Origin of the sequence: Sphingomonas phyllosphaerae FA2 (assembly GCF_000427645.1) — a bacterium.
Lineage (GTDB): Bacteria > Pseudomonadota > Alphaproteobacteria > Sphingomonadales > Sphingomonadaceae > Sphingomonas > Sphingomonas phyllosphaerae.
The window spans coordinates 3,609,393-3,666,372 of sequence record NZ_KE386571.1; the positions used below are offsets into that span (position 1 = coordinate 3,609,393).

The 56,980-nt window shown below is 68.4% G+C and carries 52 protein-coding genes (1 of these 52 running past the window's edge); 29 read left to right on the forward strand and 23 right to left on the reverse strand.

The features are described from left to right. From SPHPH_RS20165 to SPHPH_RS0117485, 4 genes are all read left to right on the forward strand, one after another. Positions 1-1,195, forward strand: partial view of an efflux transporter outer membrane subunit gene (locus SPHPH_RS20165; protein ID WP_051273356.1) — the 3' portion only. Its footprint begins 317 nt before the window's first position; only the last 1,195 of its 1,512 coding nucleotides appear in the window; its start codon lies beyond the left edge, outside the window; it ends in the stop codon at positions 1,193-1,195. Then, positions 1,195-2,565 (forward strand): efflux RND transporter periplasmic adaptor subunit, encoded by a 1,371-nt coding sequence (locus SPHPH_RS0117475; protein ID WP_028967853.1) that lies wholly within the window; start codon positions 1,195-1,197, stop codon positions 2,563-2,565. The genes SPHPH_RS20165 and SPHPH_RS0117475 overlap by 1 nt, the downstream gene beginning before the upstream one ends. Next, complete coding sequence (locus SPHPH_RS0117480; RefSeq protein ID WP_028967854.1) at positions 2,555-3,277, forward strand: ABC transporter ATP-binding protein; 723 nt, start codon at positions 2,555-2,557, stop codon at positions 3,275-3,277. The genes SPHPH_RS0117475 and SPHPH_RS0117480 overlap by 11 nt, the downstream gene beginning before the upstream one ends. A 184-nt stretch (positions 3,278-3,461) precedes the next feature. Continuing rightward, positions 3,462-4,670 (forward strand): ABC transporter permease, encoded by a 1,209-nt coding sequence (locus tag SPHPH_RS0117485; RefSeq protein ID WP_028967855.1) that lies wholly within the window; start codon positions 3,462-3,464, stop codon positions 4,668-4,670. A gap of 10 nt (positions 4,671-4,680) precedes the next feature. On the opposite strand, the gene SPHPH_RS20600 is transcribed toward SPHPH_RS0117485, so the two are convergent. The 6 genes from SPHPH_RS20600 to SPHPH_RS20180 all read right to left on the reverse strand — a co-directional run bounded on the left by SPHPH_RS20600 (position 4,681) and on the right by SPHPH_RS20180 (position 11,137). Beyond that, positions 4,681-5,580 carry a sensor domain-containing diguanylate cyclase gene (locus SPHPH_RS20600; protein WP_081668684.1) on the reverse strand — a complete coding sequence of 300 codons (900 nt, stop codon included), beginning with the start codon at positions 5,578-5,580 and terminating at the stop codon, positions 4,681-4,683. An 87-nt stretch (positions 5,581-5,667) separates the two neighbouring features. After that, positions 5,668-6,339 (reverse strand): nucleotidyltransferase family protein, encoded by a 672-nt coding sequence (locus SPHPH_RS20175; protein WP_051273116.1) that lies wholly within the window; start codon positions 6,337-6,339, stop codon positions 5,668-5,670. Then, the gene (locus SPHPH_RS0117500) at positions 6,326-7,249 is read right to left on the reverse strand and encodes an XdhC family protein (protein ID WP_028967857.1); all 924 of its coding nucleotides are present in this window, start codon (positions 7,247-7,249) and stop codon (positions 6,326-6,328) included. The genes SPHPH_RS20175 and SPHPH_RS0117500 overlap by 14 nt, the downstream gene beginning before the upstream one ends. 170 nt (positions 7,250-7,419) lie before the next feature. Then, the gene (locus SPHPH_RS0117505) at positions 7,420-9,669 is read right to left on the reverse strand and encodes a xanthine dehydrogenase family protein molybdopterin-binding subunit (RefSeq protein ID WP_051273118.1); all 2,250 of its coding nucleotides are present in this window, start codon (positions 9,667-9,669) and stop codon (positions 7,420-7,422) included. Further along, the gene (locus SPHPH_RS0117510; RefSeq protein WP_028967859.1) at positions 9,666-10,631 is read right to left on the reverse strand and encodes an FAD binding domain-containing protein; all 966 of its coding nucleotides are present in this window, start codon (positions 10,629-10,631) and stop codon (positions 9,666-9,668) included. The genes SPHPH_RS0117505 and SPHPH_RS0117510 overlap by 4 nt, the downstream gene beginning before the upstream one ends. Next, complete coding sequence (locus SPHPH_RS20180) at positions 10,628-11,137, reverse strand: 2Fe-2S iron-sulfur cluster-binding protein (protein WP_051273120.1); 510 nt, start codon at positions 11,135-11,137, stop codon at positions 10,628-10,630. Before SPHPH_RS20180 ends, SPHPH_RS0117510 begins: the two co-directional genes overlap by 4 nt. Positions 11,138-11,263: 126 nt before the next feature. On the opposite strand from SPHPH_RS20180, the gene SPHPH_RS20185 reads away from it, so the two are divergent. Continuing rightward, complete coding sequence (locus SPHPH_RS20185) at positions 11,264-11,524, forward strand: hypothetical protein (protein ID WP_051273358.1); 261 nt, start codon at positions 11,264-11,266, stop codon at positions 11,522-11,524. Positions 11,525-11,623: 99 nt separating this feature from the next. On the opposite strand, the gene SPHPH_RS20190 is transcribed toward SPHPH_RS20185, so the two are convergent. The 3 genes from SPHPH_RS20190 to SPHPH_RS0117535 form a co-directional block, all read right to left on the reverse strand. Then, positions 11,624-11,872, reverse strand: coding sequence for a hypothetical protein (locus SPHPH_RS20190; protein WP_037488805.1), 249 nt, complete (start codon positions 11,870-11,872; stop codon positions 11,624-11,626). Between the two features lie 58 nt (positions 11,873-11,930). Next, positions 11,931-14,726, reverse strand: coding sequence for a DUF3857 domain-containing protein (locus tag SPHPH_RS0117530; protein ID WP_051273122.1), 2,796 nt, complete (start codon positions 14,724-14,726; stop codon positions 11,931-11,933). An 80-nt stretch (positions 14,727-14,806) separates the two neighbouring features. Further along, positions 14,807-15,931 carry an NADH:flavin oxidoreductase gene (locus SPHPH_RS0117535; protein ID WP_028967861.1) on the reverse strand — a complete coding sequence of 375 codons (1,125 nt, stop codon included), beginning with the start codon at positions 15,929-15,931 and terminating at the stop codon, positions 14,807-14,809. A 90-nt stretch (positions 15,932-16,021) separates the two neighbouring features. Between SPHPH_RS0117535 and SPHPH_RS0117540 the strand changes: the two genes are divergently transcribed. The 5 genes from SPHPH_RS0117540 (at position 16,022) to SPHPH_RS20195 (ending at position 20,372) form a co-directional block, all read left to right on the forward strand. Next, complete coding sequence (locus SPHPH_RS0117540) at positions 16,022-16,411, forward strand: winged helix-turn-helix transcriptional regulator (protein WP_028967862.1); 390 nt, start codon at positions 16,022-16,024, stop codon at positions 16,409-16,411. A 170-nt stretch (positions 16,412-16,581) separates the two neighbouring features. Further along, complete coding sequence (locus SPHPH_RS0117545; protein WP_028967863.1) at positions 16,582-17,598, forward strand: LLM class flavin-dependent oxidoreductase; 1,017 nt, start codon at positions 16,582-16,584, stop codon at positions 17,596-17,598. Between the two features lie 220 nt (positions 17,599-17,818). Continuing rightward, positions 17,819-19,432 carry an NAD(P)/FAD-dependent oxidoreductase gene (locus tag SPHPH_RS0117550; protein WP_028967864.1) on the forward strand — a complete coding sequence of 538 codons (1,614 nt, stop codon included), beginning with the start codon at positions 17,819-17,821 and terminating at the stop codon, positions 19,430-19,432. Continuing rightward, positions 19,429-19,968, forward strand: coding sequence for a pseudouridine synthase (locus tag SPHPH_RS0117555; RefSeq protein ID WP_028967865.1), 540 nt, complete (start codon positions 19,429-19,431; stop codon positions 19,966-19,968). The genes SPHPH_RS0117550 and SPHPH_RS0117555 overlap by 4 nt, the downstream gene beginning before the upstream one ends. Next, positions 19,965-20,372 (forward strand): reverse transcriptase-like protein, encoded by a 408-nt coding sequence (locus SPHPH_RS20195; RefSeq protein ID WP_051273360.1) that lies wholly within the window; start codon positions 19,965-19,967, stop codon positions 20,370-20,372. Before SPHPH_RS0117555 ends, SPHPH_RS20195 begins: the two co-directional genes overlap by 4 nt. 167 nt (positions 20,373-20,539) lie before the next feature. Here SPHPH_RS20195 and SPHPH_RS0117565 read toward each other — a convergent pair whose 3' ends face one another. From SPHPH_RS0117565 to ku, 10 genes are all read right to left on the reverse strand, one after another. Beyond that, positions 20,540-22,090, reverse strand: a complete 1,551-nt coding sequence (locus tag SPHPH_RS0117565; protein WP_051273123.1) for a methyl-accepting chemotaxis protein — start codon at positions 22,088-22,090, stop codon at positions 20,540-20,542. After that, complete coding sequence (locus SPHPH_RS0117570; protein WP_028967867.1) at positions 22,087-22,407, reverse strand: hypothetical protein; 321 nt, start codon at positions 22,405-22,407, stop codon at positions 22,087-22,089. The genes SPHPH_RS0117565 and SPHPH_RS0117570 overlap by 4 nt, the downstream gene beginning before the upstream one ends. Before the next feature lie 71 nt (positions 22,408-22,478). Then, complete coding sequence (locus tag SPHPH_RS0117575) at positions 22,479-23,024, reverse strand: GNAT family N-acetyltransferase (protein ID WP_238303187.1); 546 nt, start codon at positions 23,022-23,024, stop codon at positions 22,479-22,481. Next, complete coding sequence (fabI, locus tag SPHPH_RS0117580) at positions 23,021-23,812, reverse strand: enoyl-ACP reductase FabI (RefSeq protein WP_037488812.1); 792 nt, start codon at positions 23,810-23,812, stop codon at positions 23,021-23,023. The genes SPHPH_RS0117575 and fabI overlap by 4 nt, the downstream gene beginning before the upstream one ends. 25 nt (positions 23,813-23,837) lie before the next feature. Next, entirely contained in the window at positions 23,838-24,791 is a 954-nt protein-coding gene (locus SPHPH_RS0117585) for a YihY/virulence factor BrkB family protein (protein WP_028967870.1), read from the reverse strand. A gap of 6 nt (positions 24,792-24,797) precedes the next feature. After that, positions 24,798-25,757 carry a DnaJ C-terminal domain-containing protein gene (locus SPHPH_RS0117590; protein WP_028967871.1) on the reverse strand — a complete coding sequence of 320 codons (960 nt, stop codon included), beginning with the start codon at positions 25,755-25,757 and terminating at the stop codon, positions 24,798-24,800. A 60-nt stretch (positions 25,758-25,817) separates the two neighbouring features. Then, positions 25,818-26,717, reverse strand: coding sequence for a transglutaminase family protein (locus tag SPHPH_RS0117595; RefSeq protein WP_028967872.1), 900 nt, complete (start codon positions 26,715-26,717; stop codon positions 25,818-25,820). A gap of 109 nt (positions 26,718-26,826) precedes the next feature. Further along, on the reverse strand, positions 26,827-29,211 hold the full coding sequence (locus tag SPHPH_RS0117600) for a circularly permuted type 2 ATP-grasp protein (RefSeq protein WP_081668776.1): 2,385 nt from the start codon (positions 29,209-29,211) through the stop codon (positions 26,827-26,829). A gap of 154 nt (positions 29,212-29,365) precedes the next feature. Further along, positions 29,366-31,780 (reverse strand): DNA ligase D, encoded by a 2,415-nt coding sequence (gene ligD / locus SPHPH_RS0117605; RefSeq protein ID WP_028967874.1) that lies wholly within the window; start codon positions 31,778-31,780, stop codon positions 29,366-29,368. A 27-nt stretch (positions 31,781-31,807) separates the two neighbouring features. Then, the gene (gene ku, locus SPHPH_RS0117610) at positions 31,808-32,671 is read right to left on the reverse strand and encodes a non-homologous end joining protein Ku (protein WP_028967875.1); all 864 of its coding nucleotides are present in this window, start codon (positions 32,669-32,671) and stop codon (positions 31,808-31,810) included. Positions 32,672-32,800: 129 nt separating this feature from the next. Here ku and pdxH point away from each other — a divergent pair, with 129 nt between their 5' ends. The 3 genes from pdxH to SPHPH_RS0117625 are packed head-to-tail and all read left to right on the forward strand — an operon-like array spanning position 32,801 to position 35,131. Then, positions 32,801-33,382 (forward strand): pyridoxamine 5'-phosphate oxidase, encoded by a 582-nt coding sequence (gene pdxH, locus SPHPH_RS0117615; protein ID WP_028967876.1) that lies wholly within the window; start codon positions 32,801-32,803, stop codon positions 33,380-33,382. Continuing rightward, positions 33,355-34,326 (forward strand): cation diffusion facilitator family transporter, encoded by a 972-nt coding sequence (locus SPHPH_RS0117620; RefSeq protein WP_037488814.1) that lies wholly within the window; start codon positions 33,355-33,357, stop codon positions 34,324-34,326. The genes pdxH and SPHPH_RS0117620 overlap by 28 nt, the downstream gene beginning before the upstream one ends. A gap of 10 nt (positions 34,327-34,336) precedes the next feature. Continuing rightward, positions 34,337-35,131 (forward strand): PhzF family phenazine biosynthesis protein, encoded by a 795-nt coding sequence (locus SPHPH_RS0117625; RefSeq protein WP_028967878.1) that lies wholly within the window; start codon positions 34,337-34,339, stop codon positions 35,129-35,131. 3 nt (positions 35,132-35,134) lie between these two features. Here SPHPH_RS0117625 and radC read toward each other — a convergent pair whose 3' ends face one another. Then, positions 35,135-35,824 carry a RadC family protein gene (gene radC / locus SPHPH_RS0117630; RefSeq protein ID WP_037488817.1) on the reverse strand — a complete coding sequence of 230 codons (690 nt, stop codon included), beginning with the start codon at positions 35,822-35,824 and terminating at the stop codon, positions 35,135-35,137. Between the two features lie 110 nt (positions 35,825-35,934). Between radC and SPHPH_RS20200 the strand changes: the two genes are divergently transcribed. From SPHPH_RS20200 to SPHPH_RS0117695, 13 genes are all read left to right on the forward strand, one after another. Continuing rightward, on the forward strand, positions 35,935-39,024 hold the full coding sequence (locus tag SPHPH_RS20200) for an intermembrane phospholipid transport protein YdbH family protein (protein WP_051273125.1): 3,090 nt from the start codon (positions 35,935-35,937) through the stop codon (positions 39,022-39,024). After that, a complete protein-coding gene (locus SPHPH_RS20205) occupies positions 39,021-39,236 on the forward strand; it encodes a YnbE family lipoprotein (protein WP_238303196.1) in 216 nt (71 codons plus the stop codon). The genes SPHPH_RS20200 and SPHPH_RS20205 overlap by 4 nt, the downstream gene beginning before the upstream one ends. A 9-nt stretch (positions 39,237-39,245) precedes the next feature. Then, positions 39,246-39,617 carry a YdbL family probable chaperone protein gene (locus SPHPH_RS0117645; RefSeq protein ID WP_081668685.1) on the forward strand — a complete coding sequence of 124 codons (372 nt, stop codon included), beginning with the start codon at positions 39,246-39,248 and terminating at the stop codon, positions 39,615-39,617. A gap of 317 nt (positions 39,618-39,934) precedes the next feature. Further along, positions 39,935-40,267, forward strand: coding sequence for an AtpZ/AtpI family protein (locus SPHPH_RS0117650; protein ID WP_028967881.1), 333 nt, complete (start codon positions 39,935-39,937; stop codon positions 40,265-40,267). 26 nt (positions 40,268-40,293) lie between these two features. Beyond that, positions 40,294-41,082 (forward strand): F0F1 ATP synthase subunit A, encoded by a 789-nt coding sequence (locus SPHPH_RS0117655; RefSeq protein ID WP_028967882.1) that lies wholly within the window; start codon positions 40,294-40,296, stop codon positions 41,080-41,082. 45 nt (positions 41,083-41,127) lie between these two features. Further along, complete coding sequence (locus tag SPHPH_RS0117660) at positions 41,128-41,355, forward strand: F0F1 ATP synthase subunit C (protein WP_019515901.1); 228 nt, start codon at positions 41,128-41,130, stop codon at positions 41,353-41,355. Between the two features lie 59 nt (positions 41,356-41,414). Next, positions 41,415-41,909 carry a F0F1 ATP synthase subunit B family protein gene (locus tag SPHPH_RS0117665; protein ID WP_028967883.1) on the forward strand — a complete coding sequence of 165 codons (495 nt, stop codon included), beginning with the start codon at positions 41,415-41,417 and terminating at the stop codon, positions 41,907-41,909. Next, positions 41,899-42,516: a F0F1 ATP synthase subunit B family protein gene (locus SPHPH_RS0117670; RefSeq protein WP_028967884.1), complete on the forward strand. Its 618-nt coding sequence runs from the start codon at positions 41,899-41,901 to the stop codon at positions 42,514-42,516. Before SPHPH_RS0117665 ends, SPHPH_RS0117670 begins: the two co-directional genes overlap by 11 nt. 245 nt (positions 42,517-42,761) lie before the next feature. Further along, positions 42,762-44,567, forward strand: a complete 1,806-nt coding sequence (locus tag SPHPH_RS0117675) for a DUF885 domain-containing protein (RefSeq protein WP_037489909.1) — start codon at positions 42,762-42,764, stop codon at positions 44,565-44,567. A gap of 196 nt (positions 44,568-44,763) precedes the next feature. Then, the gene (uvrC, locus tag SPHPH_RS0117680) at positions 44,764-46,683 is read left to right on the forward strand and encodes an excinuclease ABC subunit UvrC (protein WP_028967886.1); all 1,920 of its coding nucleotides are present in this window, start codon (positions 44,764-44,766) and stop codon (positions 46,681-46,683) included. Positions 46,684-46,827: 144 nt separating this feature from the next. Beyond that, positions 46,828-47,559 (forward strand): DNA repair protein RecO, encoded by a 732-nt coding sequence (recO, locus tag SPHPH_RS0117685; RefSeq protein WP_028967887.1) that lies wholly within the window; start codon positions 46,828-46,830, stop codon positions 47,557-47,559. A gap of 29 nt (positions 47,560-47,588) precedes the next feature. After that, the gene (gene leuB / locus SPHPH_RS0117690) at positions 47,589-48,641 is read left to right on the forward strand and encodes a 3-isopropylmalate dehydrogenase (protein ID WP_028967888.1); all 1,053 of its coding nucleotides are present in this window, start codon (positions 47,589-47,591) and stop codon (positions 48,639-48,641) included. Positions 48,642-48,761: 120 nt separating this feature from the next. Then, complete coding sequence (locus SPHPH_RS0117695; RefSeq protein WP_028967889.1) at positions 48,762-49,856, forward strand: glycosyltransferase; 1,095 nt, start codon at positions 48,762-48,764, stop codon at positions 49,854-49,856. Positions 49,857-49,902: 46 nt separating this feature from the next. Here SPHPH_RS0117695 and SPHPH_RS0117700 read toward each other — a convergent pair whose 3' ends face one another. Beyond that, positions 49,903-51,138 carry a glycosyltransferase family 39 protein gene (locus SPHPH_RS0117700; protein WP_238303198.1) on the reverse strand — a complete coding sequence of 412 codons (1,236 nt, stop codon included), beginning with the start codon at positions 51,136-51,138 and terminating at the stop codon, positions 49,903-49,905. Between the two features lie 115 nt (positions 51,139-51,253). Between SPHPH_RS0117700 and SPHPH_RS0117705 the strand changes: the two genes are divergently transcribed. The 3 genes from SPHPH_RS0117705 to SPHPH_RS0117715 are packed head-to-tail and all read left to right on the forward strand — an operon-like array spanning position 51,254 to position 53,668. Continuing rightward, positions 51,254-52,459: a trans-sulfuration enzyme family protein gene (locus SPHPH_RS0117705; RefSeq protein WP_028967891.1), complete on the forward strand. Its 1,206-nt coding sequence runs from the start codon at positions 51,254-51,256 to the stop codon at positions 52,457-52,459. Positions 52,460-52,473: 14 nt separating this feature from the next. After that, positions 52,474-52,872: a Co2+/Mg2+ efflux protein ApaG gene (apaG, locus tag SPHPH_RS0117710; protein WP_028967892.1), complete on the forward strand. Its 399-nt coding sequence runs from the start codon at positions 52,474-52,476 to the stop codon at positions 52,870-52,872. 4 nt (positions 52,873-52,876) lie between these two features. Next, complete coding sequence (locus SPHPH_RS0117715; protein ID WP_028967893.1) at positions 52,877-53,668, forward strand: LysR family transcriptional regulator; 792 nt, start codon at positions 52,877-52,879, stop codon at positions 53,666-53,668. A gap of 22 nt (positions 53,669-53,690) precedes the next feature. Here the strand turns inward: SPHPH_RS0117715 and SPHPH_RS0117720 are convergent, their stop codons facing one another. Further along, on the reverse strand, positions 53,691-54,965 hold the full coding sequence (locus tag SPHPH_RS0117720) for an MFS transporter (RefSeq protein WP_238303200.1): 1,275 nt from the start codon (positions 54,963-54,965) through the stop codon (positions 53,691-53,693). 28 nt (positions 54,966-54,993) lie between these two features. Continuing rightward, positions 54,994-56,949: a putative bifunctional diguanylate cyclase/phosphodiesterase gene (locus SPHPH_RS0117725; protein ID WP_051273129.1), complete on the reverse strand. Its 1,956-nt coding sequence runs from the start codon at positions 56,947-56,949 to the stop codon at positions 54,994-54,996. Positions 56,950-56,980 lie beyond the last annotated feature (31 nt).

The window sequence follows — 56,980 nt, forward strand, 5'->3', positions numbered from 1 at the left end:
CCGCTCGGAGACGCTGCGCGGCGGCGGGCAGACGATCACGCTGCCCGACGGCACCGTCCAGAACATCGGCGGCGGTGGCGGCGCGAACAACTTCTCGGTCGGCGGCAGCGCCTCCTACCAGCTCGGGCTGTTCGGCGAGGTGCGCCGCACGATCGAGGCGAGCCGTGCGCAGTACGAGGCGTCGGGGTTCGACTATGCCGCCGCGCTGCTGACCGTCCAGCAGGAGACCGCGCGCAATTACATCCTCGCGCGGCTCTACCAGCAGCAGCTCGCCAATGCCCGCGCGAGTCTGGCGTTGCAGGAAGACAATCTCGAGATCGCGGGGTTCCGGCTTCAGGCCGGGCTCGTCTCATCGCTCGATCAGGAACAGGCGCGGCAGCAGCGCGCGCAGACCGCGGCGACGATCCCGACGCTCGAACAGCAATATAACGCGGCCGTCTCGCGGCTCGGCGTGCTGACCGCGCAGGCACCCGGCGCGCTCAAGCCATTGCTCGCAGAGGTGCGCGCGATCCCGACCGGCACCCCGCCCGCCGGGATCGGCATCCCCGCCGACGTGCTCCGCCAGCGTCCCGACGTGCGCGGCGCCGAGCGCGCGCTCGCCGCCGCCACCGCGCAGATCGGGGTGGCGCAGGCCGCGCTCTATCCAAACTTCACGTTCAGCGGGAACATCAACGCGCGCGCCAATACCGTCGGCTCGTTGCTCGACACCGTGACGGGCGGGCTGTTCGCGGGGTTGACGCAGGCGATCTTCAACGGCGGCCGGTTGCGCAGCCAGGTACGCGGGCAGGAGGCCGCCGCCGACGCCGCGCTCGCCGCCTACAAGGGCACCGTCCTGACCGCGCTGGAGGATGTCGAGAACGCCGTCGTCGCGCTCGACACCGCCGACCGCCGTGAGCGCGAACTGGCGGTCGCCTATGAGGCCGCCGGCAACGCCGCCTTGCTGTCGCGCGAACAATACCGCAGCGGTTTGAGCGACTTCACGACGCTCAGCCAGCAGGAAGCGACGCTGCTCACCACCCGCAACAGCGCGGCCCAGGCGCGCGCCGACGAGGCGACCGCGCTGGTCCAGCTGTTCGCCGCGCTCGGCGGCGGCTGGGACAGCACCACTGTGCCGACCGCCCCGCCGCGCGTCGCCCCCGCGCCGACGCTCGCCCAACCCGCCCCGATGCCAGCCCCTACGGACGGAAATCCCTGATGGCCGACCCCAATCTCGACGATTTCCTCGGTGTGAAGCCGCAGCCGGCGTGGCGGCGCTGGGGCAAATGGGTGCTGGTGCTCGCCGCGGTCGTGCTGGTCGGGCTGCTGCTGTCGCGCTGCGTGTTCGGCGACCCCGACAAGGTCGATTATGCCACCACCCCGGTGACGCGCGGGCGACTGACCGTCTCGGTTTCGGCGACCGGCAAGCTGGCGCCGACCAATCAGGTCACGGTCGGCTCGCAGCTGTCGGGGCTCGTCACCAAGGTGGTGGTCGACGTCAACGACCGCGTCACCGCCGGGCAGCCGCTCGCGCTGATCGACCCCGAGCAGATCGACGACCAGATCAACGCCGCCAAGGCGACGCTCGCCGCCAACGAGGCGCAGGTGGCGCAGGCCCGCGCGACGCTCGCCGAGTCGCAGGCGCAGCTCGCGCGGCTCAACGAAGTCTATCGGCTGTCGAAGGGCCGCGTCCCGTCGAAGACCGAGCTTCAGACCGGGCAGGCCGATGCGCAGCGCGCCCGCGCCGCGCTCAACGTCGCCGAGGCGAACGTCACCGCCGCGCGCGCGCAATTGTCGCAGCAGCAGACGCAGCGCGCGCGCGCGATCATCCGCTCGCCGGTCAATGGTGTCGTGCTCGCACGACAGGTCGATCCCGGCCAGACGGTCGCGGCGTCGTTCAACACCCCGACCTTGTTCGTCATCGCCGAGGACCTGACGCGCATGAAGCTGGAGGTCGCGATCGACGAGGCCGATGTCGGCGAGGTGCAGGTCGGGCAGAAGGCGACCTTCACCGTCGACGCCTTCCCAGGCAAGACCTTCCCGGCGGCGATCACGCGCGTCGATCTCGGCTCGAACCTGACCGTCAGCAGCGCGACATCCTCCTCGTCGAGCAGCACCAGCAGCACCAGCACGACCGGGCAGGTGGTGTCCTATGCCGCCGACCTGACCGTCGCCAACCCGACCTTGCAGCTGCGCCCCGGCATGACCGCGACCGCCGACATCGTGACGGCCGATCGCCAGAACGTCCTGCTCGTCCCCAACGCCGCCTTCCGCTTCAAGCCGACGGCGGCCGGCGGCAAGCGCGGCGGGATCACCGGGACGATCCTCGCCGGGCCGCCGCGCCGCAACGCCGCACAGCGCAGCGCCACGCTCGGGCGCGGCGCGACGCAGACCGTCTACGTCAAGGGTGCGGACGGCACGCCGCAGCCGGTGCAGGTAACGACCGGCGACACCAACGGCACGCTGACCGAGGTGACCGCCGGCGCGCTCCAGCCGGGGCAGCAGGTCATCACCGGGCAGCTCGCGGCGGGCGAGAGCGCGGGCGCGGCGGGCGGGGCGGCGAAGGGCGGCCGGTCGCGTGGCCAGTGAGGCTGCGCCCCTGATCGCGTTGCGCGGCGTGACCAAGGTCTATGGTCAGGGTGCGACGCAGTTTCAGGCGCTCAAGGGCGTCGACCTCGATATCGCGGCGGGCGATTTCGTCGCGGTGATGGGGCCGTCGGGGTCGGGCAAGTCGACGACGATGAACATCCTCGGCTGCCTCGACGTGCCCTCGGCGGGGACGTTCCTGTTTCGCGGGCACCATGTCGAGACGCTCGACCGCGACGAGCGCGCGTTGCTGCGCCGCCGCTATCTCGGCTTCGTGTTTCAGGGCTTCAACCTGCTCAGCCGCACCACCGCGCTCGAGAATGTCGAACTGCCGCTCCTCTATCGCGGCGACGAGAAGCGCGCGCGCCGCGCGACCGCGATGGCGGCGCTGGAGAAGGTCGGGCTCGACCGCTGGTGGGATCACACCCCCGCCGAACTGTCGGGCGGCCAGCAGCAGCGCGTCGCGATCGCGCGCGCGATCGTCACGCGCCCCGACGTGCTGCTCGCCGACGAGCCGACCGGCAATCTCGATTCGGAACGCTCGGTCGAGATCATGGAATTGCTGACCGACCTCAATCGCGAGAGCGGCATCACCGTGCTGATGGTCACCCACGAACCCGACATGGCCGCCTTCGCGCGCACCGTCGTCCATTTCAAGGACGGGCTGGTCGAACGGATCGAGACGCAACACGCGCAGGGGGAGAAGGTGTCGTGACCCTCCGACCTTCCCCCTCCCGTCGTCCCGGACTTGATCCGGGACCCCGCTTCTTCCGTTCCGCGCCGACAGGAGCGGGGCCCCGGATCAAGTCCGGGGCCACGACATTGACGGGCCGAGGCACTCCCTCAATAAAATCGGAACATGGCGCCGCGCCGTTCTACGCAACGCCGGTGCGCGTCTGATGTTCGGCACCACGCTCCTCCTCGCGCTGCGCTCGATCCGCCGCCACATCCTGCGCTCGTTCCTGACGATCCTTGGCATCGTCATCGGCGTCGGTGCGGTGGTGACGATGGTCACGCTCGGCAAGGCCACCACCGCCGCGGTCCAGTCGCAGATCGCCGCGCTCGGCACCAACATCCTCCAGATCCGCCCCGGGCAGGGCTTCGGCCGCGGCGGCGGCGGACCCCGTCCGCCCGACTTCACCCCCGAGGACGTCACCGTGATCGCGACGCAGGTCGCCGGCGTCACCGCGGTCGCCCCGCAGGCACAGGCCAGCGCGACCGCGATCTACGAAGGCGCGAACTGGTCGACGACGATCAACGGCACCACCGCCGCCTATTTTCAGGTCCAGCCATGGCCGCTCGCCAGCGGACGCTATTGGACGACGCCCGAGGAACAGGCGGGCAAGGCGGTGTGCATCATCGGCAATACCGTCCGCCAGAACCTGTTTCGCGGCGGCGAGGCGGTCGGCGAGCGCTTCCGGCTCGGCGACGTCAGCTGCGACGTGATCGGCACGCTCAGCACGCGCGGGCAGGCCGGGTTCGGCGGCGATCAGGACGATGTCGTTATCATGCCGATCAAGGCGGTCCAGCGCCGCTTCACCGGCAGCCGCGACATCCGGCTGATGCTGGTCGGGGTCGACCAGCGCTACCAGACCGCCGGGGTACAGTCCGCGATCACCGACCTGCTGCGCGAGCGCCGCACGATCACCGACGGACGCGAGGACAATTTCAACATCTTCGATACCAAGCAGATCAGCGACACGCTGACCGGCACCACCACCGCGCTGACGCGGATCGTCGCGGCGGTGGCGGCGATCAGCCTGGTGGTCGGCGGCATCGGGATCATGAACATCATGCTGGTCAGCGTCACCGAACGCACGCGTGAGATCGGCATCCGGCTCGCGATCGGCGCGGTCGCAAACGAGGTGCTGCTGCAATTCCTCGTCGAGGCGGTGGTATTGTCATGCCTCGGTGGGCTGATCGGGCTCGTGATCGCGCAGGCGGTGATCGCCGGGCTGACCCCGCTGCTCGACGTGCCATGGACGTTCGACCCGCAGATCAACATGATCGCCTTTGCGATCTCGGCAGTGATCGGCGTCGTGTTCGGCTATTTCCCTGCAAGGCGCGCGGCGGCGCTCAACCCGATCGACGCGCTCCGCCACGAATAGCGGCGGCGCGTCACCCGGCGGCGCGAAGCGCCTCGGTGTCGGTGCGCGCGATCCGGTTCCTGCCATCGCGCTTGGCGCGGTACAGCGCGGCATCGACCCGCGTGAACAGGTCGCTGGCGGGCTGCGGCTCGCGAAACGTGCCGACCCCGATCGAGATCGTCACCTTGCCGTGCGGCACATTGCCGTCATGCGGCAGGTCGAGCCCGGCGACCGCCGCGCGCAACGTCTCGAAAAAGGCGACCGCATCGCCTTCCTCCGCGACGCGACACGCGACAAGAAACTCCTCCCCGCCGATGCGGAACGCCATGTCCTCGACCGGCGCGATCCGTTTGCGCAGCAGCGCACCGATCTGCCGCAGCACCAGATCGCCCGCGGCATGGCCGTACAGATCGTTATACGCCTTGAAGTTATCGACATCGACGATCCCCACCGATCGTACCGACCCGTCGGGCGCCGCCTCGGCAAAGGCGGGGAAGTCGGCCGAATAGGCGCGCCGGTTGGGAATGCCACACAGCGGATCGAGCCGCGCCGACCGCGCTTCGGTCACGTCGGAGAACACCCACAGCCGCCCCGCGAACGCGCCGTCGGTGACGAACGGCACGCTGCGCCGCATCAGGATCCGCCCGTCGCGCAGCAACAATTCGTCCTCGACCGGCTCGTTCGTCGGGGTGACGCGATCGACTTCGTTCAGGAATTGCGCGGGGTCGACGAGCTGCTGACAGGCGTAGCCGAGCATCAGATGCTCGTCGCGCGTTGCCGCGATTTCCTCGGGCACGCCCCATTGGCGAATCAGCGCGGCGTTGCTGTAAATCACGCGCCGATCGGCATCGATCAACACGACGCCGTCCGGCAGCGCGTCGAGTGCCATTTCGAACAGGGACTTACTGACGCTGGTTCCGGGGTTCGTCATCGCAGGTCTGCCACTTGCACCAAAGGGTGTCGGTAGCGGAAGACAGTAAAAGGATGGTTAACGCCGGTAAAGCGCTTGACGTGCGCGTCAGTCGGCCTTGTCGATCGCGGCCTGACGTTCCTCGCGAGATCCCGCGCGCAGCAGGTGCGAATCGGGGCGCATCAACGCCTCTGGCGCGTGCACCAGCTCGCGCAGCCGCTCCAGATCTTCGGGCGTGTCGACGTCGATCAGCTCGGCGGCATTCGCGACGACATGCCGTCCCGCCTGGATCAGATCGCGCGCGCCCTGATCGCCGGTGATCGCCAGCACTTCCTCGAACCGGTTACACCCGAACAGCACTGGTGGCCGCGGCGTGGTGCCGTCGCTCGACGCCACCACCGCCTGCCCGTCGAGATCGGCGGCGGCATCGAACAGCCGATAGATATGCGCCGCGGTGACGCGCGGCATGTCGGCCAGCGCGATCAGCACCGCTTTGGCATCCCGCGCGCGGGCGCAATCGACCCCCATCCGCACCGACGAGGCCATGTCGCGGTCCGCGGCGTCGTTGTGCAGCACGGTGAAATGATGCGAGGCGTAATCGATCGTGCAGCCGTCGACGACGGCGATCCGCTCGCGAAACGGCATGTCCTCCAGCGCGACCGCGACGTGCAGCCCCAGCGGGCGCGCGAGGAATTGCTCCTCCAGCTTGTTCCCCTCGCCGAACCGATCGGAACGGCCGGCGGCCAGCAGGATCAGGACGGTATCTTCAACGGCGATCATGAAAGGCTCCCACCATCGCGGCGGCGATCGACAATGCGATCTCCGCCGGGCCGATCGCGCCGATGTCGATGCCCACCGGGCCATCGATGCGGTCGAGTTGATGCGGGTCAACGCCCGACGCCGCCAGTCGCTCCCGCCGCGCCGCATGGCTGCGGCGGCTGCCCAGCGCGCCGACATAGGCGGCGTTGCTGGCCAGCGCGGCGATCAGCGCGGGATCGTCGATCTTGATGTCGTGGCTCAGCGTCACGACTGCGGTCGCTCGCCCCGGCTTCCACGCCGCTACCGCCTCGTCGGGCCAGCGGTCGTCGAGCGTCACGCCGGGGAAGCGCTCTTCGGTCAGGAACCGCCCACGCGGGTCGATCACCACCACCTCGATCCCCAGCGTCGCGGCGAGCGCGGCGAGGCTCTGCGCGATCTGCACCGCGCCGACGATCAGCAGTCGGCGCGGCGGATCGTAGCGATTGACGAACACCTCACCCGTCTCCTGCGGGCGCAGATCGGCGTGGCCGGTGGACAGATCGGTGGTGACGGTCAGCGACTTGCCTGCCGCGCGCGCCGCGGCGATGCGGTCGAACAATTCGGGGTCGAAGCCCTCGGCGCTGACCGGCTGCACCATCACCGAAATCTCGCCGCCGCACGGCAGCCCGACCTGCCACGCGCTGTCGTCGGCGACGCCGTATGTCTTCACCGCAAACGGCGCGCCCGCGATCACCTGCGCGGCGGTGTCGAGGATATCGCCCTCGACGCACCCGCCCGACACCGACCCCTCGAACCGCCCGTCGGCATGGACAAGCATGTGGCTCCCGCGCGGCCGCGGCGCCGAGCCCCAGGTCGAGACCACGGTGGCGAGCGCCAGTGGCTCGCCCTTCCAGGCGGCAGCGGCGGCGAGGACGGAATCATTGTCTGCCATTATCGTCTTTCAAGGAGCCACGTCATTGCGGCTTTTGCGCTACCCCTGCCCAAGTTCCCCGTCATCCCGGACTTGATCCGGGATCCCGCTTCTTCTTCACTCCGCCGCGAAAAAGAAGCGGGGCCCCGGATCAAGTCCGGGGCGACGAAAGGAGGGGGACCCGCCATCCCTCAAACCGCGGGCAACTCCGCCAGCAACTTGTCGCAGGTGATCGGATAGTCGCGCACCCGCACGCCGGTCGCATGGTAGATAGCATTGGCGATCGCCGCGCCCGCGCCCGAGATGCCCAGTTCGCCGATCCCCTTGGCGTGGATCGGATTGGCGTGGATATCGCGCTCATCAAGGAACGCGACCTCGATTTGCGGGATGTCGGCGTTCACCGGCACGTGATATTCGGCGAGATCGCGGTTCACCACCTTGCCGTTGCGCGGATCATGGACCAGCTCCTCGGTCAGCGCCGCGCCGATACCGAACGTCATCCCGCCGAGACATTGCGACCGCGCGGTCTTCTCGTTGAGGATCCGCCCCGCCGAGAATACGCCGAGCATCCGCTCGACGCGCACCTCGCCGGTCGTCACGTTCACCTTCACTTCGGCGAAATGCGCGCCATAGCTGGCCTGGCGGTGAAGCTTCTCCTGCTTGCCCGGCGCGATCGTGCCGGTGACGGTCATGCCGTCGCCGGCCAGTTCGGCGATGTCGACCGCACGGTTCTCGCCGATCGCGCGCCCGTCCTTGAGCGTCATCGCGCCGACCTCGACACCCATCGCCTTGGCGAGTTTCTCGCGCAGCCCCTCGCACGCCAGATAGACCGACGATCCCGACGAGCCCGCGCCCCACGATCCGCCCGACCCGGCCGCGGGCGGGGCCGCGCCGTCGCCGAGGTGGACGATCACGCGGTCGAGCGGCAGCCCCAGCGTCTCCGCGGCGATCTGCGCGAGGATCGTGTACGTGCCGGTGCCGATATCGGTCATGTCGGTCGAGACGATCGCGCGACCGTCCGCGGTCAACTCGACCGTCGCCGACGATTTTTGGAGCATGTTCGACCGGACCGCCGCTGCGACGCCGACGCCGTGCAGCCACTCGCCGCGCCGGTCGCTCGCCGGCTCGGCCTTGCGGTCCGACCAGCCGAACAAGTCCGCGCCCTTGTCGAGACACGGGATCAGCTGCCGCGTCGAGAAGGGCACGTCGTTGGTCGGATCGATCGCCGGCTCATTGCGGCGGCGCAGTTCGATCGGGTCGATGCCGACCTTGTACGCCAGTTCGTCCATCGCCGCTTCCAGCGCGAGCATCCCGACCGCCTCGCCCGGCGCGCGCATCGACCCCGACAACAGCCAGTTGAGCCGCACCAATTTGTGATCGATCAGCCGGTTCTCGGCCGCATAGGCGAATTGCGTGCCGATCCCGGCCGGCTCGAAATAATCCTCGCCGGGCAGATTGCTGGCGAGCGTCTCATGCCCCAGCCCGGTCAGCTTGCCGTGCGCGTCCGCCGCCAGCCGGATGCGCTGCTCGGTGTTTGAGCGGCGGACGGTGGCGTCGAACACCTGCTGGCGCGCCATCGCGACCTTCACCGGCCGGTCGAGCCGCTTCGCCGCGATCGCCGCCGCAACGCTCTCGGGCGCGATGCCCAGCTTCGACCCGAACCCGCCGCCGACATAGCGCGAGATGATCCGCACCTTGTCCTTGCCGACCCCCAGCGCCGCTGCGAGCTGCATCTGGTCGGAAGCGACCATCTGATAGCTGCCGTGCAGGACCAGCGAGCCGTCCTTCCACTCGGCGATCGAGGCATGCGGCTCCATCGCCGCGGAATTCTGGCTCGGCGTGGTATAGGTCGCGTCGATCGTGAACGCGGCGTCCGCCATCGCCGTGTCGAGATCGCCCTTCGTCATATGCGGCGGGATCTGGTCGGGGGGCGGGCGGTCCGCCTGATCGCGGTGCGCGGCGAAGACGTAATGGCCCTCGCGCGGCTCGTAGGTCACCTCGACCTGCGCCGCGGCATCGCGCGCCGCCTCGAACGACTCGGCGACGACGATCGCGACGATTTCGCCGTGGTAATCGACCTTCTCGACCCCCTGCGTGGGCGCCTTCTTCTCGCCGCCCTGCTGCGGGTTGCGGATGAAGCTGGGGTAATCGGTGATGACGTCGATTACGCCGGGCAGCGCGCGCGCGGCGTCGGCGACCACGTCGGTGATCTTCCCCGATCCGAACGGCGCGCGCACCAGCACGCCATAGCTCAGCCGTTCGGCGGGATATTCGGCGGCATAGGTCGCCTTGCCCGACACCTTCAGCGGCCCCTCGATGCGGTCGAGCGGCTTGCCGATCACGCCCTGCGTACCCGCATCGAGCCAGCTGTGCGGATGCGCTTCGTTCATCGTCAGCGAGCGGGTATCCTCGCGCCCGAGCACCTTGTCGATCAGCGTCATTGCGTCACCTCGCGCAGGCTGGCGATCAACGTACGCCGCGCCAGCGGGATCTTGAAATCATTGGTGCCGAAGCCCTTCGCGCCGTCGAGCAGCGCATCGGCCGCGGCGTTGAAGGCGGCGTCGGACGGTGCCTTGCCGATCAGCGCCGCCTCGACCGCCGGGTTCCGCCACGGCATGTGCGCGACCCCGCCGAACGCCAGCGCCGCCGTGGTGATGACGCCGTCCTCGACCGTCACCACCGCCGCGACCGAGAACAGAGCGAAGGCATAGGACGCGCGGTCGCGCACCTTGCGATACAGATGCCGCCCACCCGTCGGCGCGGGCAGCTCGACATGCGTGATCAGTTCGCCCGCTTCCAGCACGTTCTCGATGTGCGGCGTGTCGCCGGGCAGCCGGTAGAAGTCGCCGATCGGCACGCGGCGCTTGTCGCCGTCCGCCTTCTGCGTGACGATCACCGCGTCGAGCGCGCGCATCGCCACCGGCATGTCGCCGGGGTGCGTCGCGATACATTGATCGCTGGTGCCGAGGATCGCGTGGATGCGGTTGAACCCGCCGATCGCCTCGCACCCGCTGCCCGGCTGGCGCTTGTTGCAGCCGGCGGCGGTGTCGTAGAAATAATAGCAGCGCGTCCGCTGAAGCAGATTGCCGCCGGTCGTCGCCTTGTTGCGCAATTGCCCCGACGCGCCCGCCAGCAGCGCGCGGCTCAGCACCTCATATTTCTCGATCACGCGCGGATCGGCGGCGAGATCGCTGTTCGGCACCAAAGCGCCGATCGTCAGCCCGCCATCCTCGCGCTCCTCGATCGTGTTCAGATCGAGCCGGGTGATGTCGACCAGCTTCTCGGGCGTCTCGACCTGCAATTTCATCAGATCGAGCAAATTGGTGCCGCCGGCGATGAACCGCCCGCCCGCGTGCGTGGCGGCTTCGACGCTGTCGGCGCGTGCATAGTCGAAGGTCTTCATGCGTCCACCTTCGCGCTGGCGTCGGCGACCTCACGGATCGCGTCGACGATATTGGGATAGGCGGCGCAGCGGCAGATGTTGCCGCTCATCCGCTCGCTGATCTCGGCGTTGTCGAGGTCGGCGCGGGTCAGATCGGCGGAGGCGTGGCTCGGCCAGCCCTTCTTCGCCTCGTCGAGCATCCCGACCGCCGAGCAGATTTGCCCCGGCGTGCAATAACCGCATTGATAGCCGTCATGCCGCACGAACGCCGATTGCAGCGGGTGGAGATTCTCGGGCGTGCCCAGCCCCTCGATCGTTACGATCTCGTCGTCCTGGTGCATCACCGCCAGCGTGAGGCAGGAATTGATCCGCCGCCCGTTGACCAGCATCGTGCATGCGCCGCACTGCCCGTGGTCGCAGCCTTTCTTGGAGCCGGTCAGCCCCAGATGTTCGCGGCACAGGTCGAGCAATGAGGTACGGACATCCACCTCCGCCTCGTGCGACTGGCCATTGATCGTGAAGTGCATGTGTTCCGCCTCTCGCTGACCCGCCAAGAACGTCGGCGCGCGAGGGGAGGTCCGTGCGAACGATTCTCATGCGATTCGTTCAGCTTTGCGCTGCTATGCGACGCAGGAAGGCGGGAGGTCGGTATGGTGCGTAAAGTGATGATGGCGGGCGCGGTGTTGCTGGCGACCAGCGGGTGCGTGCGCACCGCGTGGAACGTCGCGACGCTGCCGGTAAAGGCCGTTGGCAAGACCGCCGATCTGATGACCACCAGCCCGAAGGAGCGCGACGAGAAATACGTCCGAAAGATGCGCAAGGAGCAGGAAAAGCGCGACAAGGAATGTCGCAAGCATCCGGATACCTGTGAGGCGGACGGTAATCAGGGCCAGCGCCTGCCGGCTGGTTACTGACCTCGGCCGTCATTGCGAGCGTAGCGAAGCAATCCAGGGCGTCCTGATCCGGCCCTGGATTGCTTCGCTACGCTCGCAATGACGGACGTAGGGCGTCCCTCACTCCGTCGACGGCGCGTTCGGCTGCGGCCCGTCCTTTTCCTCGCCGGCCTGATTGCCGCCGTGATAGCCCCGCTCGGTCTGGCCGCCCTGAAAGTGCCCGCCTTCCTTGCCGGTATGCGGGTTGGGATAGGCGCCGCCCTGACTTTCGCCGCTGCTGTCGCGCCGGCTCGCCACTTCGCCGCTGCCATCGGGATCGTGCGGCGCGGTGCCCTCGCCATCGGCCTGCATCGGTTGCTTGTCGGTCATGTCGCTCTCCGTGCGCGGGATGTACGGTCCCTACGCACGGATGGCGGCATGGGGTCCGTCACGGCTTGATGCCCCAATGCGCATATTCCGCATCCACCAACGGCCACATCGTCCGCGCGGCCAGCAGGTCGGCCGCAGCCTCAGCCCGCTTTCCCTGCCGGTTGCGGATCACGCCCCGCAGGAACAGGCTGGCCGGCAGGTCCGGCTCGTCCTCCAGCGCCGCGTCGAGATCGGCCAGTGCGGCGTCGAGCTGGTCGAGCCGGAAATAGACCATCGCGCGGCTGTCGAGTGCGGCCAGCCGCGCGCCGGATTCGATGGCCTGCGTGCAATCCTTTAGCGCGCTCTCCAATTGAATGCGCGCAGTGCCCTTGGTCCAGCAGCGGCTGTTGAGCAGTTGCGCATTGCCGGGGTTGGCCGCGACCGCGGCGTCCATCGTCGCCACGGCCCCGGCGGCGTCGCCGGCGCGAGCCTGCAGATTGGCCTTCTCCGACATATAATTGGGCACCTCGCTGCCGCCCGCCGCGATCCGCTCGTCCAGCATCGCCAGCGCGGCGTCCTTTTCGCTGTGATCCAGCATGAAGCGCGCCATCTGCATCGTCGCGCCCGCCGCGTCGGGGCTCAGCGCCAGCGCCTCGTCCAGATCGGCGCGTTGCCGCTTCGTGTCGCCGGTCATCGCATAGGAATTCGCACGTCGCAGGTACAGGTCCGCGTCGGGCGCGATCTCGATCGCCTTGGTCAAATCGGGGATCGCCCCGGCAAAATCAAAGATGCCGGTGCGGAAATTGGCGCGGTTCTGGTACGCGCCCGCCTCGGTCGGCTCGGCGGCGATCGCCTTGGCATAGGCGGCCTCCAGCGGCTTCAGCCGGTCGCCTTGCCGTGCGCTCATCACTTCCGCGATGTGTGCGCGCAGCGACGCGGGGGCGGCGACCTCCAGCTTGCGGGTCCGCGCCAGCGCCACCCGCGCGCGCTCCGCCGGAATCGCCTCGACGGCGACCTCGGGCTGGATCAGCGCCACATCGTCGTCGACGCTGATGGTCGTGCCGCTCTGCGCGACGGTGCGCTTCACCGTGCGACCCGCCAGCGGCGCGTCGAAGCTGCGAGCGCCCTCCACGTCGAAGCCCTTGCCGTCGCCGGGCATCTCGACGCGAAGATGGAAGACGGTGCGTGAGGGCTGTCCCAGCGCGACCGGGATCGCGCGCCATGCCGGGCGGCCGCGATCCGGCGTGAACGACAGGTCGTCCAGCGTGCGATCGAGCGACAGCCGCCGCCGCCGTCCGCGCTCCTCCTTCCACTGCGTCGAAATGATCGCGCTGGCGGTCAGCGTGCCGACGCCGGTGTCCGCATCGAATGCCAGCGACTGATCGACCACCCACAATTCGCCCAGGACCGGGGTAAGCGCAGCCTGCGCCATCTCGCGCGTCTGTTCCGGCGTCGCCTGCGTCGCGACCAGCCCCAGCATCGCACCCGCCGGCCCGCGCATCTTCATCGTCACGGTCGCGAGCGTGGGCAGCGTCACCCCGGCGCGATTGTCGAGCACGACGGTCATGTCGCCATCGGGGCGCGCGGGGGCACGGAACGGCACTGGCATCAGCGTCGCACCCGCGGCGCGAAGCGGCAGGACGGTGCGGAATGCGGGCACGTCGCGCAGATCGGTCAGCTTCGTGCCGTTCATCGTGCCGTCCAGCCACAGCACCTCGTTCCCGATCGTCGCACGCACCAGCACATGGTCGAACGCGCCGGGGGAGGGCAGGCGGTCGGTGAAGACGTCCCCGGCCTGCGCCGGCGCCAGCACCGGCTCGGCGTCGATGTCCATCGCATGCAACAGCGCCAGCAGCAGCAGCGTCTTGGCCTTGCAGTCGCCGTACCGCAGCGTCCAGGTCTGCGCCGGCGCCTGTGGCGTGTAATTGCCCCCGGCCATGCCATTATAGAGGTAGCGGATCTTTTCCTGCACCAGCTCCAGCGCCAGTCCGGCGCGCTTCACCGGGTCGCGCTCGGCGGCTTCGATCCGCTTGACCTCCGCGGCCAGCGGGCTGCCCGGCGCGATCAGCCCGTCGGTGGCGTAGAGCGGCGCCATCGTCCGCGCCACCGCCGCCCAGTCGGCGAAGCTGGCCACCTCGACGAAGGCCGGGTGGACGAAGCGCGCGGGCATGTCGCCGGGCATGTCGGGTTGCTTGGGCAGCGCGTCCGCGATCACCAGCTCGCGCATCCCGCCCGCGCTCGTCTCGACCGGCTTGACGCCCTCGGCCTGCACCTTCCAGCGCATCGCGGTGTCGGCGGGCCACAGGAAACGGGTGCGGGTATAGCCGGCGCGCTGCGGCGCCACGACCAGCCCGGCCTGCGCCTGCATCTGGCCCTTCAGCGCCGTGTCGGTCTGCGTGATTGAGATGGTCGTGTGTACCACGTCGCCGATCCGCAGTCCCTCGATCGGCAGGTTGGCGGTCATCACGCCGTTGATCTCGCGCTGTTCCAGGCTCGTCTCGCGGCGCAGCACCGTAAAGCGCTTCCCGCCCGCCAGCAGATCGATATGCTCGGCCCCGCGGATGATCTCGACGCGGTGGACGATGAAATCGCCTTGATCGGGCTGCCACGGGATCGCCAGCATCCCGGCCTGCGCCATCAACTCGGGCGAGGCGACGCGGGTGGCGGTGTCGACATAGCGCCACACCTGCCCGTCCTTCAGCCGCTGCTGCGTGTCGAGCAACACCAAGACCGGCGCAGCCGCCGTCAACTGTGCGGGGGTGATCGGCGGGGCGGGTTTCACCCAGTCGGGCGCGGGCTGATAAAGCGGCGTCTCGCTCGCGTTCGCCGTCCCTGCGGCCAGTGCGCACACCGCCGCCGTCGTCCACCATCGCATCGTTCGAAAGCTCCCCCTGAGCGGCCATGATATCGGCCGCGCAGGGGGAGGCAATCGCGATTATCGCGTGCCGTTCAAGGTCACACCAACTCGCCCAACGCGCTCGCCTCGAAGCCCTTCAGCCCCGCGGCATCGCCCGTGCGCACCTTCGCCACCCATTCCGGGTCGCTGATCAGCGCACGCCCGACCGCGATCAGGTCGAATTCGTCGCGCTCCATCCGCGCCACCAGCCGGTCGAGATCGGTGCTGGTCGATCCCTCGCCGCCGAACGCCGCGAGGAACTCGCCCGACAGCCCGACCGAGCCGACGCTGATCGTCGTCGCGCCGGTCAGCTTCTTGGCCCAGCCCGCGAAGTTGAGCCCGCCCTCGCCGTCCAGCTCGGGGAACTCGGGCTCCCAGAACCGCCGCTGCGAGCAATGCAGCACGTTCGCGCCGGCCTCGACCAGCGGCAGCAGCCAATCGGTCATCGCCTCCGGCGTCTCGGCGAGCCGCGCGCGATAATCCTGCTGCTTCCACTGGCTGACGCGCAGGATCACCGGCATGTCGGGGCCAACCGCCGCGCGCACCGCCTTGACCACCTCGCCCGCGAACCGCGACCGCTCGCGGATCGTCGCGCCGCCGTAAGTGTCGTTGCGCTGGTTGGTGCCGCCCCAGAAGAACTGGTCGATCAGATAGCCGTGCGCGCCATGGATCTCGACCGTGTCGAAGCCGAGCGCCTTGGCCTCCGCCGCCGCGCGCGCGAAGGCGGCGATCGTGTCGGCGACGTCCTCGTCGCTCATCGCCTGACCGCGCGCTTCCGCGGGCGCATTATAGCCCGACGGGCTCTCGACCGGCTGCGGCGGCGCCCAGTCACCCGCGGGCGGACCATTGGTCGCGCCGGTGTGCCAGATCTGCGGCCCCATCTTGCCGCCCGCCGCGTGCACCGCGTCGATCACGCCCTTCCAGCCCGCCAGCGCGGCGTCGCCGTGGAAGAACGGGATGCCGGGATGGTTGCGCGACGACGGCCGGTCGATCACCGTGCCCTCGGACAGGATTAGCCCGACGCCGCCTTCGGCGCGGCGGCGGTAGTAAGCGGCATTGGCCTCGCCGACCACGCCGCCCGGCGCCATCGTGCGCGTCATCGGCGCCATGACGATGCGGTTGGGCAGCTCCAGCGAGCCGAGCGAGAAGGGACGGAACAACGTATCGACCGAAGCGGAGGACATCCACGGCGCCTTTTCTTGTGATTGTGACCCTTCAGGTATATATCGGAAACCTGAGGTCAATAACGCACCTGCGATCGACTAGGTATACTCATGGAAACCGCCACGCTCTCGCCGCCGCACGTCTGCCAGCATTTCTCGGTCGATTGCCCCAGCCGTGCGCTGCTCGACCAGATCGCCGACAAATGGTCGATGATGGTGCTCACCGTGCTCGATGCCGGGCCGATGCGCTTCAACGCAATCCGCCGCCACCTGGAGGGCGTGACGCAAAAGGCGCTGACGCAATGTCTGCGCCGGCTGGAGCGCAACGGCATGGTGTCGCGGCGCGTCATCCCGGCGTCGCCGGTCGCGGTCGAATATGCGATCACGCCGCTGGGGCGCTCGCTGCACCAGCCGTTCAAGGCACTGTACCGCTGGACGATCGAGAACATGCCGCACGTCGAGGAGGCCCGCCGCAGCTTCGACGAGAAGGTGGCGGCCTGACGCCCTAGCGGCTCACCGCATTCACACCCCACCCCCGATCGTGCTGAGGAGGCATTGAGCGAAGTCGAAATGCCGTCTCGAAGCACAGCCGCGCGCGCAGGCCCTTCGAGACGAGGCTTCGACGGGCTCAGCCTCTCCTCAGGACGAACGGAGGGAGTAAAGGATTGAACATGAAAAAGATCGGCTTCCTCTCCTTCGGCCACTGGTCGAACGCGCACGGCTCCGCTACCCGCTCGGCCAGCGACGTCCTCCTCCAGTCGATTGACCTCGCCGTCGCCGCCGAGGAACTCGGCGCGGACGGCGCCTATTACCGCGTCCACCATTTCGCGCAGCAGCTCGCCTCGCCGTTCCCGCTGCTCGCGGCGGTCGGCGCGCGGACGCGCACGATCGAGATCGGCACCGGCGTGATCGACATGCGCTACGAAAACCCCTTCTACATGACCGAGAATGCCGGCGCGGCCGACCTGATCGCGGGCGGCCGGCTGCAACTCGGGATCAGCCGCGGCTCGCCCGAGCAGGTGATCGAGGGCTGGCGCTATTTCGGCTACGCCCCCGCCGCCGGCGAAAGCGACGCCGACATGGGCCGCCGCCACAGCGAATTGTTCCTGCGGCTGTTGCAGGGCGAGGGCTTCGCCAAGCCCAATCCGCAGCCGATGTTCCCCAACCCGCCGGGCCTGCTCCGGCTCGAGCCGCACGCCGAAGGCCTGCGCGAGCGGATTTGGTGGGGCTCGGCGTCGAACGCCACCGCGGTTTGGGCGGCGCAGATGGGAATGAACCTGCAAAGCTCGACGCTGAAGGCCGACGAAAGCGGTGAGCCGTTCCACGTCCAGCAGGCGAAACAGATCCGCGCCTATCGCGAGGCGTGGAAGGCGGCGGGCCACACCCGCACCCCGCGCGTCTCGGTGTCGCGCTCGATCTTCGCGCTGACGGACGACCGCGACCGGGCGTATTTCGGGCGCGACGGCGGCGGCGACCAGATCGGCGTGATCGACAACATGCGCGCGGTGTTCGGCCGCTCCTACGCCGCCGAGCCCGAGAAGTTGATCGAGCAGCTCCGCGCCGACGAGGGCGTAGCCGAGGCCGACACGCTGTTGCTGACCGTCCCCAACCAGCTCGGCGTCGACTACAACGCGCACGTGCTGGAGAACATCCTCCGCCACGTCGCCCCGGCGCTGGGCTGGCGGTGACGCCAACGTCCGTCATTGCGAGCGTGGCGAAGCAATCCAGGGCCGGATCAGGACGCCCTGGATTGCCGCGCTACGCTCGCAATGACGTAGTGGTGATGTCCTACACCATCCGCCTTCGGCTATTCATTCCCAAGCCGCCGACCCGACGAATACCCCCTTTATCGTCTCAACATTCGCAACATTCGCCTCGCCCAGCGAACCCCGCTAAAGCCCCGCCGCCATGATCCGCATCACCGACCTGAAACTGCCGCTCCACCATGCCGACGAGGCGCTGCCCGCCGCGATCGTCAAGCGGCTGCGCATCACCCCGCGCGACCTGATCCGCTTCACCGTGGCGCGGCGCGGCAACGATGCGCGCGAACATGGCCGCATCCAGCTCGTCTACACGGTCGACGTCGCGGTGAAGAACGAGGGTACGGTGCTCGCGCGCAACCGCCGCGACCGCGACGTCTCGCTCACCCCCGACACCCGCTACCGCGCGCCCGAGCCCGCGAACGACGGCGCGCCGCGCCCGGTGGTGATCGGCGCCGGGCCATGCGGGCTGTTCGCCGCATTGATTCTCGCGCAGGCCGGTTACCGTCCGATCATTCTCGAACGTGGCAAGGTGGTGCGCGAGCGGACCAAGGACACCTGGGGCCTGTGGCGGCGCAGCGTCCTCAATCCCGAGTCGAACGTCCAGTACGGCGAGGGCGGGGCAGGGACCTTCTCCGACGGCAAGCTCTACAGCCGCATCAAGGATCCGCGCCACCTCAACCGCAAGGTGCTGACCGAATTCGTCAAGGCCGGCGCGCCCGAGGAGATCCTCACCGAAGCGCACCCGCATATCGGCACCTTCCGGCTGGTGACGATGGTCGAGAGCATGCGCGCGACGATCGAGGAACTCGGCGGTGAATATCGCTTCTCGACCCGTGTCACCGGCTTCGACGTCGCGGAGCAGGGCGGGGAGCGCCGGATCAAGGGCCTGCACCTCCACGACGGCGGCTATCTTGAGGCGGAGCATGTCGTGATGGCGATCGGCCACAGCGCGCGCGACACGTTCGCGCTGCTGGTCGAGGCTGGCGTCCATGCCGAGGCCAAGCCCTTTTCGATCGGCGTCCGCATCGAGCACCCGCAATCGTGGATCGACCGCGCGCGCTTCGGCCCCGATGCCGGGCATGCGGTGCTCGGCGCGGCCGAATATCACATCTCGCATCACTGCTCGAACGGGCGGACGGTCTACAGCTTCTGCATGTGCCCCGGCGGCACCGTCGTCGCCGCGACCAGCGAGGAAGGCCGCGTCGCCACCAACGGCATGAGCCAATATTCGCGCAACGAACGCAACGCCAATTCCGGCTTCGTCGTCGCGATCGACCCCGAGCGCGACTATCCCGGCGACCCGCTCGCCGGGCTCGCGCTGCAACGCGAGATCGAGGCGAAGGCGTTCGTCGCGGGCGGCTCGACCTATCACGCCCCTGCGCAACGCGTCGGCGACTTCCTCGCCGGCCGCGCCTCGACGACGCTCGGCAGCGTCGTGCCGTCGTACAAGCCCGGCGTGACCCCGACCGACCTTGCCGAAGTCCTCCCCGATTTCGCGATCGCGGCGATGCGCGAGGCGATCCCGGTGTTCGGCCGCCAGATCAAGGGCTACGACCATCCCGATGTCGTGATGACCGGGGTCGAGACGCGCACGTCGTCGCCGGTGCGCTTCACGCGCGGCGAGGACATGCAGAGCCTCAACACCCGCGGCCTGTATCCGGCGGGCGAGGGGGCGGGCTATGCCGGCGGCATCCTGTCGGCGGCGGTCGACGGCATCCGCGTCGCGGAGGCGGTGGCGCAGCAGATCGCGCGCGCATGACGCTGATCCTGTTCAACAAGCCCTATGACGTGCTGAGCCAGTTCACCGATCGCGGTTCCCCGACGACGCGCGCGACGCTGTCGGACTTCATCGAAATGCCCGGCGTCTACCCCGCCGGCCGGCTCGACCGCGACAGCGAGGGGCTGTTGCTGCTCACCGACGACGGCCGGTTGCAGGCGCGGATCGCCGACCCGAAGTTCAAGCTGCCCAAGACCTATTGGGTGCAGGTCGAGGGCGTCCCCGACGCTGCCGCGCTGGCCGCGCTGCGCACCGGTGTCATGCTCAAGGACGGCATGACGCGGCCCGCCGAGGTCGAACCGCTCGACGCGCCCAAAATGTGGCCGCGCACGCCCCCGATCCGCTACCGCGCGAGCATCCCCGACACATGGATCGCGCTGACGATCCGCGAGGGCCGCAACCGGCAGGTCCGCCGCATGACCGCCGCGATCGGCCACCCGACGCTGCGGCTGATCCGCTGGCGGGTCGGCGACTGGTCGCTCGGCGATCTCGCGCCGGGAGCGTGGCGGGCGGCATGAAAATCTTCTTCGACGGCGGCTATTCGCCCGCCGGGATGGAATATGCTTTGGTCGCAGGCGGGCGGACGTACATGCGTCGCGACCTTGGCCCCGGCAGCAGCATGGAGGCCGAGTGGCTCGCGCTGACTGCCGCGCTGACGCTCGCCAACGATCTGGGGCTCGCCGAAGCGGTGTTGCTCGGCGACGCCGCGGCGGTGATCGCGCAGGCGCACGGCGCGATCCGCTGCCCGCCCGCGTACCGCGACCATTATGAGCGCTTCCAGTCGCTCCCGCGCCCCGCCGGCCGGCTGCGCATCCGCTACATAAAGCGCACCCAGAATCTGGCGGGCATCGCACTGGAAGCGGTGCAGCGCTGGACCCAACCGGCACAGCTCTCCGCCATCACCCCGTCGTCTCTGGGCTGACCCGGGCCCCCGCATCGCCTTGCCCGTCATTCCCGCGAAGGCGGGAAACCAGAACCTCTGACCTCCCGACTCTATCGACAGACCTACGCGTCTGGATTCCCGCCTTCGCGGGAATGACGAGAAATTGGCCGTCTTTCTGGATCAAGTCCGGGGCACCAATAACCCCTTCACTCCGCCGCCGCGCGCTCGCACGTCAGGAACGCCACGAAGCGATTGGTCGACCCATGCAGATCGCGCGCGCTGGTCGCCAGCGCGCTCGCGCTGTTGCGCACCGTCGCCGACAGCGTCGACGCCTTGCCGACCGTCTCGACCAACGCGCCGATCCCGCCGCCGATCGCCTCCGCCAGATCCGCCGCGCGCGCCGCGCCGCCGTCCACCGCCAGCGCACTGCTGCGCTGCTCGTCCACCGCCACCTTGATCCCGCGCGCCGCCCCCGAAACCTCGGCCACCGCCTGCGTCACCGTGCGCAATTTCTCGCCGGTCTCCGCCACCCCCTCGCGAATGCCCGCGATCAGCACCCCGATCCGGTCGCTCGCGCGCGTCGTGTCGGCGGAGAGCGCCTTCACCTCGCCCGCGACCACCGCAAAGCCGCGCCCCGCCTCGCCCGCGCGCGACGCCTCGATCGTCGCGTTCAGCGCGAGCAAATTGGTCTGCGCCGCGATCCGGCGGATGTCGGCGAGAAAGCCTTCGATCTGCACCGCCTGCTCCTCCAGCATCGCGGCGGTCTGAACACTGCGCTGCGCGGCGGTGCAGACCCCGTCGGTCAGCTGCGACTGTCGCTCGGCGGCGACCGCGATCGTCTGGATCGAGCGCGTCAGGTCGCGGATCGACGCGGCGACCTGCCCGATATCGGTCGCGGCCTCGCCGGCGCTCGTCGCCGCCGACACCGCGTCGCCGCGCGCCGCGGCGGTGCCGCCTTCCAGCTGGATCGCCGCCTGCTCCAGCCGCTCGCTCGCCTGCGCGATCCCGCCGACGATCGACGTCACCGATCGTTCGAACTCGCCCGCCAGCATCATCAGCTCGCCCCGCCGGTCGTTCGCGAGCTGCGCCGCCTGTTCCTCGCGCCGCCGCCGTTCACGCCCCGCGCGATCCTCGGCCAGCCGCGCCTGCTCCAGCGCGCTCTCGGTGGCACGCCGGCCCTCCTCGGCGATCGCGGTCAGCTCGCGCGCGCGTTGCAGGCTGCGCTCCTGCGCCGCGAACAGCCGCTCCAGCATTAGCGTCACCACCGTCAGCGCGCCGAACTGCAAGCCGACCGCGACGACATGGAACAGCACCCGCGTCAGGTCGCCGTTGCCGTCGAACACCCAGTCGGGCGCGAACCATTCGAGCAGCACATGATGCACCGCGGTCAGCCCGGTCGCCAGCAGGATCGGCCGCCAGTCGGCGAGCACCAGCAGCGCCGCCATCGCGACGAAGAAATACATGTGCGCGTCCATCTGCCAAACGCGCCCTTGCAGGACGAACACCAGCAGCGCCGGCAACACCGTCGCCAGCGACCCCATCATCGCGCGCGCGACCGCATCGTGCCGCCCGAGCACCACCATCGCGGTCGGCCCGATATTGGCGAGCAGCCCGATCGCCAGCACCACCGGCAGCTTGCCGCCGCCGATCAGCAGGTCGCCCACGCACAATCCGGCAAGCACGATCCAGCCCGCCCAAGCCCAGCCCCTGACGCCGTACAGGCGCATCCGGTCGAGCGGATCGATCGCCGTGCTCATGCGACGGTCGCCTGTCGGGATAGGGCGCCACAGCCGGCGGGTGGGGCGGCCAACATCACGGCGCGCCACGGTCGAAGCTGCGCCGCAATCCGCGCGCGGCTTCCCACCACCACCAGCGATCCTCGCAGCGGCCCCTCGCCAAGCAACGCAGCCCCCGACGACAGCGCCAGCCGCGCGGTGGCGTTGACGTCACGGTCGACGATCGGGATCAGCAGGATGCGCCCCTCGGCCGGCGGGTACAGGCTCATGATCGCGAGCGCGGCGACGCCGACGCCGGCCTGCGCCATTAGTAACAGCCGATCGGAACGGTGATCCATGCCGCAGGCTTGTAAGAATCGGTGCTTAACTTACCGTAATTGAGGAAAGGTATTTGCGCGTCGCGGCCCGCTCAGCCGAGCCGTGCGAAGGCCGCCGCGTGCGCCGCCACCCCGCGCTCGCCGCACGGCATCAACCCGCCCTGCACCGGCAACGCCATCAGATGCTCGCCCGCATAAGGCGAGGCGAAGTTCTTCGCATAATCGGCATGGAAGCCGAACCGCGCGTAGAAAGCCGACTCGCCCAGCGCGAAGCACAGCACGACACGCGCCGCCTCGATCCGCTCGATCCCGGCGTGGACCAACGCCTCGGCCACGCCCTGCCGGCGATAATCCTCGGCGACCGCGACCGGGGCGAGCGCCACCGCAGCGATCGCCTTGCCGCCGACCTCGACCGTCATCCGGCTGAACGCGACCGCGCCGACCAGCGCGCCCCCGTTCTCGTCGGCGTCCTCGTCAACCGCGACCATCATCAGCACCATGTCGCCGTCGATGCACAATTGCCGGACCAGATCGGCCTCGTCGGCGCGCGGGAAGACGGTGCGGAGCAGCGCGTCGATCGCGGCGACGTCGCCGCTCGCCGCCGGGCGGATCGCGATCGTCACGCCCGCGATGCTCACGCCAGCGCGATGTCCGGCGCGTCCTCGGCCTTCATCCCGATCACGTTATAGCCCGCGTCGACATGGTGGATCTCACCGGTCACGCCGCTCGCCAGGTCGGAGAGCATGTAGAGTCCCGCGCCGCCGACGTCCTCGATCGTCACGGTGCGGCGCAGCGGCGAATTCAGCTCGTTCCACTTCAGGATATAGTTGAAATCGCCGATCCCGCGCGCCGCCAGCGTCTGGATCGGCCCGGCCGAGATCGCGTTGATGCGGATATTGTCGGGGCCGAGATCGACCGCGAGATACTTCACGCTCGTCTCCAGCGCCGCCTTGGCCACGCCCATCACGTTGTAATGCGGAATCACCTTCTCGGCGCCATAATAGGTCAGCGTCAGGATCGACCCGCCCTCGGGCATCATCCGCCGCGCGCGCTGCGCCACCGCGACCAGCGAATAGGCCGAGATGTTCATCGTCATCAGGAAATTGTCTAGCGTTGTATCGTAATAGCGCCCGCGCAGCTGCGACTTGTCCGAAAAGCCGATCGCATGAACGACGAAGTCGATCGTCGGCCATTCCGCGGCCAGCGCCGCGAAGGTCGCGTCGAGCGCGTCCATGTCCGATACGTCGCAATCGAACAGCCGCGCGACGCCCAGTTGCTCGGCGAGCGGGCGCACGCGCTTCTCCATCGCCGCGCCCTGATAGGAGAAGGCGAGCTCCGCGCCGGCCTCGCTCAGCTTCTTGGCGATGCCCCACGCCAGCGACTTGTCGTTGGCCAGCCCCATGATGAGCCCGCGCTTGCCCGCCATCAATCCGTTCACGCGTATACCTGCATTATGATTCACCCTGTCCGGTCCCCTCTACAACCGGTTCGGGCGGCTCCGCCAGTGCCGCGTTGAGGTGCGCGCCGAAGACCAGTCCCAGCCCGATCAGATAGAAGAACAACAGCATGACGACTACACCGGCGAGGCTGCCATAGGTCAGGTCGTAGCCACCGAGCTGCGACAGCGCCCACGGCAGCCCCGCCGTCATGCTGACCCACCACAGGGTCGTGAAAAGCGCGCCCGGCCATTTGCGCGCGTCGCTGCGCCGGTATTTGCCCGGCGTCACCGAGTAAAACAGCATGTACAGCGCGCCGAACATGATCGCCGCCGGCACCAGCCGCGCGATGTTGAGCCACTCCGCGACGTGCTGCGCCACCGGCAGCAGGCGATAGATGAACTGCTCGGCAGCGGTCAGGATGCCCTGCACCAGAAACGCGAACAGCGCGATCACCACCGAGGCGATGATCGCGACGCTCAGCCCCAGCCGCGCGCGCCACAGCGACTGCGACGAGCGGGTGCCATAGGCTTTGCGGAAGATGTCGCGGATCGTCTCGGCGAAGCTGCCGACCGTCCACAGCCCGACCAGCGCGCCGAACCACAACAACGGCCCGGTCCGCGCCTGCAACACATTGGCGATCGGCGTCCGCAACACCTCCGCCACGTCGCGCGGCAGCACCGACAGGAAGCTGGCCAGCCCCCGCTGCACGTCGTCGCTCTGCCCGAACAGCGACGCCACCGCCGCGGCGACGATGAAGAACGGAAACACCGTCATCAGCGCGAGATAGGCGAGGTTGCCGGCGTAGATGAACCCGTCGGTCCACACGCCAATCACCGCGCGCTTGAACACCTCCCACGCATAGGCGCCGGGGCGGACGCGCGCGAGCTGGCGGTCGAGCCGACGCCGCGCGGCGCCGTGGTGGCGCCCGCGGTCTTCAGGCGTCAACGATAGCGGGGCGTCGGTCACGCACGGTCAGACGCCCATCGCCGCACGCGGGTTCCCGCCACCGTCCCAGCCGGCGACGAACGCTTTCAGCGCCGCATCGTCCGCCGGCACGTCGACGATCAGCGTCACCAGCTGATCGCCACGCTCGCCGCCTTTGCGGTGAAAGCCTTTTCCCTTCAAACGCAATGTCTTGCCGGAGGTTGCCCCGGTCGGCACCGTGATCATCACCGGCTTGTCGACCGTCGGGCACTTCACCTTTCCGCCCTCGACCGCTTCCTTGAGCGTGATCGGCAGGTCGAGCCGCACGTCGTCGCCCTCGCGTGTGAAGAAGCGGTGCGGCTGGACCTCGATCGTCACGATCGCGTCGCCGGGGCCGCCCGGGCCGTCGTCACCCTTGCCCGCCAGCCGCATCTGCGTGCCGGTATCGACCCCGGCGGGCAGCTTGAGGTCGATCGTGCTGCCGCTCGCCAGCGTCACCCGCTGCGGCGCGAGCGTCGCGGCGTCGGTAAACGGCACGCGCAGCGAATAGGCGACGTTGCCGCCCTTCGGCGGCGGCTGCCGCCTGCCGAAGCCGCTCGCGAATCCGCCGCTGCCGCCAGCACCGCCACGCGCGCGACCGCCGCCGAACAGCCCCTCGAAGATGTCGCTCATGTCGGGGCCGCCGGCACCGCCGCCCATCCCGCTCATGTCGAAGCCTTCGGGCCGGAACCCGCCATTGCCCGCCTGTCCGCGCCCGCCCGCGCCGAAGCCGAACGGCGAGGTCGGGTTGCCGTCGCCGTCGATCTCGCCGCGGTCGAACCGCGCGCGCTTGTCCTTGTCGGTCAGCAGGTCATAGGCACCCGTGACCTGCCCGAACTTCTCCGCCGCCTTGGGATTGTCGCGATTGCGGTCGGGATGCAGCTCCTTGGCGAGCTTGCGATACGCTTTCTTGATCTCCGCCTCGCTGGCGCCGCGCGCCACGCCCAGCGTCGCATATGGATCGGCCATGTCGTCCCCGGTTGGTGTGTTACTCGCCTATGTGGGGCAGTGATGCGCGAAGCGCAATCGTTACGCCGGCTCCTCGATGCGCTCCGCAATCGGCGCGACATCGACGCTGACCTCCATCGCCTGCGCCCCCGATCCCAGCACCACGCCGTCGACCGGCGCGATCTCGGCATAGTCGCGCCCGATCGCGACGACGATATGGTCGCCCGCCATCCAGATGCCGTTGGTCGGATCGACCCCCACCCAGCCGCGCTGCGGCCCGCACCAGATCAGCACCCAGGCGTGCGTGGCGTCCGCGCCGACCAGCCGCTCCTGACCGGGCGGGGGGATCGTGCGGATATAGCCAGACGCGTAAGCAGCGGGCAGTCCGGCGGCGCGCAGCCCCGTCAGCATGATCTGCGCGAAATCCTGACAGACGCCGCTGCGCTTGGCGAACGCCTCGTGCGGCGGCGTGTCGACCAGCGTCGCGGCGGGATCGAACGCGAAGTCGCGCTGGATGCGCCGCGCCAGCGCGATCCCGGCCTCCAGCACGTTGCGGTCCGGCGACAGGTCGGGCGCGCAATAATCGGCGATCGCGCGGTCGAGCGGGATCAGCGGGGAGGGGAACAGATACGCTGCCGGCCCCGCCGCCGACACGTCGCTCGACGCCCGCGCCAGCGCGCAGACCTCGGCGATCATCGGGTCGCTCGCGTCGGGCACCGGCACCAGCCGGTCGACGGTGATCCGCGCGACGCTCTCGATCGTCAGCCGCCGGACGCGCTCGTCGACCACCAGCCGCGTGACATGCGCCAGCCCGGCCTCGGCGTAGGCGGCGGTGGTCCGCCCCGACGGCGCGACGTGCAGCGCATAGTCCTCCAGCTTCTGCCCCGGCCAGTCGATCGGCTTCAGCCGCAGATTGCAGCGGGCGAACTTGACCGCATTGCCATAGTCGAAGCGGGTGATGTGGCGGATGTCATAACGCATCGATCAGGCCCCATTCGTCATTGCGAGCGTAGCGAAGCAATCCAGGGCGTCCTGGTCCAACCCTGGATTGCTTCGCTACGCTCGCAATGACGAAGTAAGAGTGTGTCGCTCACGCCAGCGTCAACCCGCTCGCCCGCAACGGCTCTGCGCCCTGCAGGAAATACCGCCGCGCGATCGCCTCGGACAGCCTGAACAAACGATGCTCGACCTCCGACAGCGTCTCGGGATCGAGCAGCGCCGCCTGCGCCGGAGCGACCAGTGCCAGCAGCTCCGTCGCCTCGATCTGCTGCGGCTCGGCCATGCCGTCGTCGTCGAGCACCGGCAGCGCGGCGAGATGCTCGCGAACCCGCTCGACCTGAAACGCCAGCGCGCGCGGATTGCCCGGATCGAGCACGGTCAGGTCGACCACCGGCACCCGCGCGATACCGGTCAGATAGCGCTGGCGATAGCTGATCTGGCTGTCGGCAAGATCGAGCAGCGTCGACAGATCGCCCGCCGACGCGCCGCTCATCCCGAAAATCCGCGCCGCGCGGGTGATCGCGCGCGCGCGCTCGATCCGCCGCCCGAGATCGTGGAACCGCCACGCCGCGGTCCGCCCCATATGCTCGGCGGACAGCCCGGCGATCGCGGCATAGCGGCGCTGAAGCGATCCGGCGCGGTCGAGCATCCCGCGATGCGTCGGAAAGGGCGCGTCGAGCAGCCGCACCATGTCCACCGACAGCCGGTCGCGCGATCCGCCCGCGATCCGCTGCGCATGGGTGTTGATTGCGGCCACCGATTGCCAGCCGTCGCGCGCCTCCATTGCCGTGCGCGCGAACGCGATCAGGTCGGCGCGGCGGAAGCTGGCCGGGGCAGGGGCCGCGCCGCTGTCGACGATCTCGGCGACCAGCTTCGCGATCGTCGCCTCGTCGGGGGCTGCACCAGTGTCGGCGTCGATCGAATGGCCCAGCATGACGCGGATCGCCGCCAGCAACGCCTCGCCGCGCTCCAGATAGCGTCCGAGCCAGAAGAAATTGTCGGCCACCCGGCTCGGCAACGTCCCCGGATTGCGCCGGACGTGCAGCGAATCGGGTGCGGGCAGCAACGACACCGGCGACACCGGCTCCGCGCCGTGCACGCAGACGTCCGCCGACCAAGTTCCCTCGCCCAGCACCGCCGCACGCGGGTCGGGATGCTCGCCGATCCGCGCGAACCCGCCCGGCAACACCTGCCAGTGGCCCTGCGCGTCGCGCGCCGCGAACACCCGCAACGTGAACGGCCGCGGCTCCAGCCGGTCCTCGATGATGACCGGCATCGTCGACAGCCGGACGATCTCCTGCCCGACATAATCCTGCGGTCGCCGCGTCAGGTCGTCGAGGAACGCCGCGCGCTGTTCCGGCGTCAGGTCCGCCCCCGCCACCGGCGCGTCGCCCGGCAGCCCCAAAGTCCGTGCCCCGAACGCCGGGGACAGCAACATCGACCCGAACTCGCCCGCGACATGTGCGGCCTCGCGCGGCTGCCCGCACCACCAGGTCGCGATGTTCGGCAGGATCAGGTCCGCGCCGGTCAGCCGCGTGCTCAGCTGCGGCAGGAACGCGCCGAACGCCGGGCTTTCCAGCACGCCCGCGCCCGGCGCATTGGCCAGCACGACATTGCCCTGCGCCCAGACGTCGATCAGCCCCGGCACGCCGATCCGCGAATGCGAGTCGAACGCCAGCGGGTCGAGCAGCCGCGGATCGAGCCGCCGCCACAAGGCATCAACGCGCTTCAGCCCCGCGATTGTGCGGACGTAGAGCCGGTCCTCCAGCGCGGCGAGATCGTCGCCCTCGACCAGCAACAGCCCCAGATAGCGCGCCAGATGCGCCTGTTCGGGATAGCTGGGATTGTAGCGCCCCGGCGTTAGCAAACCGATCCGCGGGTCGCTGCGCCGGCACGCCGCCGCCAGCCCCTCGCGGAACGCGGCGAAGAACGGCGCATGGCGGCGAACGTTGAGCCGCGCCTGCAACCCACCGAGCGTGCGGCTGACCGCCAGCCGGTTCTCCAGCGCATAGCCCGCTCCGGTCGGCGCGCGCAGATGGTCGGCGAGCACCCGCCACTCCCCCGACGGGCTGCGCCCCAGATCGATCGCGACGAAATGCAGATGGTGCCCGCCCGGCGGCGCAAGCCCGACCAGCGGCCGCAGGAAGAACGGGCTGCCGGTGACAAGCGTCGCGGGAAAGTGCCCGCGCTCCACCAGCCTGGACGGGCCGTAGAGGTCGGCGAGGATCGTCTCGAACAGATCGGCGCGCTGGACGACCCCGCGCTCGATATGTGCCCATTCCGCCGCCTCGATCAGCAGCGGCATCGGGCTGACCGGCCACGGCCGCTCGCTGTCCTCGCCGATGATGCGAAAGCCGGTGCCGATGTCGATCGCGTGCCGCTGCACCCGCTCGCGCGCATGGCCGAGATCGTCGCCCGCGACCGAAGACAATTCCTCGAGCACCGCCAGCCACGGCGCGGCGGCACCGGCGCGCATCGTGTCGGACGAGGTGCCTGCGTAATCGTCGAAGTGGCGGCGGGCGAGGGTGCCGGTATCGAAGAGGGGCTGCGTGGCCAGCGGTTCCTCCTTAGCCAACCGGGGCGGACCCTAATGCCGCGGTCTGGTTAAGCAATCGGAATCGACCGCCCCCTTAAAGGTCGGGCAGCACCTGATCGGCAACGCCCCAGCCCTTCAGCGAGCGCCCGTTGGCGCGCGCGATCAACGCCTCTGCCTCGCCGACATGCCAGTGCGCTGCGCTGTCGAGATCGCGCAATTCGGTCCACGACACGGGTGCCGCGACCGGGGCACCGGCGCGCGCGCGGGCGGCATAGGGCATGATCGCGGTCGCGCCGCGCTGGTTGCGCAGATAATCGATGAAGATCCGCCCCTTGCGTTTGGCCTTGCTCATCACCGCCACGAACCGCTCGGGATCGGCATGCGCCAACGCGCGCGCGAAGCGCTCGGCGAAGTCGCGCACCGCTGGCCATTCCGCCTTGGGGGTGAGCGGCACGACGACATGCACCCCCTTGCCCCCCGACAGCAGCGGGAAGCTGACCAGCCCGAGTTCGGCGAGCTGTTCCTTCAGGTGCACGGCGGCGCGCTTGGTTTCCTCGAAGCCGAGCCCTTCGTCGGGGTCGAGGTCGAACACCATCCGGTCGGGCCGTTCGAGCGCATCGACGCGCGATCCCCAGCCGTGGAATTCGATCGTCCCCATTTGCACGCACGCGACCAGCCCGTCGGCATCCTCGACATACAAATAGTTCTCGGTGCTGCCGTCCTTCTCGCGGATCGGCACCTGATGCACGGTATCGCCGAACGATCCCGCGTCGTGCTTCTGGAAAAAGCATTGCCGGGCACGGCCTTGCGGGCAGCGCACCAGACTGATCGGCCGATGCCCGGCCCAAGGGAGCATGATGCCCGCGACCGCGGCGTAATAATCCGCCAACTGCCCCTTGGTGATCTTGCCCTCCGGGAAGATCACGCGGTCGCGATTGGTGACCTTGATCCGCGACTCGACCTTGGGTGTGGGGGCGGGCGCTTCGGCGACCACTTCCGCCGCCGGCTTGTCGCCGCGCAGCCCGATGAAGCTCGAATGGCGCAGCACGCCGTCGGGCGTGGTCTCGGCAAAGGCCACCTCGGCGACCAACTCGGGCTTCACCCAGTGCGCGCCCTTCACGGCGGCGCGCGGCGCATCCACCGTCGCGGTCTTGCGCGCCAGTCGGTCGAGCCGCGTCCGCAGATCGTCGATCGTCGCCGCATCGAACCCGGTGCCGACCTTGCCGGCATAGCGCAGCGTATCGCCGTCATGCACCCCCAGCAGCAACGACCGCAGCCCGCGCGACTTGGTGGAGGGCAGCCAGCCGACGATCACGAACTCCTGCCGCCGGATGCACTTGATCTTCAGCCACGACTGGGTGCGTCGCCCGCGATACGGCGCGTCCGCCCGCTTGGAGACGACTCCCTCATAACCCTCCCGGCACATCGTCTCGAACAATTGCTCGCCGGACCCGACGATATGTTCGGAAAAGCGCAGCCGCTCCTCTCCGTCGCCGACCAGCGCGCGCAGCCGCTCCTTGCGCGCGACATTGGGCTGGTCGCGCAGATTCTCGCCATCCAGTTCGAGCAGGTCGAACGCAAACAGCGTCATCGCACCGCCCGCGCCGATCGCATCCTTCAGCGTCGAGAAATCGGGTTTCCCATCCTTGAACGCGACGATCTCGCCATCGATCAGCGCGGTCGTCGCGGGCAGCGCGGCGGCGGCTTCGGCGATGCCGGGGAATTTGTCGCTCCAGTCGAGCCCGCTGCGGGTGAAAACCTTCGCCTTGCCGCCCCCGACCGCGACCAACGCGCGATAGCCGTCGTATTTTACCTCATGTATCCACTCCGCGCCGGTCGGAACGTGATCCACGAGCGTACAGAGCTGCGGCGGTTCGTAGTCCGGCGCCTTGGCCGAATTGCGCTTCCGGGCCGCCTTCGTCTGGGTCGGGCCGCGCTTCCCTTCGGCGATCTCCTGCATCGTCCGCCCGGTCGCGACACTGGTCAGCGCCGTCTCCACCAGCGTGTCGGTGCCCCCGGCCTGGGCATCCTCGATCTTGCGTAACAGCCAGTTTTCGCGGCGTTCCTTGCCACGCGGCCGCAACCGGATCAGCAGCCACTCGCCCTTCATCCGCTCGCCATCGAGGATGAAGTGGAGGTGCCCCTTGTCGATGTCGGCGGCGCTCTTGCCCTTGACCGGCGACCACGTCCCGCGGTCCCACAACATCACCGTCCCGCCGCCATATTCGCCCGCCGGGATCGTCCCCTCAAACGTCTGATAAGAAAGCGGATGATCCTCTGTCCGCACCGCGAGCCGCTTCTCGTTCGGGTCGAGGCTGGGGCCGCGTGTCACCGCCCAGCTCTTCAGGACGCCATCGACCTCCAGTCTGAAATCCCAATGCAGGCGGGTAGCGTCATGTTTTTGAACGATGAAGCTGTTGCCCTTGCCCGGCGCGAGCGTCCCGGCCGGCTCTGCGGTCTTCGCGAAATCGCGCTTCGCATTATAGGAGGCGAGCGGATCGGTGGTCACGCGGCTCTCCCACTACGGCTATGACGTTCAAGCACGTTTTTTCGCTGCGGGCTTGCGGGCGGCAGGTTTGCGCGCCGGAGTCGTCTTCTCCGCGGTGCCGCCTTTGCCTTCCATCGACTTCTTGAGCGCCGCCATCAGGTCGACGACGTTCGACCCCGAGCGAGCGCCATCATCGCCCTTGTCCTCGATGATCTTGCGGCCCTTCGCCTTGCGCTTCCGCTCGATAAGGTCCTTGAGCGCGTCGACGTAGCGATCGTGGAACTCGGCTGGGTCGAACGCGGCGGCCTTCTTCTCGATCAGCGCCTCCGCGAGATCGAGCAACTCGGAGTCGGGCTTGTCGTCGGGAATGTCACGGAAATACCCTTGCGCCCGGTGCACTTCGTCGGCGTAGCGCAAGGTTTCTAGGATCATGCCTCGCCCGCATGGCTTCAGGCTGACGACATATTCGCGACCGCGCATCGCAAGTTGCCCAAGGCCGACCTTTTTCGTCCGGCGCAACGCCTCGCGCAGCACGATGAACGCTTCCTCGGCGAGATCGTCGGCGGGGACGACGAAATAGGGCTTCTCGTAATACAGCACGTCGATCTCGTGCGCGTCGACGAACTGCGTCAGCTCCAGCGTCTTCTTCGACTCGAGCTTCACCGCGTCGATTTCGTCCTGCTCAAGAAGAACATACTCGCCCTTCTCGATCTCGAAGCCCTTCATGATCTCGTCGGTGTCGACCGGGCCGACGCCGGGCGCGACCTTCTCATATTTGATCCGCTGCCCGCTCGGTTCATGGATCTGGTGAAACGCGACCTGCGCGCCGGACTTCGTGGCGGAGTAGATTTCGACCGGGATCGACACCAGCGCCAACCGGATCTGCCCCTGCCAATATGCACGCGCCGCCATCGGATCAGCCTCTCGTTGCGAAGGCGATTCAATCGCCGGGCGAGCGCACGGTTCCGCGGGTTGATCTGTGTCTAGGTGGTGGCGACGACGATGATGACCTTTCGATCCGTTGGCGGTAAGAGCGCCGGCATGGCCGAAGATCCCTTCTCCTTGTTCGATCGCTGGTTCGCCGAGGCGCGCGAGAGCGAGCCGAACGACCCCAATGCGATGGCGCTGGCGACCGCCGACGCGCGCGGACGCCCGTCGGTGCGGATGGTGCTGCTCAAGGGTCACGGGCCGGACGGGTTCGTCTTTTACACCAATCGCGGCAGCCGCAAGGCTGGCGATCTCTCCGCCAATTCGCAGGCGGCGTTGCTTTTTCACTGGAAGTCGCTGCGTCGGCAGGTCCGGATCGAGGGCGCGGTGTCTCACGCCAGTGACGAAGAGAGCGACGCCTATTTCGCGACCCGTGGGCGCGACTCGCAGCTGGGCGCATGGGCGTCGGAGCAATCGCGCCCGCTCGACCACCGCACGACGTTCGAGGCGCGTTTCGAGGAGATGAAGGCTCGCTTCGACGGGCAGGACGTGCCGCGCCCGGCCAATTGGGGCGGGTATCGCGTGACCCCCGATCATTTCGAGTTCTGGCACGATCGCGCGCATCGCCTGCACGAACGGCGCGTGTTCACCCCCGACGTACAGGGCGGATGGACCAAAGGATTGCTGTTCCCGTGACCCGCGACGAACGCCGCCGCATCATCCCGCTTGCGATGCGCGCCGCGCTGGCGAGCGTGGCAATGGCCTGCACCTTGCTGATCGTGAAGGCCTATGCCGCGTGGCATACCGGATCGATCGCGATGCTGGGCAGCCTTGCGGACACCGGCCTCGACCTGCTCGCCAGCCTCGTCACCTTGTATGGCGTCAAGCTCGCCGCCGAGCCCGCGGACCACGACCATCGCTTCGGCCACGGCAAGGCGGAAGCGCTGGCCGCGTTGTTCCAGGTCGTGCTCATCACCGCCTCGGCGATCGGGATCGCGGTACAGGCGATCCGCCGCTTTTCGGATCCGGTCGCCAACGAAGACGCCGGGCTGGGGATCGGCGTGTCGGTCGCTGCGATCGTCGCGACCTTCGTGCTGCTTGCCTATCAGCGCAGCATCATCCGGAAGACCGGCTCGATCGCGATCATGGCCGACAACGTCCACTACCAGTCGGACATGCTGCTCAACGTCGCGGTGATCGCGGCGCTGGTGCTCGATCAATATGTCGGCATTTCCGGCGCCGATCCCGTCTTCGGGATCGCGATCGCGGTGTGGCTGGCATGGGGTGCCTTTCAGGCGTCGAGCCAGGCGATCGACATGCTGATGGACAAGGAATGGCCCGAGGCGCAGCGCGCGGCCTTCATGGAGGTCGCCGCGCGCCAGCCGGGCATTCGCGGTATCCACGATTTCCGCACGCGCCGCGCGGGCAGCCACGAATTCGCGCAATTCCACATGGAGGTGGATGCGGCGCTATCGGTGCGTGACGCGCATGACATCGTCGAGCGCGTCGAACGCGCGCTGCGCGACACCTTCCCGCGCGTCGAGACGCTGATCCATCTCGATCCAGAGGGGCATGTCGATACCGACAATCCTTTGGTCGAAGCGGATGTGACGCCGCACTGGTTCTCTAAGCGTCTGTAGGCGTAAGACATTGCGCATTCCGTTCACGCAGGTCGATGCCTTTGCCGCGCGGCCCTTCGAGGGCAATCCGGCGGCGGTGATGCCGTTGCCGGCTTGGCTCGACGATGCGACGCTGCTGCGGATCGCGCAGGAGAACAACCTGTCGGAAACCGCCTTTCTGGTGGCAGACGCCAGCGGGGTGGCGGACTTCGAACTGCGCTGGTTCACGCCCGCGGCCGAGATCGCGCTGTGCGGCCACGCGACGCTCGCCGCAGGGCATGTCGTGCTCGCGTCCGATCCGGATCGCGAAGTGGTACGCTTCCGCACGCGGCTCTCGGGTGTGCTGGAGGTCGCGCGCGAGGGCGCTGGCTACGCGCTGGCGCTACCTTCGCTCGCTCCGGTGCCGCGCGACTTGCCCGGTGTGGTGGCCGCGTTGCGCGTCGAGGCAGTGGAGACGCTGTGGCATGATGGCGGCTATGCGGTCGCAGTACTGGCGGACGAAGCGGCGGTGCGGGGCTGCTCGCCGGATCAGGCCGCGCTTGCTGCGCAGGGGCGATGGCTGGTGATCGTCACCGCGCCCGGGGATACCAGCGATATCGTCACGCGCGCCTTCACGCCGGCCTTCGGCATTCCCGAGGACCCCGTCACCGGGAGCGCGCACGCAGTTATCGCGCCTTATTGGGCCAAACGGCTGGGGCGGGAGCGTTTCTCCGCCTATCAGGCGAGCGCGCGCGGCGGCCGGATCGGTTGTCACGTCGTGGAGGATCGGGTCGTGCTGAGCGGGACGTGCGTGACGACGATCGAGGGCAGCTTCCTGCTGCCTTGATCGTCAGATCAGTCCCTTGGCGCGCAGGCTGACCTGGCCGTTCAGCCCGACGATCAGATGATCATGAACCGCGATATCGAGCGGTTTGCCCGCCGCGATGATCGCGCGCGTAATGTCTATATCGGCGCGGCTCGGCGAGGGATCGCCCGACGGATGGTTGTGCACGAGGATCAGCGCCGCCGAGCCGAAATCGAGCGCGCGCTTGATGACCTCACGTACATGGACCGCCGCTTGATCGATCGTGCCGTGCGCCATCACCTCGTCGCGAACGAGCATGTTGCGCGTATTCAGATGCAGCACGCGGAACCGTTCGACCATGTCGTGCGCCATATCGGCATGAAGATAATCGGACAGCGCCTGCCAGTTCGACAGCACCGGTGCTTCCCGCGTGCGCGTGCGGACCAGCCGGATCGCGGTGGCGTGCGCGATTCGAATCGCGGCCACGCTGGTGTCGCCCATCCCCGAGATCCGCGCCAGCGGCGCCGGCTCGGCGGTGAGGACGCCAGGCAACCCGCCAAATTCGCGCAACAATTCCTTGGCGAGCGGCTTGGTATCCTGCCGGGGGATCGCCAGCGCGAGCAGATATTCGAGCAGTTCATGGTCGAGCAGCCCGTCGGGATCGGCGAGCAGTCGCGCGCGCAGCCGGGCGCGGTGCCCCTTTGCGTCCAGCGCGCGCGTCTCGTCGTCGGCCATGTGCGCCGGGGTAGGTCGGTTCGCCGCGCCGCGCAATTGCGCGGCCCGCGCGCGCTGCCCTATGACGGCGACACCATGAGCGAGGCAGGCCAGCAACCGACAGGGCGCGCGTGAGCGACGCAGGCCGGCGCATCGCGATGGCGGTATCGGTGCTGGCGTTCGCGGCCGCCGGCGGATTATGGCTGTCGCGCGTGCCGATCGCAACGCGGGTGATCGACAAGGAACTGGCCGCAAAGGGCGTCCCCGCGCGCTACCACATCGCCGATCTGGGGCTTGGGCGGCAACGATTGACCAATGTGGTCATCGGCGATCCGGCGCGGCCCGATCTGGTCGCCGACTGGGTCGAGACGCAGACCGACCTGACCCTTTCGGGGCCGAAGCTGGTGGCGGTGCGCGCCGGGCATGTGCGCGTGGCGGCGCGGCTGCGCGACGGCAAATTGTCGCTGGGTTCGATCGATCGGCTGCTGCCGGCATCGTCGGGCGGACCGGTGGCACTGCCTGCGCTCGACGTCGACGTAGCCGATGCGCGCATCGCGCTCGACTCGCCTTACGGCGCAGCGGCGTTGCGGTTGAGCGGTCGGGGACGGCTCAACGACGGCTTTCGCGGGCGGCTGGTCGCCACCGCGCCGCTTCTGTCGGTGGCGGGGTGCCGCGTCGGTGCGCTTCGGGCCGACGTGGCGCTTCGGGTCACCGCGACCGCACCGCGCTTTGCCGGGCCAGCGCGCGCTGGTGCGGTCGTCTGCGATGGCGTGATGGCACAGTCGGTGGCCGGTGACCTCGATCTCGGCCTGTCCCCGCAATTCGACCGCTGGTTCGGGCGGACGCAGGTTACCGCGGCGCGCGTTCGGACGGCCCCGGCGACCCTCCGCAACGTCAACCTCGCGACACGCTTTCGCGGCGATGCCGATCGCACCACCGGAGTCGCGACCGCGATGGTGGACGGGGTGCAGTCCGCCGCGGCGAGCAGCGGAGCCACCGACTGGCATGGTCAATGGCGAATGACGAACGGCCGCGCGACGCTGGCGGGCCGGCTCGTCGCTCAGCATGTCGCACTCGCTGCCGACGAGCAGCGCCGGATCGCGATGCTGGGCGACGGTGCGGCGGGTCTGCCGGTCGCACCGTTGCTGGCGGGGGCGGCCCGCGATGCGGCGCGCGCCAGCCGGGACATGCAGGTCGCCGCCGAACTCGCGCTGGCGACGGGCGAGCAAACGTTGCTCACGATCGAGCGGGCGACGATGACGGCGGCGAGCGGCGCGCGGGCGGCGCTGGATGGCGGCGCGGTGACGATCGGGCATCCGGCGGGGGTGCAACTCGCCGGGCAGATGACGATCGGCGGCGGCGGGCTCCCCACCGCGACGGTGCGCCTTGCACAAGCTGCGCCGGGGGCGGCGATCAGCGGAACGGCGCAGATCGCGCCCTACGCTCGCGACGGTGCGGCCCTGACGCTGTCGCCGGTACGCTTTACGACCGGCGGGCAGGGCGCAACGCGGATCACGACCGAGGCGACGCTCAGCGGCCCACTGGCGGGTGGCCGTATCGAGCGGCTGCAAATGCCCATCGCGGCATTGTGGGACCGGCGCGGAAGATTGACGGTCAATCCGGCGTGTACGCCGGTGGGCTTCGGGCGGCTGGCGATTTCCAGTCTTGTCCTGGCGGGTGGCGCGCTGCGGTTCTGCCCAACCGGCGCGGCATTGGTCGAGATCGCCGGCGGCAGCGTGCGTGGCGGGGCGCGGCTCGGCGCGACGCGTCTCGCCGGGACGCTCGGCGGATCGGCCTTTGCGCTCGACGTCGGGGGCGCGGCGCTGGGGCTCGCGGATCGTCGCTTCGTGCTTCGTGACGTCGCGACGACGATCGGAACGACCCGGATCGCGGCAACGCAGTTGGTGGGTCAGGTCACCGGCGGGGGGGCGCAGGGCACGTTTACCGGCGCCGGCGGTCAGGTCGGGACGGTGCCGCTGTTGATGAGCGCGGGCGAGGGCAAGTGGCGATTCGATGGCCGTCGGCTGGTGCTCGACGGCACGCTGCGCGTCGCCGACACGGCCACGTCGCCGCGCTTTCAGCCGATGGCAGCACGCGACATCGCCTTCGTGCTCGATGGCGGGACGATCCGTGCGACCGGGCAGCTGGTCGAGCCGACCACGAGCACGCCAGTCGCACAACTGGCGATCGACCACCGGCTGTCGAGCGGCAGCGGCAAGGCGATCCTGACGGTGCCGGGGATCACCTTCGCCAAGGGTTTTCAGCCCGAATTGCTCACGCGCCTCACCTTCGGGGTAATCGCCGATGTCGCGGGGACGATGCACGGACAGGGCGAGATTCGTTGGACGCCGCAGGGTGTTGGCAGCACCGGCACCTTCTCGACCGATGCGATGAACCTCGCCGCCGCCTTTGGGCCGGTCACCGGACTGGCGGGAACGATCCGCTTCACCGATCTGCTCGGGTTGGTAAGCGCCCCCGATCAGGTCGCGACCGTTACCTCGATCAATCCCGGCATCGCGGTCACCGACGGGCGGATCGTCTACCGTTTGCTCCCTGACCTGAAGGTGCAGGTCGACACCGCGCGCTGGCCGTTCGCGGGCGGCACGTTGACGCTCGATCCGACCCTGCTTGATTTCGGCTCGGACGCCGAACGCCGCATGACCTTTCGCGTCGACGGGATGGATGCCGGCAAGTTCCTACAACAATTCGACTTCTCGAACCTCAACGCTACCGGCACCTTCGACGGCGTGCTGCCGATGATCTTCGATCAGCAGGGCGGCCGGATCGCCGACGGGCGGCTGACCGCGCGTTCCGGCGGCGGGTCGATCGCCTATCTGGGCGAGCTGACCGAGAAGGATCTCGGCTTCTGGGGCAATCTCGCCTTCCAGTCGCTGCGCTCGCTGACCTATCGCAGCCTCGACGTGCAGATGAACGGGCCGCTCGCGGGCGAGATGGTGACCGGGGTCAGCTTCACCGGGATCAAGCAGGGCACGGGCGCGAAGAGCAATTTCCTGCTCCGCCGGCTGACCCGGCTGCCGATCCGCTTCAACATCACGATCCGCGCCCCCTTCCGCGGGCTGATCGATTCGGCGGCGAGCTTCTACGACCCGCAGCGGCTGGTGAAGCGCAACCTGCAAGCCTTGATCGACGAGCAGAACCGGAAAACGGGCGTTCAGCCGCCCGCAAGCGAGGCGCCTTTAAAGAGGGACATTGGGCCATGACCGCAACAGGATTGACGAACGCGATGCGCCCCACGACCTATGCCTTGATGGCGATGCTGACGCTGACCGGCGGACTGGGAGGGTGCGTAAATATCTCCGCCCCCGACAAGCCGATCCAGATCAACCTCAACATCAACGTGACGCAGGAAGTGGTGTACCGTCTCGACAATGACGCCAAGTCGCTGATCCAGCAGAATCCGGGGATTTTCTAAGCCATGCGTATGAAGAGCCTTGTCCTGATCGCCGCGCTGGCCGCGGTTGCGGTGCCGGTGGCTGCCTGGGCGCAGCGCGACCCCGCCTATGCCGCCGCGCGTGAGGCGGGCCAGGTCGGCGAGCAGCCCGACGGCTATCTCGGCGTGGTGGGTAGCGGATCGGCATCGCTGCGCGCGCTGGTCAGCAACATCAACATTCAACGCAAGGCCGCCTACACCCAGAAGGCGCAGGCGTCGGGCGCGACGGTCGAACAGCTCGCCTTCACCAGCGGGTGCAACCTGATCGCGCAAACGAAGCCCGGCGAGAAGTATCGCACGCCGGGCGGTTCGTGGGAAACGCGCGGTGCCGGCGCCCCGGAGCGTGACCCGCGCTGCGTCTGACGGTGGGGTAGGGCGGAAGGCAGTCCCGTTTCATGCCGTCGCCCCTGCGTAGGCAGGGGCCCATGTCTGTACCGTCCATCGCTGTGATCTGACACATACGCCGACCTCCTCGTGTCAAAGGTCTCCCGGCATGACACAGCCATAGGCTCCTGCCTCCGCAGGAGCGACGGGGAGGGTGGCATCGGCACACCGCCCTTGCTCGCAACGGTTGACACCCCTTAACCCCCCGTCTAACCGGGCCGGGCCTTGGCGGGGCTGCTCGCCGCTTGCGCGCATCCTTGACCCCGGCGAGAAAAAACCAGGGTGAGGGTGGCTGCGTGGCGGAGAACGGTTCCGGACGGGATTTCCACGACGCGGACGACCCGCGCCTGGCCCAGCTCGATCGACGACTGGAACAGGCGCGCCGGGACGAAGCGATTCGGCAGGGAACGGTGCGTGATGATGCGGATGCAGGGTATTCGCTCGGCAATCGCGTGCTCGCCGCCCTGATCGGAAGTCTCGTCGGATCGGCGCTGATCGGCTGGTGTATCGACCGCTGGATCGGCACTGCGCCCTGGGGACTGATCGTCATGCTGTTCCTCGGGATCGCGGTGGCGTTCAGGCAAATCATTCGGTTGACGAGCAAGCGTCCGGGTGATCCGGGCGCTTGACGTATGTGACAAACGGGAACCTCGCAGTGGCGGCAGAAGGCGGCAAGATCGATCCGATGCACCAGTTCCTGATCGAGCCTGTGCTCGGTCGGCCCTGGATCGTGGGCGGCTATGATCTGTCGTTCACAAACTCGGCATTGTGGATGGTCATCACGCTGGTCGCGCTGTGGCTGTTCATGCTGGGGGGCATGAAGCGCGAGCTGGTGCCCAGCCGCTGGCAGGCGGCGGTGGAGGGCTTCACCGGCTTCGTCCAGAACATGCTGATCTCGAACGTCGGGCCGGAAGGCAAGCGCTTCGTTCCCTATGTCTTTTCGCTGTTCATGTTCATCCTGTTCGCCAACGTTCTGGGGCTGATGCCGGTCGGCATCGTGCCGGGCTGGCACCCGTTCACGATCACCAGCCACCTGACCGTCACCGGTGTGTTGGCGATCATCAGCTTCTCGATCGTGCTGATCGTCGGCTTCGGCAAGCACGGCTTCCACTTCTTCAGCCTGTTCGTGCCGCACGGCACGCCGCTGCCGATGATCCCGCTGATCTTCGTCGTCGAGCTGCTGAGCTTCCTTGTTCGTCCCTTCTCGCTGGGTCTGCGACTGTTCGTCGCGATGACCGCGGGGCACATCCTGCTCAAGGTGCTGGCGGCGTTCGTGATCAACGGCATCAATCTCGGGCCGGGCTATATCGCGATCGTGTCGCTGCCCAGCTTCGTGCTGATGATCGGCATCACGTTGCTGGAGCTGCTGGTCGCGGCGATCCAGGCGTACGTCTTCGCACTGCTGACCAGCGTCTATCTGAACGACGCGGTCAACCTGCACTGAGTTTCCTTTTCCACCACTGAATCTTTTCGAACGGGAGTTATTATCATGGACGCAAACGCCGCCAAGCTGCTCGGTGCCGGTCTCGCTGCGATCGGCATGGGCATTGCCGCGCTGGGCGTGGGCAACGTGTTCGCCGCCTTCCTCGAAGGCGCGCTGCGCAACCCGGGTGCCGCCGACGGCCAGCAGGGCCGCCTGTTCATCGGCTTCGCCGGTGCCGAGCTTCTGGGTCTGCTCGCCTTCGTGACGATGATCATCCTGGTGTTCGTCGCGTAACCACGCCGACGACATGGCCCCGCCCGCACCGGGCGGGGCTGACCTAGGAAGCGGATCCCATGCCCCAAATCAGTCAGATCGCCGCCACCTATGCCTCGCAGCTCTTCTGGCTGCTCATCACCTTTGGCATCCTGTATTTCGGGATTGGCAAGATGATGGTGCCCCGGGTGCAGGGCGTGATGGAGTTGCGTGAATCGCAGATCGCGCAGGACCTTGCCACCGCCGAGGCGGCACGGGTCGAAGCCGATCGGACCGAAGCGGCATGGAACGCCGACATGGATGCCGCGCGGGCAGCGGCGCAGGCCGAGGTTGCCGCCGCCAAGGCCCGGGCACTGGCCGCCGCCGAGGCGCAATTGCGCAGCGCCGACGCCGATCTGGCGGAGCGGATCGCGCATCACGACGTCGCCATCGGCAATGCCAAGGCGGCGGCGATGGTCAACGTACAGACGATCGCGACCGAAGCCGCGCAGGAGCTGGTGCAGCGCCTGTCGGGTGTCGCGGTCCCCACGGACGCCGCCAACGAGGCGGTCCGCAGGCAGCTGAATCATGGCTAATCCCTCTACGCTGGCGCAGGATCTCGAGGCGCAGCCGCTCGAGCATCAGGACATGGCGAACGGCAGCGGCATCCATGCCGGCACCAGCGCCGGTGATGGCGAATCGCACGCCGCGCCGACCGCGCTCGGCCTCAACGACACCGGCTGGGTCGGCATCGCCGCACTGGTCGTGCTGATCGGCATGGTCGTGTGGAAGGTGCCGGCGGCGATCGGCGCGATGCTCGACAAGCGCATCGGCGAGATCCGCCACCAGCTCGACGAAGCCGCCGCGCTCCGCAAGGAAGCCGAGGCGTTGCGCGATGAATATGCAGCGCGGGCGCGTGGCGCCGAGGCCGATGCCGCCAAGATGCGCGACAATGCGCATCACGAGGCGGCCGAGATCGTGGCCAAGGCCAAGCACGACACCGAGGTGTTGATGGAGCGTCGTACCCGCATGGCCGAGGACAAGATCGCCGCCGCCGAGCGCGCGGCGATCGCCGAGGTCCGCGCACGCACCGCCGAGGCGGCGACCGCGGCTGCCGCGGCGCTGATCGCCGAGCGTCACGATGCCGGTGCCGACCGCGCGCTGATCGACCGCGCGATTTCCGGGGTTGGACGCCTGAACTGACCTGATGGTCTTCGAGGACAGAACGGAGCGGGCGCCAATGGCGCCCGTTTTCGTTTGGCGGCCTTTGAGCGCGCAATTTCCCTACCTGCCGGCGGCCAAGGCGATACCGCGTTGACAAGAAACCTTCATCCGTCATTGCGAGCGTAGCGAAGCAATCCAGGGCGTCCTGATCCGGCCCTGCATCGCTTCACGGCGCTCGCAATGACGGACCGGCCGAGCGACATCCGACCCGAAGGAAGCCCATGATGCGTTTGTCGATCACCGCCGCCCTGTTGCTCGCCTCGGTCGCCGCACCGACGATGGCGCAGGCGCCCGCTGCTCAAGCCACGGCTCCTACCAGCGCCGACACACGGCTCCGCCGGCTGTTCCACGACAGCGACGAAGGCAGCCTTCGCCGCAATCCGGTGCAGGCGCTGTTCCGCGGCGACATGCGCTATGCCGATCAACTCGGCGACTTCTTTTCCGACGCGCATCTCGCCGCCGAGCGTGAGGCGACGCAGCAGGATCTTGCGACGCTCGCGACGATCGACCGCGCCAAGCTCACCCCTGTCGACCAGATCGCCTATGACGTCTTCAAGCAGCAGGCCGAACTGAACCTGCGCGGCTATGCGCCCGACCTGATCGCGGTGCAGATCGTCCGCCCGCTCGACCATTTCTTCGGGCTGCATACCTTCTACCCCGAACTGGCGTCGGGGCAGGGCGCGGCACCGTTCAAGACGGTCGCCGATTACGACAACAACCTGAGGCGCAACGCACAATATGCCGCGCAGATCGACGCCGCGATCGCGCGCTTCCGCGAGGGCATGAAGAGCGGGATCGTCCAGCCCAAGCTGGTGGTCCGCAACATGATCGGCCAGCTCGACAATCTGCTCGCAGGCGGCGTCGAGGCGTCTCCCTTCTACGGCCCGGTCAAGACCTTCCCGGAGGCGATCCCGACCGCGGATCAGACGCGGCTGCGCGCCGCCTACACGCGCCAGATCACCGAGGTGCTCAACCCGGTCCAGCAGCGGCTGCGCGATTTCCTCCAGAACGATTATCTGCCGGTCGCGCGCGACAGCGTTGGGCTGTCGGCGATGCCGGGTGGCGCGAAGCTCTACGATTATCTGATCGAATCGAACACGACGCTGCCGCTCAAGGCCGATGCGGTCCACAAGCTCGGCCTGTCGGAGGTCGCGCGGATCACCCGCGAGATGGAGACGCAAAAGGCCAAGGTCGGCTTCAAGGGCACGCTGCCCGAATTCTTCGCCTTCCTGCGCACCGACAAGCGCTTCCAGCCGTCATCGGCGACCCAGCTCCGCGAGGGTTATGAAGCGATCGGCCGCCGCGTCGATGCGCGCGTGCGCGAGCAATTCTCGCTGATTCCCAAGACGCGGCTGGAGATCCGTCCGGTCCCGGCGTTCAAGGAGAAGACCGATGCCGGGGGTTCCTATCAGTCGGGCACGCCGGACGGCTCGCGCCCCGGTGTCTTCTATTATAACACCTACGACCTGCCGACGCGTTACATGTGGGAAATGGAGACGCTGTACCTGCACGAAGCGGTGCCGGGGCATCACTTCCAGATCAGCCTTGCGCAGGAAAATGACGCGCTGCCCGCGCTCATGCGCTTCGGCGGCAACACCGCCTACGTCGAGGGCTGGGCGCTCTATTCCGAGACGTTGTGGCCGCAGCTCGGAATGGAAACCGACCCGTATCAGCGGATGGGCGGGCTCAACGACGAGATGCTGCGCGCGATGCGGCTGGTGGTCGATACCGGCATCCACGCCAAGGGTTGGACGCGCGATCAGGCGATCGATTACATGCTCGCCAATTCGCCGATGTCGCGCACCGACGCGACCGCCGAGGTCGAGCGTTATATCGCGATCCCCGGGCAGGCACTGGCATATAAGATCGGCCAGCTGACGATTTCGCGCGTGAAGGCGGATGCGCAGAAGACGCTCGGCACGCGCTTCGATCCGCGCCGCTTCCACGCGCAGGTGCTCGACACCGGCGCGCTGCCGATGCCGGTCCTGGAGAAGAAGATCGCCGATTGGGTTAAGGCCGGGGGCAAGTAAGAACACGCGTCGCCCCTGCGGAGGCAGGGGCCCATGTCTGTCGAATGACGCGGCCAGTCTGACACACGCAGCACGCTCCCTGTGTCAGCCCCTCCCGACGGACGACACAGACATAGGCCCCTGCCTCCGCAGGGGCGACGGCTAACTCGCCGGCACCCCGTTGCCCCACCCCGCCGCACTACCTAGATCGCGGGGGATGACAGGCAGCTACGGCCCCCCCGACCGCTTCAACGAGGAAAAGGCCACCTACGCGATCCGCGGCGCCGACGCGCCCGATCTGGAAGGCGGGGTGGCCGTGATCCGCAACGTGCTCAAGACGTTGCCGCTCAAGCCCGGCGTCTACCGGATGCACGATGCCAAAGGCGACGTGCTGTACGTCGGCAAGGCGCGCGCGTTGAAGAACCGCGTCGGCAATTACGTTCAGGTCGACCGGCTGTCCAAGCGGCTCCAGCGGATGGTCGCGCAGACGCGGTCGATGACGATCGTCACCACCAACAACGAGGCCGAGGCGCTGCTGCTCGAGGCGCAGCTCATCAAACGCTACCGTCCCGCGTACAACGTGCTGCTGCGCGACGATAAGTCGTTCCCGTTCATCCTGTTGCGCGCCGATCACCAGTTCCCGCGCATTCAGAAGCACCGTGGCGCGCGCCGCGCCAAGGGCGATTATTACGGCCCGTTCGCGAGCGCCGGCAGCGTCAACAACACGCTCAACGCGCTTCAGAAGCTGTTCCTGCTGCGGTCGTGCACCGACGGCTTCTTCAAGACCCGCGACCGCCCGTGCCTGCTGTACCAGATCAAGCGCTGCTCGGCGCCGTGCGTCGGGCGGATCGACGAGGCGGGCTATGCCGAGCTGGTTTCGGATTCGAAGAAGTTCCTCGCCGGCAAGGCGACCGACGTGCAGGCCAAGCTCGGCGCGCAGATGGAGGCGGCGGCCGCCAATATGGACTTCGAGCTGGCCGCGATCCTGCGCGACCGGCTGAAGGCGCTCACCTTCATCCAAGGCACGCAGTTCATCAATGCCGAGGGCGTCGGTGACGCTGATATTTTCGCGCTCGCCTGCCACGAAGGGCTGATCGGGATCGAGGCGTTCTTCATCCGGGGCGGGCAGAATTGGGGCCACCGCAGCTTCTTCCCCGCGCACACCGCCGACGTGCCCGAGGACGAGGTGCTGACGCAGTTCATGGCGCAATTTTACGAGGAGGTGCCGCCCGCGCGGACGATCCTGATCGACCGCGTGCTCCCCGACGCCGAGGTGCTGATCGAGGCACTCTCCGAACAGGCCGGCCGCAAGGTCGAGATGACCGTGCCCCAACGCGGGGTGCGCAGGCGGCTGCTCGATCAGGCGTCGCGCAACGCCAAGGAAGCGCTGGAGCGGCGGCTCGCCGAAAGCACCACGCAGGCGCGGCTGCATCGCGAGTTGGCCGAGCTGTTCGAGCTGGGCGACCCGCCCGACCGGATCGAGGTCTACGACAACAGCCATATTCAAGGCACCAACGCGCTGGGCGCGATGGTCGTCGCCGGTCCGGAGGGGTTCCGCAAGGGCCAGTATCGCAAGTTCAACATCAAACAGGCCGCGACCGACGACGATTATGCGATGATGCGCGAGGTGTTGACGCGCCGCTTTTCGCGCGCGCTGGAGGAGGACCCCGATCGCGATGGCGAGACGTGGCCCGATCTCGTGCTGCTCGACGGCGGACGCGGGCAACTCAACGCCGCCAAGGCGGTGCTGGAGGATCTGGGGATCGAGGACGTCTGTCTGGTCGGCGTCGCCAAGGGCCCGCACCACGGCCGCGAGGGACGCGAAGTCTTCCACCTTATGGACGGGCGGGAGCTGACCCTGCCGGTCAATGCGCCGTTGCTCTTCTATCTCCAGCGCTTGCGCGACGAGGTCCACCGCTTCGCGATCGGCGCGCACCGCGCCAAGCGGGCGAAGGCGATCGGGGCGAGCCCGCTTGACGAGGTGCCGGGGATCGGCCCCGCGCGCAAGAAGGCGCTGCTGATGCATTTCGGCACCGGCCGTGCGGTGCGCAACGCCTCGCTCGAGGATCTGCGCAAAGCGCCGGGGGTGAGCGCCGCGGTCGCGCAGCAGGTTTATGATTTCTATCATGCGCGGTGAGAGAGAGGCCGGTGTAGCCCTCACCTATACCGTTGCCCCTTCGTCATTCCCGCGAAGGCGGGAATCCAGAACCTCTGGGGGTCGCGCCTCTATCGACAGACCTGCGCGTCTGGATTCCTGCCTGCGCGGGAATAACGGCACATCATGCACCTGACCGCCGACGCCATCCTGCTCTCCGTCCGCGCGCACGGCGAGCATGGCGCGGTGGCGCGGGCGTTGACGCGCGAGGATGGCGTCCGCCCCGGCTACGTCCGCGGCGGCCACGCGCGCGGACTGCGACCGGTACTACAGCCGGGCAACCTGATCCGCGGCGAATGGCGCGCGCGCACCGAGGAGCAACTCGCCGCACTCACCTGCGAGCTGATCCACACGCGCGCCGCGCTCCACGAATCGGCGCTCCCGGCGGCGGGGCTTGACTGGCTGACCGCGCTGACTGCGGCGGCGCTGCCCGAGGCGCAGCCTTACCCCTATCTCTACGACGCGCTCGGCGGCGTGCTCGACGCGATCGAAGCAGCACCCAGTGCGCGCGGCTGGGCGGCGGCGATGGCGCGCTACGAACTGCTGCTGCTCGCCGAACTCGGCTTTGGGCTCGACCTCGCGACATGCGTCGCCACCGGCGATACCGACGATCTCGCCTTTGTCAGCCCGAAAAGCGGCGCGGCGGTGTCGCGCGGCGCGGCGGCGGGGTACGAAGCGCGGCTTTTCCCGTTGCCAACGTTCCTCCGTGACGGTGGCGCGGCGGACGGCGCGCAAGTGCTTGAGGCGCTGGCGATCACCGGCCATTTCCTCGCGCGCGACGTGCTGCTCGAACGCCGCCGCGATCCGCTGCCGGCGCGCGCGCGGCTGGTCGAGCGATTGAAGAGGGCGGTTGCGTGACGCGCGCGGGCGCGCCATGCGCTGCGGCCATGACACACGGCAAGCTCATCGCAATCCTGCCCGGCGACGGGATCGGCCCCGAAGTGACCGCCGAGGCGCGGCGCGTGCTCGACGCGCTCGATCTCGGGCTGGTGTTCGAGGAGGCGCCGGTCGGGGGCGCGGGCTATCGCGCCAGTGGGCATCCGCTCCCCGACGCGACGCTGGCGCTGGCGGAGCGCGCCGACGCGGTGCTGTTCGGCGCGGTCGGCGACCCCGAATTCGACTCGCTCGAACGCGCATTGCGCCCCGAACAGGCGATCCTCGGGCTGCGCAAGAACCTGACGACCTTCGCCAATCTTCGCCCCGCCAAGATGTTCGTCGGGCTGGAGGACGCCTCGACGCTCAAGCCCGAGGTGGCGAATGCGATCGATCTGGTGATCGTCCGCGAGCTGAACGGTGACGTCTATTTCGGCGCGAAGGGTCGCGGCACCACCGAGGACGGCTTGCGCGAGGGGCACGACCTGATGCGCTATGACGAAAGCGAGGTTCGCCGGATCGCGCATGTCGGCTTTCAGACCGCGGCCAAGCGGCGCGGCAAGCTCTGTTCGGTCGACAAGGCCAATGTGCTCGAAACCTCGCAATTGTGGCGCGACGTGGTGATCGAGGTCGCGGCGGAATACCCGCAGATCGAGCTGACCCATATGTACGTCGACAATGCCGCGATGCAGTTGGTCCGCAACCCGGGCGCGTTCGATACGATCGTCACTGGCAATCTGTTTGGCGACATCCTTTCCGATCAGGCGAGCATGTGCGTCGGCTCGATCGGGATGCTGCCCTCGGCGTCGCTCGATGCGCAGGGCAAGGGCCTGTACGAGCCGATCCACGGGTCGGCACCCGACATCGCGGGGCAGGGCAAGGCCAATCCGTGTGCGGCGATCCTGTCCGCGTCGATGATGCTGCGCCACTCGCTGGGAGCGGCTGAGGCCGCGGACCGGATCGAGGCGGCGGTGTCGGCGGCGCTGGCGACCGGCGCGCGGACCCCCGATCTCGGCGGCACCGCGACGACGCGCGCGATGGGCGATGCGGTGCTGGCGGCGCTGTAGGCGCGTTACCGAACAGCGGGGCCGTCATGACACGTCATTGCGAGCGTAGCGAAGCAATCCAGGGCCGGAACAGGACGCCCTGGATTGCTTCGCTACGCTCGCAATGAGGGAGCGGCACCGATGCTCGATCTCGCGGTTGTCGTCCCCACCTTCAACGAACGCGGCAATGTCGCGGCGGTGGTCGCGCGGCTGGCGGCAGCGCTGGAGGGACTGGACTGGGAGGTGCTGTTCGTCGACGACGACAGCCCCGATGGCACCGCGCAGGCGGCGCGCGACCTCGCCCGCCACGATCCGCGCGTGCGGGTGATCCAGCGGATCGGCCGGCGCGGGCTGTCGAGCGCGTGTATCGAGGGGATGTGCGCCACCGCCGCGCCGATCGTCGCGGTGATGGACGGCGACCTCCAGCACGACGAGACGCTGCTGCCGAAGATGCTCGCCGCGCTGCGCGACGACCCGACGCTCGACCTCGCGATCGGCTCGCGCTTCGTCGCGGGTGGCGGGACCGGCGAGTGGGACCGCGACCGGGTCGCCAAGTCGGCGCTCGCGACCCGCATCGCCGCACACGTGGTGCGCACCGACCTGAGCGACCCGATGAGCGGCTTCTTCGCGATCCGCACCGAAGTGTTGCGCGGGCTGGTGCCGCAGCTCGGCGGGATTGGCTTCAAGATCCTGCTCGACATCATCGGCGCATCGCCGCGCCCGCTGCGCTTCGTCGAACTGCCCTATGTCTTCCGCACCCGCGCGGTCGGGGAGAGCAAGCTCGATCACGTCGTCGCGATGGAATATCTGATCGCGCTTTATGATCGGCGGCTCGGGCGGATCGTGCCGGTGCGCTTCGCGATGTTCTCGATGATCGGGGCGCTGGGTGCGGGGGTGCATATGAGCGTGCTGTCGCTTCTCTATGTCGTCGCCGGGCTGACCTTCCTGACCGGGCAGATCGTCGCGACCTTCGCGGCGATGACGTTCAATTTCTTCCTCAACAATGCGCTGACCTATCGCGACCGACGGCTGCGCGGCGCGCGCGCGCTGCTCGACGGCTGGGTGGCGTTCTGCCTCGTCTGCGCGGTCGGGGCGGTGGCGAACGTCGGGGTGGCGGCGTTCCTTCACGACGTACGGCAGGGCGCGTGGGCGGCGTCGGCATTGCTCGGCGTGCTGGTCGGCGCGGTGTGGAATTACGCGCTGTCGTCGCGGTTTACCTGGGGACGGTATCGGTAGCGCCCCGTCGCCCCGGACGTGATCCGAAGCCCCGCTTCTTCTTGCCTCACACCCAGCTGTTGAACCACGTAAAGCGATGGAACGCCGCCGGATTGGCAAGCGCCTGCGCGCTGAGCACCGGCAGGAAGTACAGCCACAGCGCGAACACCAGCAGCAGGAACAGCTCGACCCACCGTCCGAGCGCCGCGCGGTGATGATCGATCGCCACCACCAGCACCACGCACAGCAGCACGCTCGACGGATAGTAATAATAATAGAAGCCGAGCGACTTGGGGATCACCGCGAAGATCGCCAGCGAGAAGGTCCATAGCGCGGCGGGGGCAAGCAGCCGCGCCGCGCCGGTCCGCACCCACGCCTGATAGCAGGCGACCACCGCGACCAGCCCGCCCCACATCACCGCAGGGTTGCCGAGCAGCAGGATGCCGCGCTGCGCGCCGTCGACGGGTTCGTAGAGATACCAGATCGGCCGGATCAGCAGCGGCCATGTCCACCAGTTCGACTGATAAGTGTGCGGCGGCAGCTTCTGCGTCTGGCGCAGGTACATATCCCACTGGAAGTGCGGCAAGGTGTGGAATGTCAGCGCGTCGTTAGCGTAGAAGAACGCGGGCGCGAAGGTCAGGAAATAGGTAACGACCGACAGCCCGCCGAGCAGCGCCAGTGCCGGGACGGTGCCGAGCCCCGGCCAGCGCTGCGGCCGTTCGCGCCGCATCAGCACGAAAGTGACGGCGGCCGCGGCGACATAGGGGGCAGCGGCCCATTTGCATGCGGTGGCCAGCCCCATCAGCACGCTGCCCGCGCTCCACCGCGCCACACTGCCGTCGCGGATCGCCGAACTGAGCAACACGATGCCCCAGATCAGAAACGCGACCATGAACGTATCGAGCATCGCGATCCGCGCCTGGATGTAGATCGTGAAACCGAGCAGCGCGAAGATGGTGGCGAGCAGGGCGGGGCGCGTGCGGCGTGTCAGCAAATGGGTCAGCGCGAACACCCCCGCGACCGTCGCGCTGCCCGCCAGCGTCGAGGCGACGCGCCATCCGTACGGCACATCGCCGAACAGATGGATGCCCGCCGCGATCAACTCCTTGGCAAGCAACGGATGTTCGATATTGGTCGGCTCCGACAGCGTGAGCAATGCGCGCGCGGCGGGCAGGTAATGGACCTCGTCGAACACCGGCTTGGCGGGCACCGACAGGCGAAAGACGAATATTAGCCAGCTGAACACGGCGATGCCCAGCGCGAGCAGTCGCGGCGTTCCCTGTTGTCGTTCGCCCCTCGTCACCGCCGCATTTCCTCCGCCACGCCCCGCGCGGGCTTGCGACAGGCGCGCGACGCCGACAAGCCCGATGGTGACGGTTTGACTTGTTCTGGCGGGTGCGCGGAGGCTAAGCGGGGGCATGAAGCGGCATAGCGGACAGGATCGGTCGATCACCCAGAACTGGCGCCCTGCGACCCTCGCGGTTCGCGGCGGCACCGCCCGGTCGGAATATGGCGAAACATCCGAGGCGATGTTCCTGACATCGGGCTATTGTTACGATCGCGCCGAGGATGCGGCGGCGCGCTTTGCCGGCGAACAAACCGGCATGACCTATTCGCGACTCCAGAACCCGACCGTCGAGATGCTCGAGCAGCGCATTGCGCTGCTGGAGGGCGCGGAGGCGTGCCGGACGATGGCGACCGGCATGGCGGCGATGACCGCGGTGCTGCTCTGCCAGCTGCAACAGGGCGATCATGTCGTCGCCGGGCGCGCCGCGTTCGGCTCGTGCCGCTGGTTGGTCGATACATTGTTGCCCAAGTTCGGCATCCAGAGCACCACCGTCGACGCGCGCGATCCGCAGGCGTTCGAGGATGTCGTGCGCCCGAACACCAAGGTGTTCTTCTTCGAGACGCCCGCCAATCCGACCATGGATGTGGTCGATCTGCGCGCGGTGTGCGGGATCGCGCGCGAGCGCGGGATCACCAGCGTCGTCGACAATGCCTTCGCCACGCCGGCGCTCCAGCGTCCGATGGAGTTCGGCGCGGACGTGACCGCCTATTCCGCGACCAAGATGATGGACGGGCAGGGCCGCGTGCTGGCCGGCGCGGTGTGCGGGACGCAGGACTTCATCGACAATACCTTGCTGCCCTTCACGCGCAACACCGGGCCGACGCTGAGCGCGTTCAACGCCTGGGTGGTGCTTAAGGGACTGGAAACGCTTGACCTACGCATCCGCCGCCAGTCGGAGAATGCGCTGGCGGTCGGGCGCTTCCTCGAGGCGCGCGTACCGCGTATCCTCCATCCGGGCCTGCCCAGCCACCCGCAGCACGAACTGGCCATGTCGCAGATGAGCGCCGTGGGCGGAATTTTCGCATTCGAGGTCGAGGACCGCGCGCAGGCGCACGCATTGCTCAACGCATTGGAGCTGATCGACATTTCGAACAACATCGGCGACTCGCGCTCGCTGATGACGCATCCGGCCTCGACGACCCACTACGGAGTCTCGGCCGAAGCGCGCGCCGAGATGGGCGTGACCGAGGGGCTGCTGCGCCTCAACGTCGGGCTCGAAGATCCGCAGGATCTGATCGACGATCTCGACCGCGCGCTGCGGCAGGTCGGGTTGTGAGCACCGCGACCGGCATGGAAGCGTTGTTCACCGACGCCGCCACGACTCAGGACGTCACCGTCCGCGTCTCGGTCAGCTATCTCGCCGAACAGTCGGAGCCGGGGCGCGGGCGGTGGTTCTGGGCCTATCATATCCGCATCGAGAACGACGGCGCGGGCGCGGTGCAATTGCTGACCCGCCACTGGATCATCACCGACGGTAACGGCGCGCGTCACACCGTCGAGGGAGAAGGCGTCGTCGGCGAGCAGCCGGTGATCCAGCCCGAGGGCAGCTACGATTACGTTTCCGGCTGTCCGCTCGCCACGCCGAGCGGCGCGATGCAGGGCAGCTACCGGATGGTCGCCGAGGACGGGCGGGTGTTCGACGTTGCGATCCCGCGCTTCGCGCTCCACGCGCCGGCGGTGGCGGAGTGAAGCGGTGAAGCGGACGCACCTGCCGCTCAACGGGTTGCGCGTGCTCGACGCCGCGGCGCGTCATCTGTCCTTCACCCGCGCCGCCGACGAACTGGCGGTGACGCCCGCGGCGGTCGGGCAGCAGATTCGCGCGCTCGAGGATACGCTCGGCGTCGTGCTGTTCCGCCGCACGACCAAGGGGCTGGAGCTGACCCCGGAGGGCGAGGCGGGACTCGCGCCGCTGCGTCAGGCGTTCCTCGAATTCGAGGAAGCGGTGCGCGCGATGCAGGCCGGGCAATCGTCCAAGTCGCTGACGATCGCCGCCCCGCGCGACGTGACCGAGAAATGGCTGCTCCCGCGGCTCGCCGAGATTGCTGCGGCCGATCCCGACCTGCGCTTCGTGCTGGTCGCGGCGGACGAGGGGATGGATTTTACCGAAGCCAACCTCGACCTTGCGATCCGTTGGGGCGAGGGGCCGGGTACGCACGAGGGGGAGGCGATCGAGAGCGAGGGGCTGGTGACGGTCGCGCGCGCCGAGGGCACTGCGGACACTGTGATCCTGTGGCCGGGTGCGCCCGAGCCGGACAGCGCCGGGCAGGTGCGGGTCGGCGATGCCGGGCTGGCGATCGACGCCGCCGCGGCGGGGCTGGGGCGCGCGACCGTGCCCGAGATGCTCGCCGCACGCGACATTGCCGTCGGGCGAGTCGTGGTGGTGGGCGAAGCGCAGCCGTCGCGCCTGGGCTATTGGCTGGTCGCACCGACCCCGCAGTGGCGGCAACGTAAGGTGCAGGTGCTGGTCGAGGCGCTCGGGCGGTAGCGGCGAGTCGGTCTTCGGGCCGTCACGCGGGACCTGCCTGCGTTTGCACTCGCCGTAACGGCAGGATCAGTACGCCGCCCGCCAGCGTCAGCCCGGCGAGCACCAGCAGCAGAACCGTGAAGTCGCCGGGCGTTGCCAGCGCCCAGGTCAGCAGCGGGCCGAGCAGCGACGGCACCGTGTTCGACAGGTTGATGAGGCCAAGATCACGGCCGCGATGGCGCGGATCGGGGAGAAGCCGCACAGCAAACGCCTGATGCAGCGCGAGGAACACCGCGGCGGCGACCGAATAGACGAGGAAGCCGAGTGCCGCACCGAGCGGATGGCTGAGTGTCGCCATCGCCAGCAGCCCAAGCGTCGCGGCGATCGCCGCGCCGACCAGAAAGGGCGTGCGGCGATCCGCCTGATCGGACAATCTTCCCGCGAAAACGGCGACCGGCAGCGGAAGAATATAGCTGATCGTCAGCAGCGTACCGACGCGCGCGGCCAGCGTCGCCGGCGGAACCACATCCGCGATGCTCTGAAAGTAATACAGGAGGTAGAGGGAGAGCGCGCCACCCGCGAGCTGCACCAGCAATCGCGACAGGCTCGCCACCCAAAGGCGATGTGCGGGAGCGGCGTCGGGCGGGGCAGGTGCGGCCGGAATCGATGGGCGGCGGATCGCCAGGAGCGGCAGGATCGCCACAACCGTGAGTCCCATGATCAATGCGAGGCGCGTAGCATCAGTCCCGTTTGCATCGGCGACGAGCAACGCCGACACCGCGCCCGCCGCCGGTGGGCCGATGGCGAGCAAACCGCCGGCCAGCCCGCGCTGATCGTCGGGGATTTCGTCGGCCATGATCGCCATCATCGGCGCGAGCACGGCGTTGACCGCAAGCTGGAACGCCAGCACCGCAACGATCAGCGTCGCGGGCTGCGCGGCGATTGCGATTCCCGCGAAACTAAGCGCGAGCGCGACCAGCCCGCCTGCAATCCAGCCGCGCCGCCCGCCGCCTCGCGCATAATGCCGATCGCTGAGCCAGCCGAAAAGGATGTTCGCCCCGCTCGCCACCCCCGCGCCGAGCACCACCGCCACCGTCAACCAGCCGATCCGCGCCTCCCCCGCCAGCCGATCGATCTTGAGCGGGAGCAACAGCGAGAGGAACGGCAGATAACCGATCACCGCCCCGGCATGCGCCAGCGAGAAGGCGGCGAGCAGCCGATAGGTGGGGGCAAAGGAACGCGACATCGGCGGCGGGGTAGAGCGTTGCGGCGTAGCGGGAAAGGCGTCAGCGTTGCCGCGAACCGGTCGGCCGGTCATGCCAACGACAAACAGGCCGGGGCGGCGCTCAGGCGGCGGCGCGGCGCCCGATGATGCGGACAGCGTCGGGTAGCAAGGCGACGGGCAACGGCTCGGTAAACAGGAAGCCCTGCATATGCTCGCATCCCATGCGCAGCAGCGTCTCCAGCTGTTCGGCGGTCTGCACTCCCTCCGCCACGCACTCCAGCGACAGCGCGCGGCACAGGCCGACCATCGCCTCCACCACCGCCCAGCCGCGCTGCGCCTGCAGATCGTTGATGAAGCTGCGGTCGATCTTCACCTTGTCGAGCGGCAATTGGTGAAGGTTGCTGAGGCTGGAATGGCCGGTGCCGAAATCGTCGAGCGCTACCTTCATCCCCAATCGTCTGAGGCGTTGCAGCACTCGCGCCGCCGCGGCGGGATCGCGCATCACGGCGGTTTCGGTGACCTCGATCCAGATTCGCGACGCCGCCACGCCCGACGCGAACAGTTCGCGTTCGATCGCAGCGAGCGTCGCGGGCGAGTGGAGGTCGCAGGCCGAGATGTTGAACGATAGCGCGATGTCGGAGGGCAGCAGCCGCGCCGCCGCCAATCCTTTGCGAAACATCGCCAGCGTGATGCCGTGGATCAGGGTCGAGCGCTCGGCGATGGTGATGAAGTCGCTGGGGGCGATTTCGCCGACGATCGGGCTGCGCCAGCGCGCGAGCAACTCGATCGCCTCGACCTGTCCGGTGCGCGCCCCGACGATCGGTTGGCCGTAGAGGTGCAGTTCCTCGTCGAAGACGCACGCCTGCAACGCGGCCTCGATCGCGCGGTCCCGCCGGATCGCGCTTTCCAGATCGGGAGTGAAAATGCACAGCCCGCCGCCCTGCATGCGCTTGGCGTGGTAGAGCGCGTAATCGGCGCGATCGAACAAGTCGGTGGCGATATGCCCGGCGTCCGGGAATTGCGCGATGCCCAGCGACCCGCCGACCGACACGGTCAGCTCGCCGATCGCGAACGGCTCTTCGAGCGCCGCGCACAGCCGCGCGCCGACCATCGTCGCGGTCCGCACGTTGCCGGGGATCAGCACGCCGAATTCGTCACCGCCCAGCCGATAGATGCCCGTGCCCCCCGACAACATCGGGCGCATCCGTTCGGCCAGCTGGACCAGCAGGATATCGCCGACGTGATGACCGAAGGTGTCGTTGACGGGCTTGAACCGGTCGAGATCGAGCAGCCCGACCGCGAACGGCCCGGCCCCGCCGCTGGCGACCAGTTCGGCGAGGTCGTCGTGAAAGCGGCGGCGGTTGGGCAGGCCGGTGAGGCTGTCGGTATGCGCCAGCCGCTCATTGTCGTGGTTCAGTCGGATCAGTTCGTCATGCTGGCGCTTGAGCCGGGTCTGTGCGATCACCTGCTTGCGGAAGTGGTCGAAGCTGTTGAACAGGACGTGGAGCAGCACGACCAGCACCAGCGCGACGTTCACCGCGATGACGGTGTACATCATGTCTTGTCGCGCCAGGCACGCGCCGATGAAACTGGGGATCACGATCAACCCGACCAGCAACGCCGCCTGCGGCAGCGCGCCGAGGCAGAAGATGCAGCCGATCGCAGTCGTCGTGACGTATATCATCACGTGCGCTTTCTGGATGGCGTCGCCATATCCCAGCAGAGCGATCGACCAGATGATATAGGCGGCGGCCAGAAACGTGCCGATCAACGTGATCATCCGAAGCCGGCGGCGCGCATCCTCGGCATTCAACTGTTCGGTGCGGTGCGCGCGCCGCCACCAATGGAACAGGCGCAGGCTGCTGAGCGTGAACAGGCACAGCGGGACGGTCGTGCTGATCGCAAACGGCGCGACATGGCGGTGGGTGACGACGATCGCCAGCGAATTGACGAGCAGCAAGGCGTACAGGAAGGGCAACTGCCGCTGGAGCGACACGGCCTGCGCAACCGCCAGCCGCGGATCGCTCCCCAAGTCGGCGTACCAGCGATACAGTCGCCAGCATTTCCCTCCGCGCACGCGCGTCCCCCGCGTTTGAATTCCCCGGATC

Excerpts from the sequence above, each read along its gene's own strand:
- SPHPH_RS20175 (WP_051273116.1), bottom strand. The coding sequence starts at position 6,339 with ATGATCGCCGTTGAAGATACCGTCCTGATCCTGCTGGCCGCCGGCCGT.
- SPHPH_RS0117485 (WP_028967855.1), top strand. The coding sequence starts at position 3,462 with ATGTTCGGCACCACGCTCCTCCTCGCGCTGCGCTCGATCCGCCGCCAC.
- SPHPH_RS0117530 (WP_051273122.1), bottom strand. The coding sequence starts at position 14,726 with ATGCGATGGTGGACGACGGCGGCGGTGTGCGCACTGGCCGCAGGGACG.
- ku (WP_028967875.1), bottom strand. The coding sequence starts at position 32,671 with ATGGCGGCGCGTGCATATTGGCAGGGGCAGATCCGGTTGGCGCTGGTG.
- SPHPH_RS20600 (WP_081668684.1), bottom strand. The coding sequence starts at position 5,580 with ATGACGAACCCCGGAACCAGCGTCAGTAAGTCCCTGTTCGAAATGGCA.
- fabI (WP_037488812.1), bottom strand. The coding sequence starts at position 23,812 with ATGGCGGGCAAGCGCGGGCTCATCATGGGGCTGGCCAACGACAAGTCG.
- leuB (WP_028967888.1), top strand. The coding sequence starts at position 47,589 with ATGACACACGGCAAGCTCATCGCAATCCTGCCCGGCGACGGGATCGGC.
- SPHPH_RS0117500 (WP_028967857.1), bottom strand. The coding sequence starts at position 7,249 with ATGGCAGACAATGATTCCGTCCTCGCCGCCGCTGCCGCCTGGAAGGGC.
- SPHPH_RS0117570 (WP_028967867.1), bottom strand. The coding sequence starts at position 22,407 with ATGGATCACCGTTCCGATCGGCTGTTACTAATGGCGCAGGCCGGCGTC.
- SPHPH_RS0117565 (WP_051273123.1), bottom strand. The coding sequence starts at position 22,090 with ATGAGCACGGCGATCGATCCGCTCGACCGGATGCGCCTGTACGGCGTC.
- SPHPH_RS0117595 (WP_028967872.1), bottom strand. The coding sequence starts at position 26,717 with ATGCGTTATGACATCCGCCACATCACCCGCTTCGACTATGGCAATGCG.
- apaG (WP_028967892.1), top strand. The coding sequence starts at position 52,474 with ATGGAAGCGTTGTTCACCGACGCCGCCACGACTCAGGACGTCACCGTC.
- SPHPH_RS0117540 (WP_028967862.1), top strand. The coding sequence starts at position 16,022 with ATGGAAACCGCCACGCTCTCGCCGCCGCACGTCTGCCAGCATTTCTCG.
- SPHPH_RS0117620 (WP_037488814.1), top strand. The coding sequence starts at position 33,355 with ATGGACCAAAGGATTGCTGTTCCCGTGACCCGCGACGAACGCCGCCGC.
- SPHPH_RS0117475 (WP_028967853.1), top strand. The coding sequence starts at position 1,195 with ATGGCCGACCCCAATCTCGACGATTTCCTCGGTGTGAAGCCGCAGCCG.
- SPHPH_RS0117665 (WP_028967883.1), top strand. The coding sequence starts at position 41,415 with ATGCCCCAAATCAGTCAGATCGCCGCCACCTATGCCTCGCAGCTCTTC.
- pdxH (WP_028967876.1), top strand. The coding sequence starts at position 32,801 with ATGGCCGAAGATCCCTTCTCCTTGTTCGATCGCTGGTTCGCCGAGGCG.
- SPHPH_RS0117720 (WP_238303200.1), bottom strand. The coding sequence starts at position 54,965 with ATGACCGGCCGACCGGTTCGCGGCAACGCTGACGCCTTTCCCGCTACG.
- SPHPH_RS0117645 (WP_081668685.1), top strand. The coding sequence starts at position 39,246 with ATGAAGAGCCTTGTCCTGATCGCCGCGCTGGCCGCGGTTGCGGTGCCG.
- SPHPH_RS0117590 (WP_028967871.1), bottom strand. The coding sequence starts at position 25,757 with ATGGCCGATCCATATGCGACGCTGGGCGTGGCGCGCGGCGCCAGCGAG.
- SPHPH_RS0117505 (WP_051273118.1), bottom strand. The coding sequence starts at position 9,669 with ATGACGCTGATCGACAAGGTGCTCGGGCGCGAGGATACCCGCTCGCTG.
- SPHPH_RS20180 (WP_051273120.1), bottom strand. The coding sequence starts at position 11,137 with ATGCACTTCACGATCAATGGCCAGTCGCACGAGGCGGAGGTGGATGTC.
- SPHPH_RS0117695 (WP_028967889.1), top strand. The coding sequence starts at position 48,762 with ATGCTCGATCTCGCGGTTGTCGTCCCCACCTTCAACGAACGCGGCAAT.
- SPHPH_RS0117660 (WP_019515901.1), top strand. The coding sequence starts at position 41,128 with ATGGACGCAAACGCCGCCAAGCTGCTCGGTGCCGGTCTCGCTGCGATC.
- SPHPH_RS20190 (WP_037488805.1), bottom strand. The coding sequence starts at position 11,872 with ATGACCGACAAGCAACCGATGCAGGCCGATGGCGAGGGCACCGCGCCG.
- SPHPH_RS0117545 (WP_028967863.1), top strand. The coding sequence starts at position 16,582 with ATGAAAAAGATCGGCTTCCTCTCCTTCGGCCACTGGTCGAACGCGCAC.
- SPHPH_RS0117600 (WP_081668776.1), bottom strand. The coding sequence starts at position 29,211 with ATGCGCGCCGGTGCCGCCGCGCCGTGGCTGGCGGTGCTCGAGGAATTG.
- recO (WP_028967887.1), top strand. The coding sequence starts at position 46,828 with ATGCACCTGACCGCCGACGCCATCCTGCTCTCCGTCCGCGCGCACGGC.
- SPHPH_RS0117555 (WP_028967865.1), top strand. The coding sequence starts at position 19,429 with ATGACGCTGATCCTGTTCAACAAGCCCTATGACGTGCTGAGCCAGTTC.
- SPHPH_RS0117510 (WP_028967859.1), bottom strand. The coding sequence starts at position 10,631 with ATGAAGACCTTCGACTATGCACGCGCCGACAGCGTCGAAGCCGCCACG.
- SPHPH_RS0117705 (WP_028967891.1), top strand. The coding sequence starts at position 51,254 with ATGAAGCGGCATAGCGGACAGGATCGGTCGATCACCCAGAACTGGCGC.
- radC (WP_037488817.1), bottom strand. The coding sequence starts at position 35,824 with ATGGCCGACGACGAGACGCGCGCGCTGGACGCAAAGGGGCACCGCGCC.
- SPHPH_RS20205 (WP_238303196.1), top strand. The coding sequence starts at position 39,021 with ATGACCGCAACAGGATTGACGAACGCGATGCGCCCCACGACCTATGCC.
- SPHPH_RS0117550 (WP_028967864.1), top strand. The coding sequence starts at position 17,819 with ATGATCCGCATCACCGACCTGAAACTGCCGCTCCACCATGCCGACGAG.
- SPHPH_RS0117535 (WP_028967861.1), bottom strand. The coding sequence starts at position 15,931 with ATGTCCTCCGCTTCGGTCGATACGTTGTTCCGTCCCTTCTCGCTCGGC.
- SPHPH_RS0117675 (WP_037489909.1), top strand. The coding sequence starts at position 42,762 with ATGCGTTTGTCGATCACCGCCGCCCTGTTGCTCGCCTCGGTCGCCGCA.
- uvrC (WP_028967886.1), top strand. The coding sequence starts at position 44,764 with ATGACAGGCAGCTACGGCCCCCCCGACCGCTTCAACGAGGAAAAGGCC.
- SPHPH_RS20195 (WP_051273360.1), top strand. The coding sequence starts at position 19,965 with ATGAAAATCTTCTTCGACGGCGGCTATTCGCCCGCCGGGATGGAATAT.